The sequence below is a fragment of the Perspicuibacillus lycopersici genome (genome assembly GCF_025660475.1).
GTDB classification, from domain to species: Bacteria; Bacillota; Bacilli; order Bacillales; family Caldibacillaceae; genus Perspicuibacillus; species Perspicuibacillus lycopersici.
The window spans coordinates 173,015-230,685 of the sequence record NZ_JAOUSF010000005.1; the positions used below are offsets into that span (position 1 = coordinate 173,015).

General features: G+C 36.0%; 54 protein-coding genes (2 of these 54 running past the window's edge). 16 read left to right on the forward strand and 38 right to left on the reverse strand.

The features are described 5' to 3' along the window. The 13 genes from OEV98_RS14955 to OEV98_RS15015 form a co-directional block, all read right to left on the reverse strand. Positions 1 to 496, reverse strand: the 5' portion of a protein-coding gene (locus OEV98_RS14955; protein WP_263074163.1) for a sugar phosphate isomerase/epimerase family protein. It extends 275 nt beyond the left edge of the window; the window shows 496 of its 771 coding nt (coding positions 1-496); its start codon is at positions 494 to 496; its stop codon lies off the left edge, out of view. Between the two features lie 13 nt (positions 497 to 509). Then, positions 510 to 1,328: a sugar phosphate isomerase/epimerase family protein gene (locus OEV98_RS14960; RefSeq protein ID WP_263074164.1), complete on the reverse strand. Its 819-nt coding sequence runs from the start codon at positions 1,326 to 1,328 to the stop codon at positions 510 to 512. Continuing rightward, the gene (locus OEV98_RS14965; protein ID WP_263074165.1) at positions 1,325 to 3,169 is read right to left on the reverse strand and encodes a hypothetical protein; all 1,845 of its coding nucleotides are present in this window, start codon (positions 3,167 to 3,169) and stop codon (positions 1,325 to 1,327) included. The genes OEV98_RS14960 and OEV98_RS14965 overlap by 4 nt, the downstream gene beginning before the upstream one ends. Positions 3,170 to 3,249: 80 nt before the next feature. Beyond that, entirely contained in the window at positions 3,250 to 4,413 is a 1,164-nt protein-coding gene (locus tag OEV98_RS14970) for a Gfo/Idh/MocA family protein (protein ID WP_263074166.1), read from the reverse strand. A gap of 125 nt (positions 4,414 to 4,538) precedes the next feature. Next, complete coding sequence (locus tag OEV98_RS14975) at positions 4,539 to 5,303, reverse strand: sugar phosphate isomerase/epimerase family protein (protein WP_263074167.1); 765 nt, start codon at positions 5,301 to 5,303, stop codon at positions 4,539 to 4,541. A 154-nt stretch (positions 5,304 to 5,457) separates the two neighbouring features. Then, positions 5,458 to 6,279 carry a sugar phosphate isomerase/epimerase family protein gene (locus OEV98_RS14980; RefSeq protein WP_263074168.1) on the reverse strand — a complete coding sequence of 274 codons (822 nt, stop codon included), beginning with the start codon at positions 6,277 to 6,279 and terminating at the stop codon, positions 5,458 to 5,460. Positions 6,280 to 6,288: 9 nt separating this feature from the next. Beyond that, complete coding sequence (locus OEV98_RS14985) at positions 6,289 to 7,452, reverse strand: dihydrodipicolinate synthase family protein (RefSeq protein ID WP_263074169.1); 1,164 nt, start codon at positions 7,450 to 7,452, stop codon at positions 6,289 to 6,291. Further along, complete coding sequence (locus tag OEV98_RS14990; RefSeq protein ID WP_263074170.1) at positions 7,409 to 8,614, reverse strand: Gfo/Idh/MocA family protein; 1,206 nt, start codon at positions 8,612 to 8,614, stop codon at positions 7,409 to 7,411. The genes OEV98_RS14985 and OEV98_RS14990 overlap by 44 nt, the downstream gene beginning before the upstream one ends. 35 nt (positions 8,615 to 8,649) lie before the next feature. Next, complete coding sequence (locus OEV98_RS14995) at positions 8,650 to 9,666, reverse strand: Gfo/Idh/MocA family protein (RefSeq protein ID WP_263074171.1); 1,017 nt, start codon at positions 9,664 to 9,666, stop codon at positions 8,650 to 8,652. Positions 9,667 to 9,918: 252 nt separating this feature from the next. Further along, positions 9,919 to 11,271 carry a sugar ABC transporter substrate-binding protein gene (locus OEV98_RS15000; protein WP_263074172.1) on the reverse strand — a complete coding sequence of 451 codons (1,353 nt, stop codon included), beginning with the start codon at positions 11,269 to 11,271 and terminating at the stop codon, positions 9,919 to 9,921. Between the two features lie 376 nt (positions 11,272 to 11,647). Then, positions 11,648 to 12,490 (reverse strand): carbohydrate ABC transporter permease, encoded by an 843-nt coding sequence (locus OEV98_RS15005; protein WP_407676523.1) that lies wholly within the window; start codon positions 12,488 to 12,490, stop codon positions 11,648 to 11,650. A gap of 34 nt (positions 12,491 to 12,524) precedes the next feature. After that, on the reverse strand, positions 12,525 to 13,472 hold the full coding sequence (locus tag OEV98_RS15010; RefSeq protein WP_263074174.1) for a carbohydrate ABC transporter permease: 948 nt from the start codon (positions 13,470 to 13,472) through the stop codon (positions 12,525 to 12,527). 276 nt (positions 13,473 to 13,748) lie between these two features. Further along, entirely contained in the window at positions 13,749 to 14,636 is an 888-nt protein-coding gene (locus OEV98_RS15015) for an AraC family transcriptional regulator (RefSeq protein WP_263074175.1), read from the reverse strand. Positions 14,637 to 15,064: 428 nt separating this feature from the next. Between OEV98_RS15015 and OEV98_RS15020 the strand changes: the two genes are divergently transcribed. Beyond that, the gene (locus OEV98_RS15020; RefSeq protein WP_263074176.1) at positions 15,065 to 15,841 is read left to right on the forward strand and encodes a tyrosine-protein phosphatase; all 777 of its coding nucleotides are present in this window, start codon (positions 15,065 to 15,067) and stop codon (positions 15,839 to 15,841) included. A 300-nt stretch (positions 15,842 to 16,141) separates the two neighbouring features. On the opposite strand, the gene OEV98_RS15025 is transcribed toward OEV98_RS15020, so the two are convergent. From OEV98_RS15025 to OEV98_RS15060, 8 genes are all read right to left on the reverse strand, one after another. Further along, positions 16,142 to 16,351 carry a hypothetical protein gene (locus OEV98_RS15025; protein WP_263074177.1) on the reverse strand — a complete coding sequence of 70 codons (210 nt, stop codon included), beginning with the start codon at positions 16,349 to 16,351 and terminating at the stop codon, positions 16,142 to 16,144. An 825-nt stretch (positions 16,352 to 17,176) separates the two neighbouring features. Beyond that, positions 17,177 to 17,338: a hypothetical protein gene (locus OEV98_RS15030; protein WP_263074178.1), complete on the reverse strand. Its 162-nt coding sequence runs from the start codon at positions 17,336 to 17,338 to the stop codon at positions 17,177 to 17,179. A gap of 223 nt (positions 17,339 to 17,561) precedes the next feature. Continuing rightward, on the reverse strand, positions 17,562 to 17,996 hold the full coding sequence (locus OEV98_RS15035; RefSeq protein WP_263074179.1) for a hypothetical protein: 435 nt from the start codon (positions 17,994 to 17,996) through the stop codon (positions 17,562 to 17,564). Between the two features lie 143 nt (positions 17,997 to 18,139). Beyond that, positions 18,140 to 19,660, reverse strand: coding sequence for a malate:quinone oxidoreductase (locus OEV98_RS15040; protein WP_263074180.1), 1,521 nt, complete (start codon positions 19,658 to 19,660; stop codon positions 18,140 to 18,142). A gap of 230 nt (positions 19,661 to 19,890) precedes the next feature. Continuing rightward, a complete protein-coding gene (locus OEV98_RS15045) occupies positions 19,891 to 20,118 on the reverse strand; it encodes a hypothetical protein (RefSeq protein ID WP_263074181.1) in 228 nt (75 codons plus the stop codon). 127 nt (positions 20,119 to 20,245) lie between these two features. Beyond that, positions 20,246 to 20,674 (reverse strand): hypothetical protein, encoded by a 429-nt coding sequence (locus tag OEV98_RS15050; RefSeq protein ID WP_263074182.1) that lies wholly within the window; start codon positions 20,672 to 20,674, stop codon positions 20,246 to 20,248. Between the two features lie 157 nt (positions 20,675 to 20,831). Beyond that, the gene (locus tag OEV98_RS15055; protein ID WP_263074183.1) at positions 20,832 to 21,581 is read right to left on the reverse strand and encodes a hypothetical protein; all 750 of its coding nucleotides are present in this window, start codon (positions 21,579 to 21,581) and stop codon (positions 20,832 to 20,834) included. A 144-nt stretch (positions 21,582 to 21,725) separates the two neighbouring features. Beyond that, entirely contained in the window at positions 21,726 to 23,828 is a 2,103-nt protein-coding gene (locus tag OEV98_RS15060; RefSeq protein WP_263074184.1) for a choice-of-anchor I family protein, read from the reverse strand. A gap of 293 nt (positions 23,829 to 24,121) precedes the next feature. On the opposite strand from OEV98_RS15060, the gene OEV98_RS15065 reads away from it, so the two are divergent. The 5 genes from OEV98_RS15065 (at position 24,122) to OEV98_RS15085 (ending at position 27,762) form a co-directional block, all read left to right on the forward strand. After that, positions 24,122 to 24,892 (forward strand): SDR family NAD(P)-dependent oxidoreductase, encoded by a 771-nt coding sequence (locus OEV98_RS15065; protein ID WP_263074185.1) that lies wholly within the window; start codon positions 24,122 to 24,124, stop codon positions 24,890 to 24,892. A 1,303-nt stretch (positions 24,893 to 26,195) separates the two neighbouring features. Continuing rightward, entirely contained in the window at positions 26,196 to 26,714 is a 519-nt protein-coding gene (locus OEV98_RS15070) for a CBO0543 family protein (RefSeq protein ID WP_263074186.1), read from the forward strand. A gap of 57 nt (positions 26,715 to 26,771) precedes the next feature. After that, positions 26,772 to 26,930, forward strand: a complete 159-nt coding sequence (locus OEV98_RS15075; RefSeq protein ID WP_263074187.1) for a hypothetical protein — start codon at positions 26,772 to 26,774, stop codon at positions 26,928 to 26,930. Between the two features lie 59 nt (positions 26,931 to 26,989). Then, positions 26,990 to 27,142, forward strand: a complete 153-nt coding sequence (locus tag OEV98_RS15080) for a hypothetical protein (protein WP_263074188.1) — start codon at positions 26,990 to 26,992, stop codon at positions 27,140 to 27,142. Between the two features lie 134 nt (positions 27,143 to 27,276). Then, the gene (locus tag OEV98_RS15085) at positions 27,277 to 27,762 is read left to right on the forward strand and encodes a hypothetical protein (protein ID WP_263074189.1); all 486 of its coding nucleotides are present in this window, start codon (positions 27,277 to 27,279) and stop codon (positions 27,760 to 27,762) included. A 42-nt stretch (positions 27,763 to 27,804) separates the two neighbouring features. Here the strand turns inward: OEV98_RS15085 and OEV98_RS15090 are convergent, their stop codons facing one another. After that, a complete protein-coding gene (locus OEV98_RS15090; RefSeq protein ID WP_263074190.1) occupies positions 27,805 to 28,383 on the reverse strand; it encodes a hypothetical protein in 579 nt (192 codons plus the stop codon). An 89-nt stretch (positions 28,384 to 28,472) separates the two neighbouring features. On the opposite strand from OEV98_RS15090, the gene OEV98_RS15095 reads away from it, so the two are divergent. Then, positions 28,473 to 28,676, forward strand: coding sequence for a hypothetical protein (locus OEV98_RS15095; protein ID WP_263074191.1), 204 nt, complete (start codon positions 28,473 to 28,475; stop codon positions 28,674 to 28,676). A gap of 52 nt (positions 28,677 to 28,728) precedes the next feature. After that, positions 28,729 to 29,283 (forward strand): GNAT family N-acetyltransferase, encoded by a 555-nt coding sequence (locus tag OEV98_RS15100; RefSeq protein WP_263074192.1) that lies wholly within the window; start codon positions 28,729 to 28,731, stop codon positions 29,281 to 29,283. 53 nt (positions 29,284 to 29,336) lie between these two features. Here OEV98_RS15100 and OEV98_RS15105 read toward each other — a convergent pair whose 3' ends face one another. The 7 genes from OEV98_RS15105 to OEV98_RS15135 all read right to left on the reverse strand — a co-directional run bounded on the left by OEV98_RS15105 (position 29,337) and on the right by OEV98_RS15135 (position 36,435). Then, positions 29,337 to 30,458 (reverse strand): histidine kinase N-terminal domain-containing protein, encoded by a 1,122-nt coding sequence (locus tag OEV98_RS15105; protein WP_263074193.1) that lies wholly within the window; start codon positions 30,456 to 30,458, stop codon positions 29,337 to 29,339. Between the two features lie 275 nt (positions 30,459 to 30,733). Beyond that, complete coding sequence (locus OEV98_RS15110; RefSeq protein WP_263074194.1) at positions 30,734 to 31,060, reverse strand: nucleoside triphosphate pyrophosphohydrolase; 327 nt, start codon at positions 31,058 to 31,060, stop codon at positions 30,734 to 30,736. 129 nt (positions 31,061 to 31,189) lie between these two features. Continuing rightward, positions 31,190 to 31,966, reverse strand: a complete 777-nt coding sequence (locus OEV98_RS15115) for a DUF6339 family protein (protein WP_263074195.1) — start codon at positions 31,964 to 31,966, stop codon at positions 31,190 to 31,192. Beyond that, positions 31,966 to 32,811, reverse strand: a complete 846-nt coding sequence (locus tag OEV98_RS15120) for a hypothetical protein (protein ID WP_263074196.1) — start codon at positions 32,809 to 32,811, stop codon at positions 31,966 to 31,968. The genes OEV98_RS15115 and OEV98_RS15120 overlap by 1 nt, the downstream gene beginning before the upstream one ends. Further along, a complete protein-coding gene (locus OEV98_RS15125; protein ID WP_263074197.1) occupies positions 32,801 to 34,744 on the reverse strand; it encodes a hypothetical protein in 1,944 nt (647 codons plus the stop codon). Before OEV98_RS15125 ends, OEV98_RS15120 begins: the two co-directional genes overlap by 11 nt. Before the next feature lie 111 nt (positions 34,745 to 34,855). Then, the gene (locus tag OEV98_RS15130; RefSeq protein WP_263074198.1) at positions 34,856 to 35,392 is read right to left on the reverse strand and encodes a hypothetical protein; all 537 of its coding nucleotides are present in this window, start codon (positions 35,390 to 35,392) and stop codon (positions 34,856 to 34,858) included. Continuing rightward, complete coding sequence (locus OEV98_RS15135) at positions 35,389 to 36,435, reverse strand: ParA family protein (RefSeq protein WP_263074199.1); 1,047 nt, start codon at positions 36,433 to 36,435, stop codon at positions 35,389 to 35,391. Before OEV98_RS15135 ends, OEV98_RS15130 begins: the two co-directional genes overlap by 4 nt. Positions 36,436 to 36,727: 292 nt before the next feature. Here OEV98_RS15135 and dcm point away from each other — a divergent pair, with 292 nt between their 5' ends. Next, a complete protein-coding gene (gene dcm, locus OEV98_RS15140; protein WP_263074200.1) occupies positions 36,728 to 37,987 on the forward strand; it encodes a DNA (cytosine-5-)-methyltransferase in 1,260 nt (419 codons plus the stop codon). A gap of 67 nt (positions 37,988 to 38,054) precedes the next feature. Next, positions 38,055 to 39,437 carry a Sau3AI family type II restriction endonuclease gene (locus OEV98_RS15145; protein WP_263074201.1) on the forward strand — a complete coding sequence of 461 codons (1,383 nt, stop codon included), beginning with the start codon at positions 38,055 to 38,057 and terminating at the stop codon, positions 39,435 to 39,437. Positions 39,438 to 40,359: 922 nt separating this feature from the next. On the opposite strand, the gene OEV98_RS15150 is transcribed toward OEV98_RS15145, so the two are convergent. The 8 genes from OEV98_RS15150 to OEV98_RS15185 all read right to left on the reverse strand — a co-directional run bounded on the left by OEV98_RS15150 (position 40,360) and on the right by OEV98_RS15185 (position 50,000). Beyond that, a complete protein-coding gene (locus OEV98_RS15150; RefSeq protein ID WP_263074202.1) occupies positions 40,360 to 41,334 on the reverse strand; it encodes a D-2-hydroxyacid dehydrogenase in 975 nt (324 codons plus the stop codon). Positions 41,335 to 41,758: 424 nt separating this feature from the next. Beyond that, the gene (locus OEV98_RS15155; RefSeq protein ID WP_263074203.1) at positions 41,759 to 42,661 is read right to left on the reverse strand and encodes a hydroxymethylglutaryl-CoA lyase; all 903 of its coding nucleotides are present in this window, start codon (positions 42,659 to 42,661) and stop codon (positions 41,759 to 41,761) included. Between the two features lie 45 nt (positions 42,662 to 42,706). Then, on the reverse strand, positions 42,707 to 43,984 hold the full coding sequence (locus OEV98_RS15160) for a TRAP transporter large permease (RefSeq protein ID WP_263074204.1): 1,278 nt from the start codon (positions 43,982 to 43,984) through the stop codon (positions 42,707 to 42,709). Then, positions 43,984 to 44,511, reverse strand: a complete 528-nt coding sequence (locus OEV98_RS15165) for a TRAP transporter small permease (RefSeq protein ID WP_263074205.1) — start codon at positions 44,509 to 44,511, stop codon at positions 43,984 to 43,986. Before OEV98_RS15165 ends, OEV98_RS15160 begins: the two co-directional genes overlap by 1 nt. A 76-nt stretch (positions 44,512 to 44,587) precedes the next feature. Continuing rightward, positions 44,588 to 45,604, reverse strand: a complete 1,017-nt coding sequence (locus tag OEV98_RS15170) for a DctP family TRAP transporter solute-binding subunit (RefSeq protein WP_263074206.1) — start codon at positions 45,602 to 45,604, stop codon at positions 44,588 to 44,590. Between the two features lie 132 nt (positions 45,605 to 45,736). Next, positions 45,737 to 46,897, reverse strand: a complete 1,161-nt coding sequence (locus OEV98_RS15175; protein ID WP_263074207.1) for an iron-containing alcohol dehydrogenase — start codon at positions 46,895 to 46,897, stop codon at positions 45,737 to 45,739. 22 nt (positions 46,898 to 46,919) lie between these two features. Further along, positions 46,920 to 48,428: an acetyl-CoA hydrolase/transferase C-terminal domain-containing protein gene (locus OEV98_RS15180; protein ID WP_263074208.1), complete on the reverse strand. Its 1,509-nt coding sequence runs from the start codon at positions 48,426 to 48,428 to the stop codon at positions 46,920 to 46,922. 162 nt (positions 48,429 to 48,590) lie between these two features. Next, on the reverse strand, positions 48,591 to 50,000 hold the full coding sequence (locus tag OEV98_RS15185) for an aldehyde dehydrogenase family protein (RefSeq protein WP_263074209.1): 1,410 nt from the start codon (positions 49,998 to 50,000) through the stop codon (positions 48,591 to 48,593). Between the two features lie 732 nt (positions 50,001 to 50,732). On the opposite strand from OEV98_RS15185, the gene OEV98_RS15190 reads away from it, so the two are divergent. From OEV98_RS15190 to OEV98_RS15215, 6 genes are all read left to right on the forward strand, one after another. Then, complete coding sequence (locus tag OEV98_RS15190) at positions 50,733 to 51,758, forward strand: LacI family DNA-binding transcriptional regulator (RefSeq protein ID WP_263074210.1); 1,026 nt, start codon at positions 50,733 to 50,735, stop codon at positions 51,756 to 51,758. 1,119 nt (positions 51,759 to 52,877) lie between these two features. Then, the gene (hpaB, locus tag OEV98_RS15195) at positions 52,878 to 54,329 is read left to right on the forward strand and encodes a 4-hydroxyphenylacetate 3-monooxygenase, oxygenase component (protein WP_263074211.1); all 1,452 of its coding nucleotides are present in this window, start codon (positions 52,878 to 52,880) and stop codon (positions 54,327 to 54,329) included. Positions 54,330 to 54,541: 212 nt separating this feature from the next. Beyond that, positions 54,542 to 55,324 (forward strand): helix-turn-helix transcriptional regulator, encoded by a 783-nt coding sequence (locus OEV98_RS15200; RefSeq protein WP_263074212.1) that lies wholly within the window; start codon positions 54,542 to 54,544, stop codon positions 55,322 to 55,324. Positions 55,325 to 55,416: 92 nt separating this feature from the next. Beyond that, positions 55,417 to 55,749 carry a VOC family protein gene (locus OEV98_RS15205; RefSeq protein ID WP_263074213.1) on the forward strand — a complete coding sequence of 111 codons (333 nt, stop codon included), beginning with the start codon at positions 55,417 to 55,419 and terminating at the stop codon, positions 55,747 to 55,749. Next, a complete protein-coding gene (locus tag OEV98_RS15210) occupies positions 55,749 to 56,651 on the forward strand; it encodes a DUF899 family protein (RefSeq protein WP_263074214.1) in 903 nt (300 codons plus the stop codon). Before OEV98_RS15205 ends, OEV98_RS15210 begins: the two co-directional genes overlap by 1 nt. A gap of 38 nt (positions 56,652 to 56,689) precedes the next feature. Next, the gene (locus tag OEV98_RS15215) at positions 56,690 to 57,088 is read left to right on the forward strand and encodes a VOC family protein (protein ID WP_263074215.1); all 399 of its coding nucleotides are present in this window, start codon (positions 56,690 to 56,692) and stop codon (positions 57,086 to 57,088) included. A 58-nt stretch (positions 57,089 to 57,146) separates the two neighbouring features. On the opposite strand, the gene OEV98_RS15220 is transcribed toward OEV98_RS15215, so the two are convergent. Beyond that, positions 57,147 to 57,671: the end of a hypothetical protein gene (locus OEV98_RS15220; RefSeq protein WP_263074216.1), read on the reverse strand. It continues 978 nt past the right edge of the window; the window shows 525 of its 1,503 coding nt (coding positions 979-1,503); its start codon lies beyond the right edge, outside the window — the gene reads right to left on this strand; its stop codon occupies positions 57,147 to 57,149.

Genomic DNA, 57,671 nt, shown 5'->3' on the forward strand with positions numbered 1-57,671 from the left:
ATTTTCGATTCACCTTTTTAGCAATCGCTATCGCCTCTGGAATACTATTGATAATATTTGATTCCTTACGATTCAATGGCTCTATTACAATCGTTAACTGGAGTGGTTCTGCAATATCAGCTGCTACGTTCAAGCATTGGATGATTTGCTCTTCCGCTTTCTCACGTGAAAAACCAACTGGTACTGATCTTGCACCTCCGCTACCAAATACAATAGTATCTGCACCAATTTTTGCTACTCGTTCCAATGCAGTAGTTAAATAGTTTTGCAGCCGCTTATCATTTACATTTTCCCCAACAATTTTCATATCTCTAGGAAATAGAATATTACATGTCGCTACTGGTATCGGCGATGCTTCATATGTTTTTAAAATCGATTGAAACTCTGTATCTGGTGCCTCTGGTTTTAATGAAAGTACCGTACATTCAATAAAATCATAACCCGCTTGATAAAGTGTTTCTGCTTTATCAATACTTGCACAACAACCTAGTTTCAATGAGCTCCCCCCGTTATTTAAATAAATTTTTCATAAAACTACTATACTGTTGAAAAGCAATCTCTGGTTCTTCTATTTCTGGACACCACATCTTTTCCCATTCCAATGTGTAATAGCCGTCATAGCCTTTTGTTTTTAGCATTTTATAAATCTCTTGAAGTGGTACTGTACCCTCACCTAACAAGCATAGCTGATAGCCTCTTGGCGTTCCTTCCTTGACATAGGAATCCTTCCAATGTGTATATTTAATCCAACTTCCAAGTTTCTCCCACGTCACATTTGGGTCCTCACCAATTGTTCGATAAGGATGATGCACATCCCATAATACGGAAAAGTAGTTCGATTGGACGCGTTGAAAAATTTCTTTCATATGTTCGCAGTTTGTCCAGTCATCATGGGTTTCAAAAAGCAGCTGGACATCATATTTTTCTGCAATTTTCAAATACTCCAATACATTGTGTTCCACAATATCGTACGCTTTTTCGCGACTCATCTCGCCAATTGACCCACCAAACACCCGAATAAATGGTGTTTGAAATGCTTGACAAAGATTTGCATACGCTTCAATTTCCTGCAAGTAGCGGTGAAATTCTTCCTCTGTATTAGTAAACAAGCGAACCGAGCTTGAAAAACATGGAATTTCCAGCGAGGCTTCCTGAAATTTGCGAACGGTTTGTTGCACTTCGCTAGAGAATTCTGGCAGTGTAAAGATATCTAATTCCCCAAGATAGCCACGAAAATCAACGCCATCATAGTCATTCTCCACTGCATTTTTAATAATTTTGTCTATATCCCATGTCGGACAACCTAAAGTTGTAAATGCGAGTTTCACGCTTTTACCTCCTTCCTATTCATTAACCGATAATCTGATAACATTTTGAAAAAAGTCGTATCTTCTAGATAGTGTTCATGATGATATAGATGGACAACATATTCGGTTTCCAATGCTTTTGATTCATACGAAATACTTGTAAGCATTCCATTCCGATAGGAGACAACCTCACTTCCTAATTGAAAATCAGAAGCCTCTTTATCTAATGCAATAATACAAACCTTATTTCCTTTATAATCAACATCGATCCTTTTTTCCTCATAGCTAATTTTACTACTCGCTTCGCCATCAGTGAAAAATAAAGGAAATTCTTCGGTTACACTTTCGACTTCCCCAATAATAGTATCGGCAACGTGAAGTATTTCCGGTGTTACAGAAAGTGTTCGTTCGATTCGAAAAGCGCCATTCATTGGCCCTTGATAAATTACTTGAACAATTATTTTATTTGCTTCTTTACTAATTTCCTTTACCTCCATTTTTGGAATTTCTTTTCCAGTTAGCTCCGATAATCTTGTCTCAACATTGTTCACGTTTTTCCAGGCGGGAGCAAATGATAGTGCGCGTTTACTTGAAACTGGTGTGCCATCAGAAGGACCAATGGTTGGCCATATTCCTTTTCGCTGAATCCGAACTATGCCTGTTGGTGTATACTGGTCGTCACCTTCTGTTTGATATTCGATATAATGTCCTGCGACATTGATAATTAATTTATGAAAAAACGGCTCCATCCATATTGTAAAGCCCCCAACTTCAGCTGGCGCTTGTATTTCACCTATTTCTTCTGATGCCTGTTCATATGCAAGTGCGAGAAAATAGGCAGCAAGTAAATTGTATTGCGAATGAAAGCTGTAGGATTCATAGCCGAGACGAATGCTTGGGTCGGCAAAATTTTTCACGACATTTAGCTCACCAGTAGGACGCTTCCACCGTTGGATTGAATCGAGTGATAGGTGTGCTCCGCGTTTAAAGGCTGCCGCTAGTTTCCAGTCGCCTTTCTTTGCATATTCATTTGCTGCTATTTCAAACTGAAATGCTTGCTGTGCTTCATTCCATTGATGCTGAGCACTCCTTCCACCGGTTGGCATTTCTCCAGTGGGGCTTTGCATAAATAAAGATGAAAGCTCCCCACGTCTACAGCATTCTGCCAATGTTTCCTTGTAACGTCCAGCATAACCTTCTAATAATATGAGGCGTAAATAATTTCTCGTAAACATCGCATATGCTAAAGGTCCATTTGGATCTACATACAGACCATATTCTGTCAATAACTCCATTTGTGGTGCTAGCGCATCGTCAAATGCAGCAAGATTAATAGCTGGCCCTAAATTTTTCGTATCTCGTAAATATTCACCTGCAAGCGCCACTATTTTCCAATTATTTATCGTTTTTTGATAGAGCGTTTTCGGATTGATTTCGGAAAATAACGCAACCCATTCGTCTCTTTTTGCTTCGGAAACATGATGCGCTAGCTTTTCGTAAGCATAGACAACCATTGTCGTATAAAAATTACTATGACCGTCTGCACAAGTTTCGTTAACCATTTGTCTTAATGAACAGTCCAATGCTTTACTTGCAGATTCAAGCATCCATTCATATGGGCGTTGTGTAAATAATAGTGCAGTAGCTGCTGCATAAGCAGGTGTAGCATATTGCGTCTCCCGCTCCATATACGGATCAATTATTCGTCCCACCTCATCCATACAGGTAGAGAAATAGCGAACCATTGATTCAATAGTATTTAAATATTGCACTTTGTATGTGGAAGGTTGAATGTCGTTTTCCTGCATTTGTTCTTTATACTTGGATACTAGTGATTCTAGTGGAAATGGTTTTTCTAGCATGTGTACTCACCTCAAATGTTAAGAAGAAAGCAGAATACATTCTTATATTCTGCTTTCGACCATGTCATCCTTATATTTTTTTAGTGGGTTCCTTGTACATTTAATGTTTTATTCGCGACCGTTTTCTTTTGATAGGTAGATGTTTTGATCCGTTCTTGAAGCTTGGAGTAGAATAAATCTTCATTAATCGGAAGCTCGACCCAATCATCCGTCCACGCGGATAAATGCATCGCATTGGAAATTTCTAGCCCTTTTATTCCTTCTTCTCCTGGACCAAGTAATTCGGTACCGAAGCGAATCGAATTTACCCAATTTTGAGTAATGCCTTTATGTTGAGTAGCTTCTCCGTGAATCGGAACATCAATTTTCCAGCATTCCGGTTCACCAAAACCACCTTTATATTCTTTGTTAAATTGTCTTTCTGATTGTGTTAACCGCCAGAATGTTAATTTCCCATCCTCTACGACTAACTTTCCACGATCTCCAGAAATTTCGTAGCGATTCGTTCCAGGAGCATCTCCTGTGGAGGTAACAAATACTCCAGTCGCACCATTTTCGTATTCTACGTATGCTGTTACATCGTCCTCAACTTCGATATCATGAAACTTACCAAAGCCACAAAATGCACGAACTCGTTTTGGCATTAGGCCACTTGTCCATTGCCATAAATCAAGCTGATGTGGGTCTTGATTTAAAAGCACCCCACCACCTTCACCTGCCCAAGTCGCACGCCAGCCGCCGGAATCGTAATAACTTTGGGAACGATACCAGTTGGTTATAATCCAATTGGTTCGTTTAATTTCCCCTAATTCTCCATTATGTACAAGCTCTCGAAGCTTTTGATAAAGTGGATTCGTCCGCTGGTTAAACATAATCCCGAAAACTTTGCCACTCTTTTTCGCGACCTCATTCATTTCTCGGACATTTTTCGTATATACACCTGCTGGTTTCTCCACTAATACATGGAGCCCCTTTTCTAACGTTTTTATCGCTAACGGTGGGTGATCATAATGTGGTGTCGCAACAATAACAGCATCGATATTGGCAAATTCAAAAAAAGCCTCTACATTATCAAACGTTTGTACATTTTCCCCAAGTGCTTCCTTTGCCCATTGCAAGCGCTCAGGATTTGTATCACAAACTGCTGTTAATATTGCTCCATTGACCTCCCCATTATTTAAATAAACCGCATGTGAGCTCCCCATATTACCGATACCAATAATTCCAATTTTCACATTTTCCAATATTGTCCTCTCCTTTTTTACCGACCACATTTGAAAACGCTGTCTCCAATAGCCGATTAATGATGCATAGGAGGTATCCATCCGCTAACAGATTAGCGGAACTTCCTAATTGCTATTGTCTATCATTATTTTGATTGAAATTGCGAAGCTAATTGGTTAAGATTTTCTAAACTTGTGCGCAAGCTATCCATAGGATTTCCTGGACATACGTCCTGTTCCACTGCATACCATTCAACACCTGATTTTTCACACCAATCTAATATTGGGGCGAAATCAATGACACCTGTGCCAACAGCGGCAAATGTTTGCTGATCATCATTCGTCATATCCTTTAAATGGATAATTGGCATTCTATTTGCATATGGTTGTAGAAATTGGACAGGATCTTTCCCGCCTTTTTTCACCCAAAATACATCGATTTCTGCAAGGATTTTATTATCACTTGCTGGTTCTAACAAGTATTCTAATGCAGATTTTTCATTAATTTCCGTTTTAAATTCAAAGTCATGGTTATGATAGCTAATCCGGTAGCCTGGAGCTTTCTTAGCTACTTCATTTAACAATGTTTTCACCTTTTCGTAGCCTTCTACTGTGCGGTATTGATCTGGAAGGTATGGGCAAACAATATCCTTCGTTTCATATAGACTGACCTCTTCTAGCACATTATCTAAATCATTTGCTAGTCGATCAATAGAAATATGGATACCTGCAGCTTTTAATTGATTTTCCTTAAGTGCACGTGCTACTTCCTCGGGATCATATCCTGCTGGTAGGGCAGACAATTGAACAGCATTCCAGCCCATTTCCTTTAATTCTTTAAATACAGGGTCAATGCCTCTTTTTAATTCTTCACGTACCGTGTATAGCTGTGCAGCAAATTTATTTCTCATTGGTTTCGCTCCTTTTCTCTTACATCAAATACTCATAAATACTTCACGTTCATCTTAATCTTAAAGCGAGGAAATTACATTATCTGTGGTTGTTCACTATTGCCGAAATTTATACTCAAATTGCTGTCAATATCTAGTTGAATTGCCTGCGAACTTAAACATGCTTGATGTAACGTTCCTTCATTTCCATTAATACTTCATCACCAGGTCGATTCCAAATCGTTTCATTAAAAATTTCTACTTCTATTGGACCGTTATAGCCTGTTTCTTCAACGGCTGTCCGTATGCGATTAATATCAATAACTCCATCTCCCATCATCCCCCGACCCATTAATAAATCAGGCGTTGGAACAATCCAATCAGATACATGGAAGCCAATAATCCGCCCTTTCGCTCGGGCAATTTGCCGATATAAATCCGGATCCCACCATACATGGAAAACATCAACAACCACACCAACCTGATTTGGAGAATATTGCTCTGCTATCGTATTTGCTTCATTCAAGGTGACAATGACGCTTCTTTCCGCTGCATACATTGGATGGAGTGCTTCGACACCTAATGTAATACCATGATCTTCCGCAAACGGGACGATTTGCTCAATACCTTCTGCAACCATTTTTCTTGCCTCACTAATATTTTTATCAGGTGCAGGTCCAGAAACAAGTACTAATGTATTTGTACCAAGCTCTGCTGCTTCAACAATAGCCCGCTTATTATCATCCACTCGTTTTTGCCGTTCAAGTGCTGTTTCTGCAGGGAACATTCCACCCCGACATAGACTGGATACCTGCAGCCCCGCGTCTTTAATCAGCCGTTTACTCTCCGAAAGCCCTAATTCTTCTACTCGATGACGCCATAAAGCAATCCAAGGAATTTCTTGACGGACACAGCCATCTACCGCTTCACGTAAATTCCAATTTCCTGTCGTTATTTGATTCAAGCTTAACCGCTCAAAAGTTTGCAATTTTGCCATAGGCTCCTCCTATTCGATTCCCGCTAGTTTTAATACTAGACGCATTCTTTCGGTCGCCATTTCTGGATCATGTAATAGACCTGCTTGATCAGCGAGTATAAAAGCCTCCGCTAAATGTGTAATTGATCTTGCACTTTCCGCTCCATTAACCATCCGAAAATGCTGTTGGTGACCATTTAAATAAGCCATAAATACAATTCCTGTTTTATAGGAATAGGTCGGTGCTTGAAAAAGATGTCGTGAAAGTGGCACAGTCTTTCCCAAAATCGCATCGTATTTTTGATAATCATGATTATCAAGTGCATTTAATGCGGCAGCTGCTGCTGGTGCTATCGCATCAAATATTCCTAGAAGTGCATGACTAAAGCCTACTTCATCCCCACGGATTAGTTCTGGATAGTTAAAGTCATCGCCAGTATACATTTTAATACCATCAGGCAGCCTTCTGCGCATTACGATTTCTTTATCTGCATTAAGCAAGGAAATTTTTATTCCCTCGATTTTTTCTTTATTGTCCGAAATGATTTGGAGACAAACCTCCATCGCTTCCTCTATGTTTTCTTTTCCCCAATAACCTCTTAAAGCAGGGTCGAACATCTCGCCTAACCAATGTAGAATCGCAGGCTTATTAATTTGTGATAATACTTTTTGATACACATAGGCATAATCTTCTGGTCCATTGGCATTAGCTGCTAATGCTCGACTGGCCATTAAAATAATTTGACTGCCTTGTTCCTCAATAAAACTACATTGCATAGCATAAGCATCGGCAATTTCATCCAATGTGTAGGTTTGATTAGCAGCTAAATGATCCGTTCCAGCACCGCTTGCAATTTTCCCACCTACCGCTTGTGCATCTTGACTAGATAAGCGAATTAATTCCTTTGCTCCATCCCAAGTTAGCCCCATTCCCCGTTGTGCGGTGTCCATCGCTTCAGCTACCGAAAACCCTAACGACCAAAGATGACGTCGATAGGATAAGGTTGCTTCCCAATCGATTTCTGGCTTTCCTAAAGGGTTCACTGTTTTTAATGGATTACTTACGACATGTGCAGCAGAAAATGCTGTCCGACTATGAAACTTTGTTTTTGGTATTTCAATCGTTGGCACGTTTCCCGCTCGGTATAATTCAATCGAGCCATTCGCTCTTGGTACCATTAACGGTTTCTGCATGTTTTGTCCCTCCAATGGTTAATTCTGGAACATCTACCCATCTTCTTTCCTTCCACGATTGAAGAGCAAGATCAGATAATTGTGTGCCTTTTGCACCTTCTAATAGGTCCCACCGAAATTCCTCATCTAATACTACATGCTTCAAAAATAACTCCCACTGCACTTTAAAACCATTATCGTATACATCATTTGTTGGCATTTCTTGCCATTGTTCAAAAAAATTAAATGGATTTGGAATATCAGGATTCCACACTGGCTTTGGTGTATTCACACGATGTTGGATTTTACAATCACGCAAACCACAAACCGCACTACCTTCCGTCCCGTCCACTTGGATTGTTAAAAGATCCTCTCGGTTAACGCGCACCGTCCAGGAGGAGTTCGCTTGGACTATAATGCCTCCCTCTAATTCAAAAGTGGCGTAAGCAGCATCATCAGCACTTGCGACATATGGATTTCCTTCTTCATCGTAGCGCTTTTCAATATGTGTTGCCCCAAGACAAGAAAGGGAACGAACATTTCCGAATAAATTATCGAGTACATAGCGCCAATGGGCGAACATATCGACAATAATGCCACCACCGTCTTCCTTCCGATAATTCCAGGACGGACGTTGTGCTTGCTGCCAATCGCCTTCAAATACCCAATAGCCAAACTCCATTCGAACCGATAAAATTTTTCCAAAGAATCCGGAATCTATTAATCTTTTAAGCTTTAATAGTCCTGGTAGGAATAATTTATCCTGCACGACACCATTTTTCACACCTGCTTCATATGCTAAGCGAGCAAGCTCCAATGATTCTTCTACACTAGTTGCAGTAGGCTTTTCGCAATAGATATGTTTGCCTGCTTTAATTGCCTGCCGCACTGCTTCGGCACGTCTTGCCGTCGTTTGGGCATCAAAATAAATAATATTATACTCATCGAGAAGACATGCCTCTAAGTTGGTACTCCAGCGACTAATATGATGAGTTTCTGCTAAGCGTTTCAACTTTTCTTCATTTCTTCCAACTAAAATCGGATCCGGCATAATCACATCCCCATTTTTACAAACAACGCCACCTTGCTCGCGAATTGCAACAATGGAACGGATAAGATGCTGATTTGTCCCCATCCGACCGGTTACTCCATTCATAATAATTCCTACGGTTTTTATTGCCATTGTCATTTCTCCTTCCATAAAAAATAATTTGTGGTTTACTTTTCTACTTTTGTATTCAACACTATTTCTTTATTTAATTTCGATGATTGCACGATAGAATCGATAATTTTTATTGATGGAAATGCATCTATTACATGCACATAATCTTCGCTGTTTTCAATAATTGCCCGATAAAATTTACGAATCAACTTTCGATGACTCGCCCCATAATAAAATTTCGAACCGGACAGCTTTGCATCTTCTTCGATTTCTATTTTTTCTCCTCTATCGTTTTGCATTGTTAGCTTGCTATCCTTAATCGTCAATTTTTGCTTTTCAAAGATTACTTGCAGCTCGACACTTGAATTATTACCATTCGCGATGGTGGCAAAAAAGAAACCCGTTGCTCCGTTGGCAAATTGAATACGTGCGGAAGCGGTATCCTCTGTTTCGATACCATAATCAAGAAGCTGAGCAATGTTCCCACGAATGGAGCTGATCTCTCCACCTAGTAGCTGCATTAAGTCTAGCGTATGAATGGATTGGTTCATCATTACCCCGCCACCTGCATATGCTAGTTTGCCTCGCCAAGGTTTTTCATCATAGTAGCTTTTCGGCCGCTCCCATGTGACTAGTCCTTTAATATGGAGGATGTTCCCATATTTGTTCGTATTTGTGATTTCCTGTAATTTTTCAAATGTCTCATTGAAACGATTTTGAAAGCATATACAGATTTTTACCATTGGATTTTCTTCCGCTAATTTTACAAATTTAAATCCTTCTTCACTGTTTAATGCTAATGGCTTTTCTTGGAATACATGAATCCCGTGCTCCACACAAGCCTTTGTTACTGGATAATGAAGATAATGTGGTAAACAAATATGTACACAATCCAGTTCTTCCTTTGCTAGCATTTCGAGATAATCGGTGTAAAAAGGAATCGAAGGTACGATGTTTTTTCGTGCTTCCTCTCGGTCGCAAACCGCCACTAACATTGCATCTGGGTTTTCCTCAATTGCTTCTAGATGAATACTAGAAATATCTCCAAGACCGATTACTGCTACCTTTAACATTTAACATTCTCCTTTAAGCTATAAAGTTTGGTTTTTCACATATGCTGTCGCTTATTACATAGGCTTTCACCTAATGATAAGAAAAAAAGTAACTGTAACCCATGAACTATCTGGATAAACAGTTACTCCTTTATTTATCGTGGTGTATAGTCCATCTTGCCTCTTTCATTATTTTGGCTGTATTCGAGAAGATTGTAGCTAAATGGTATATCGTCTGAATACAGCCATATTTTTTTCAAACTGACGTGTGAATTAGCGATTTTCCACCCATTCGGTGCTTTCTTTTTGTGCCTTTTCCAATGCATCTTCCGCACTTCTTTGTCCGGTTAATGCCGCCTCAATTTCAGAGGTTAAAATAAATCTTGGCTGAGAGGATCCCCATGGATATCTTGGTGTCATTGGTGTTTTCATAGCTTCAAAAACTGGAAGCATTAATGGTTGTTCCTTCACACTATCCCATTCCAGTGCAGATTTAACAGCAGGCACTAAGCCAAGTTCCTCATATACATATTTTTGGGTAAAATCACTTGTCGCAAATTTTAGCCATTCCCATGCTAATTCTTTATTTTTACTATCCTTTGCAATTGCAATTGGACTTCCTGCAAATAGTCCACCTTGACCATCGGCATTTTTAAATTCTTGGGCGATGCCAATTCGATCACCAAGTCCTTGTGCATATGCTGGTTTTACAGTATCACCAGGTCCTTGATTTAGCATAATCGCAATATTATTATCTTTTGTTAACCATTTTTCATTTCCTTGGTTACTTACTAAACCTTCCGGAGCATAATTTTGCATGTCTAATAACCAATTTAAGCCATTTAGCATTTCAGGAGAATTAAATTCAAATTTTACTTCATCCCATGCAAAGCCTGTTCCCCAGCGGCCATTTTGTCCTTCTGCTAAATCTACTAATGTAAAGGCAGAAGACCAGTCTCCACGGAACCAGATACCATAGTTTTGCTCACCTGTTACTGGATTTTTACCAGTCATTTGTTTTGCTTTTTCGGCAATTTCTTCCATTGTTGGATAGTCGGATAAATACTCGACACCCCATTGATCAAATAGTTCTTTATCATACGTAATAAAGCGTGCATCGCCTAAAAATGGTAAGCCCCAAATTTCTAATTCGTTACTATCTGGTCCTAACGCCTTCCAACCATCAACTTGATTTTCAATGAAAATGTCTAAGCTGAATTCAGAATCTTTATCAATCCAAGGTTGTAGCGGTTCTAAAACACCTTGTGGTGCAAAATCAGCGACACCAGGCATTTGATAGACGTCTGCTTCCCCAGAGGTAAGCATTGCTTGCGTTTTTTCGGTATAACCTTCCCAAGGCATAAGCACGAAATCTACCGTTGCACCTGGGTGTTGTTTTTCAAATTCCTCTTTTAATACTTTTACACCTTTTGCTGATTCACCAGTGATTGGATCGGTTTTATCATCCATTGCGAAGTCCCCGATCATCATGACAGTAATTTTTTGTCCTGCCCATTCTCCAGTTTTTTTGGAGCTGGAGGAGCTACATCCTGCAAGTACAATACTGATGATTACCATTGCCATTAAAAGAAATGATACCCGCTTTTTGAAAATACCACGCTTCATTTTTATACCCCCTGTTTTTAAAAGATGGCTATTTTTCCTTAAAGATTTTGTTATTTGTAAGAAATCCGCAGACTGAATACACTTCCCTTTCCTGCCAGCGAGCGGATAGGCTAGCTGCAGCTCCCAGCGACGAGCAAACCTCGCCAACCCTCCGTACGATAAGTCAACTTCAACTCGCTACCTCGTCGTGCTTCTTTTATCTCCTGCTGATCGGATCCAGTTTGTACGTGCTAAACAGTCGCCTTCGCTTTTTATGGAGTCTTCGTGTATTCAGTCTCCTCAGTAGTTAATACATCGTCACTACTCTTCTCTTAAATATCAAAAACTTTTTATAAAATAATAGCCAAAAAAATTCCTATCCTACGAAACTTGTAACCTATTCTCCCTTAACCCCACTTAATGCGATACTTTGAATAATGTATCGTTGTAAAAACAAGTACAGAATAATGATTGGTAAAATACTTACGGTTGCTAGAGCCATTGTTAGTCCCCCGAGACTTGAGCCATTTTCTTGGGAGAAGCTCGCTAAGTACAATGGTACAGTGTGCAAGTCGATATTATTGAGAACTACTAATGGCCACATGAAATCATTCCAGCTCCAAATGAAGGAAAGGATAATCATGGTTGCTGCGATTGGTCCAGCCAGCGGTAAGTAAACCCGGAAAAAGATTTTAAACTCACCAGCTCCATCAATTTGCGCTGCTTCCCGTAAAGTGTCTGGTAATTGATCAAAAAACTGCTTACAAAGGAAAATTAGCATCCCACTGATGATGGAAGGAAGTATCAATGGCCAAAACGTATTCAATAAACCAACACTATTAAACAATGTATATAAAGGAATTAACCTTGGCTCCATTGGAATCATTAATGTACAAAGGACAATAAAGAATAAAATCTTTTTCCCTTTAAATTTCCCCTTTGAGAATGCATAGCCCGCAAGAAGCGAGGAAGAAACACTTAACACGACAGAGCTGACGGTTACAATAGTGGAATTTATGTAGGACTGAATTAATCTCCCATTCTCAAAAACAATTCCATAGTTAAAGGATGATGGTTCTTCTGGTATTAGCCGTGGTGGAAATGGCATCGTAATGTTTGCTGTCCGATCAAAGCCGACACTGACCATCCAGATAAATGGTGCCATTAAAATTACCCCAAAAATGAGTAGTACGAGAAACTTAAATATTTCAGATATTCTATGCATTGTCTTAACCGACATCGAGCTATTCATTCACATCCCACCTCCTATTCACTTATAGTTTCAATTTCGATATTTTTAAATTAATAAATGTAAAGACTAATATAATGAGGAACATAATATATGTAGCTGCTGATGCAATCCCAAATTCAAATCCTGTGAATCCGCGTTCATAAATAAATGCTCCCATTGTCTGAATGGAACGGGCAGGACTACCATTTGGCCCACCTAATACATATACCTCGTTGAAGCGTTGCAATGCACCAATCCATCCGGTAATTAATAGGAATGCAAAGGTACCACCCATATTCGGAATCGTAATAAATAACCATTGCTGAAAGGAGCTTGCACCATCAATTTTCGCTGCCTCATACATTTCTTTTGAGATGGCTTGAAGATTGGCAATGCAAATAATAATAACGAAACCAATCCAATGCCAAACGGCAAGTAAAATAACGCCCCATTTCGATGTCGAAGGATCCGAGAACCATGCTGGTGTTGGTAAACCTAGGGAGTCTAGTACAAAATTGACAATCCCCATTTCTGGGTGTAGAACAAATTGAAAAATCATTGCTGCGGCAACTATAGAGGTAACATTTGGTAAGAAGTAAATAACTTTGAAAAAGTTCTTTCCTTTCGATGCTGAGTTGATTAATGTTGCAAAAATAAAGCCTAGAGGAATCGTAATAATGACTTGAAAAATTCCAATAAAAAATGTGTTCCATACCGCATTCCAAAATGGGCCAGAGGTTAACACCGTTCGGAAATTATCGAGTCCTGTGAAGGTTTCAATCGTCCCATTCGATTTAAAAAAGCTTAAACGAAGCGATTCGACAATTGGATATGCCATAAAAAGAATGATACCTAAGAAGCTTGGAATGAGAAAAATATACCATATCCATTGCGAAGTTCTTTTTTTCTGTTTCGTTGTTTTCGTCACTGTTTGTATACTTGGGCTAACACTAGGTGGTGGAGTATTTGCTTCCATACGGTTATTCGCCATAACGATCTCCTCTCTATTGTATGTTCCCTCGCCTAGTAAGTATTGATAACGCTTACAGGCGGAATAAAAAAAATTACTAGCTATGTACTATAATTGAAACTCTACTATATCTTCTATAGAAAATATAAGTATCCGCTTACATTATCTATAGAAGAAAGATCATATTCTATTAATCTATACATTAATTTTAGTAATATTAAGAACATTTGACATGGTTATAATTGTGTTATATTGAATAGAAATTGTCTATCCTTGCCCTCTTTTTTATCTTAAAAATTACAAATTGGTTGTATTCCTTTTTGCTGCGGTACTATTCCGATACTCGGTAGGCGTCATTTTCATTTGTTTACGAAAGAAACGGCTAAAATGTGAAGAATCTTCAAAACCCGACTCTAAAGCAACATCTAATATCGATTTTTCCGGATGAATTTCCAATAAGTATTTGGCACGATTAATACGACAGCTCATTAAATATTGCATAATCGTATACCCAGTAATATCTTTAAAGATTCGTGACATATAATATTTACTAATATTTAAATTACTAGCAATATTATCTAATGTAATCGGACGACAAAAATGTTCATCAATCCATTCAATAATCCGTTTGACATGCGTATTTTTTTCAGATTCGATCGCTAGCATTGGTACAGGCTGCTTCTGACTTATTTCATATATGATAAATAAAAGCTCTAATAATAACGCTGTAAACTCACCATTGCGAAAACGCGTTTGCATTTTTTCTTCTGGATGAATTGCCTTTGATTCGTCCTTTTCTGCTAATTTTTCCATTAGCTGATTAATCTCTACTAACTTCGGATTATCTGCCCCACGAAATAATGTGTTGCTTAGCTGGTAAAACGGATTTAATAGTTCTGGAACATTTAGTGCGTTCAGTATTGGACGCAACCATTCCGAAGAAAATTCAATAACAGTTCGTTTATAAGGAATTCCCGGCTCTGGATAAGCACGGTGCAAGGTTAACCCATTCATAATAATAATGTCGTTATCCTGTAGGTGATAAATATGATCGCCAATCAAATATTTGCAGCTGCCACTGTGGAAATAATATATTTCATACTGTTCATGGGAATGATAGCTAAAATCCTCAAATGAATTTGCTGTATCTTCCATTTGATAGTAAATATTCACTTTTTCTGTCATTACTTCTCCCTCCTAGCGGTACGAATCATTTGTTATCAAAAAGAATTTGTAAGTTGATTCAAATGTGAAGCGCTTTCCATACATCCCTTTTCGTTTCTCAGTATCATCGTATTGGAGATTTTTCACTTCGTCTGCTTAATCAGCTATATAATTTATTCTCTATATTTATGATGATACCCTTCCAAAAGAACGAAAAAATCTTTTTCTAGCGTTTGTTTCAAATATCGAAAGAATAATAGAGTTTTTGTTAGTTTACATAATATGATTATAGTAACCTTTTAAAAAAAGAATGCAAATTACTATGATGATGCTTCCAATAAATAAGGAAATCAGAAATTTCTTTCACCCTACGAAAAATCATGCTACTCTATTAAAGTATTAAATGTTTCAATTGTTAACAAAATATGAATAAAGTCGAGGTACCAATAATGAAAAATGTGTTACAAGTTGTACCGTTAGAAGGTTGCGTTAATTTTCGGGATTTAGGTGGCTATATGACGAAAAATGGCGAGCGCGTTAAAAGCGGGATGCTTTTTCGATCGGGAAATTTAAGTGAATTGACAGAGGCTGATCGTAGTCTATTACAGCAAATGGGGATTCAGAAAATTTTAGATTTGCGTGGATTCGATGAGATTGAAAAATTTCCAGACCCCAAAATTAATGACTGTACTTGGCATCACACTCCTCTATTTGCCGATGGAAGTGAGCTAGCTCAAGTAGATAGCGATTCCTCTTTTGCAGATATATTACGTAGAACAAAACCAGGTGAATTATTGCTAAAGAAAAATCAGGATATGGTTACATATAAAACATCGTTTCAACAAATTTTTCAGTTATTATTAGATACGCCGGATTCCCCAACATTATTTCATTGTATGGCAGGTAAAGACCGGACTGGAGCTATTGCTGCATTAATCCTTGCAGTTCTTGGAGTTCCTCGGGAAACAATAGTAGAAGATTATTTGTATACAAACGAAGTAGTTGACCAGTTAAATGCACATTTTGATCGTATCGGTTATAATGATCTGCCAAATGTTGAGCAAGCTGTTATTGATGCATTAATGGAAGCTCGCAAAGAGTATATTGATGCCTTTTTAGATGGGATTGAAATTACCTTTGGTGGGATTGAAAACTATTCGAAAGAAGTGTTAAATTTATCTACGGAAGAAATTACGTTATTGAAGCAACATCTATTAGAAAAGTAGATCAATTACTGGGAGACGGAAGGTTGGGAAAATTTCCAGTCTCCGCTCCCTTTCTTTTTCCAAAAACACATTAGACCTTATATGAGCTCACATCTTTTTAATGTCAAATATGTATACGTAGCAATTAAGTCTTTACTATCTTTCTTCAGGACATGGACATATGGTTGTGTTTTATCGACATAGTCCCATAGACATAGTCCCATACTTTTTCAAATAATTCGTAACAAAATTGAATCGTTTCGTCGCTCATGTTCTGCTTTTTTAATGGAATGCCAGCTTGTCTATTTTAGCTACGATATTTTAGTAAGTTTCCCCGTCCATCCAGAAATAAAATAAATTATGCTCCCCGTGGAAAAATGTTGGAGATTTTTGTGGGGTGAGAAAACGATCGACTACGTCTATCAATCGGGTTTCTCCTCCGGTTTTTGGTACAGATTCCTTTTGATGGCTTCTATCTATAGGATTTTTCCTCTGGTGTTTGCTTACTTTCCTTTTGATGGGTTCTATCAATAGGATTTCTCCTCCGGTGTTGGTTCAGATTCCTTTTGATGGCTTCTATCTATAGGATTTCTCCTCCAGTTTTTACTCACTTTCCTTTGGATAATTTCTATCTATAGGATTTTTCCTCCGGTGTTTGCTCACTTTCCTTTTGATGGCTGCTATCTATAGGATTTTTCCTCTGTTTTTGGTTCAGATTCCTTTTGATAGCTTCTATCTATAGGATTTCTACTCCGGTTTTTGCTCACTTTCCTTTTGATGGCTGCTATCTATAGGATTTCTACTCCGGTGTTTGCTCACTTTCCTTTGGATAGGTTCTATCTATAGGATTTCTACTCCGGTGTTTGCTCACTTTCCTTTGGATGCGCCTTATCTATAGGATTTTTCCTCTGGTTTTTGCTCACTTTCCTTTGGATGCGCCTTATCTATAGGATTTTTCCTCCGATTTTTGCTCACTTTCCTTTAGATTGGCCATATCTATAGGATTTCTCCTCCGGTTTTTGCTCACTTTCCCTTTGATGGCTGCTATCTATAGGATTTTTCCGCTGTTTTTGGTTCAGATTCCTTTTGATGGCTTCTATCTATAGAATTTCTACTCCGGTTTTTGCTCACTTTCCTTTAGATGCGCCTTATCTAAAGGATTTTCCCTCCAATTTTTGCTCACTTTCCTTTAGATGCGCCTTATCTATAGGATTTCTCCTCCACTTTTTGCTTACTTTCCTTTGGATAACTTCTATCAATCGGATTTCTCCTCTGGTTTTGGTTCAGATTCCTTTTGATGGCTTCTATCTATAGGATTTCTCCTCCGGTTTTTGCTCACTTTCCTTTTGATGCGCCTTATCTATCGGATTTCTCCTCTGTTTTTGGTACAGTTTCCTTTTGATAGGTTTTATCTAAAAGATTTCTCCTCTGTTGTTGTTCACTTTCCTTTTGATAGCTTCTATCTATAGGATTTCTACTCCACTTTTTGCTCACTTTCCTTTTGATGCCCGTTATCAAACGGATTTCTCCTCCACTTTTTGCTCACTTTCCTTTGGATGAGCCTTATCTATAGGATTTTTCTTCCATTTTTTGCTCAAATTCCTTTTGATCCGTCCTATCAAACGGATTTCTCTTCCATTTATTACTTACTTTCCTTTTGATAACCCCTATTAATAGTATTCCCCTTAGATTTCATATTCGAACTCAGCTTCATCATGTATTTCAGCGGTAGTCTATTTCGTTATTCTCCTGTTAAAATTAAGTCTCGTAATTGGTTCGTACTTGTTAGGGTTGATACATATGTTTGCCCTTCACCTGTTGCATAATCCACCATATACATAAGGGTGGATTTCTCGTTTTTTTCTCCTAACCATATATGTATTGCGTGACTAGGGGATCCATTGCGATAATTTACCACTACATCATAATCTGGCTTTGTACTAACAACATTGGATTCTCCTCTTTTTGCACTAGTAATCGCAGTTTCAAATAGTAGAATCGACTCGGAATCATTGAAGGTGTGCATAATATCTTCATTCATTTCTCCTGCCCCGTTCGATATTGCTACATCTATTGAACTAATTTCTTCCTCTAATAAGACCATTTGATTGTCCGTACTACAGCCAGTTATAAATAAAATTCCAATGAAAAATAAAACAGCAAAATAATACTTCAACAATATACCTCCATTCATATGATATTTTACTATATAAATTCACTATATTTAGATAAATAAAAAATACACGAGTGGAATTCTCAAAAAAATAGAACCTTTCATCCAATGAAAGATGAAGGTTCTATGAAACTAGTATATAAAAATCAGCTTAATACGGAAGCTCTTTCGCCATGTACTGCTTCTTTTTCATTTAGGCGAAGCGTTTCCGCTGTTTCTGTTTGAACTTTTTTCAAAAGATCTGGGTTTGCTAGTAGTGATGCCCCGTAGGATGGAATCATTTCTTTAATTTTTGGCTCCCATTCATTCAAATATTGCGGGAAGCATTTTTCGATTACTTGAAGCATCACGTGAACAGCTGTAGATGCACCTGGAGAGGCACCGAGTAATGCTGCAATCGAGCCATCCTTACTGCTTACTACTTCTGTACCGAATTGAAGGGTTCCTTTTCCTCCTGCTTCGGTGTCCTTAATTACTTGCACCCGTTGTCCTGCAACAATTAAATCCCAATCCTCTGCCTTCGCCGTAGGAATAAATTCGCGGAGCTCCTCTATACGTTTTTCTTTCGATAGAAGTACTTGTTGGATTAAATATTTCGTTAACGCCATTTCTTTCACACCAGCTGCTAGCATTGTTAACACATTGTGCGGTTTAACGGATGTAATTAAATCAAACATCGAGCCTGTTTTTAAAAATTTCGGAGAGAATCCTGCAAACGGTCCAAACAATAATGACTTTTTGTTATCGATAAAGCGTGTATCCAAATGTGGAACCGACATTGGCGGTGCTCCAACTTTTGCTTTACCGTAAACTTTAGCATGATGTTGTTCCACAATATCTGGATTATTACATACCATAAATAAACCACTTACAGGGAAACCACCAATATGTTTACCCTCTGGAATACCAGATTTTTGCAGTAAATGGAGACTTCCACCACCCGCTCCAATAAAAACAAATTTAGCAGTATGATAGAAAACATTTCCATTAGCATCACGTACCTTTAATTCCCAGTGGCCGTCACTTGTGCGTTTAATCTTTTTCACTTGGTGCTGATAATGGACATCAACATCATTATTCTTTAAGTGATTAATTAACATCCGTGTTAATGCACCAAAGTTTACATCTGTACCCGAATCAATTTTCGTTGCAGCAATTGGCTCATTATCTGCCCGGTCCTGCATGACAAGTGGAATCCATTCATTTAATTGCTCTGGATCCTCTGAATATTCCATTCCTTGGAATAATGGGTTGTTTGATAGCGCTTTAAATCTTTTCTTTAAAAATCTAACATCCTCTTCGCCTTGGACTAAACTCATATGTGGCAATGGTCTAATAAAATCCTGTGGTTTTTCGATTAAATTACTGTCTACTAGATAGGACCAAAACTGCTTGGAAACTTGAAATTGTTCATTTATTTTAACTGCTTTACTAATATCAATGGAACCGTCGGATTTTTCCTCTGTGTAATTCAGTTCACAGAGCGCGGAGTGTCCAGTTCCTGCATTATTCCATTCGTTAGAGCTCTCCTCACCTGGAGACTCTAGTTTCTCAAACATTGTCATTTTCCATTCCGGTACTAATTCCTTCAAGAGTGTCCCTAATGTCGCACTCATAATGCCGGCGCCAATTAGAATGACGTCTGTTTTCGTTCCCCTGTTGCTCATATTTACCCCTTCCTTATACCGTAAAATTCGCAAAAAGATGGTGGCACCCCTTGTTTCACACTAAGCAATAGGTGAATCTCGTCACACACCTTCTTACTTCATTATAACGCTTTCCTTTTTTATTACAATTAGATAGATTAAAATATTTACTATTATATGATTATTATAACATATGGAAATTGTAATAACAGGAGAAAGTGTTTCCCATCCTTTCACTGAAAAATGCTAATTTACCTTCTTGCTTTTAACCAAATAATAATTACTAGCAATGCGACGATAAAGCCAATTGGAAAAAGCAAAATGCTTATTCCTAGCGAGATGGCAAATATAAAAAATGAGCCTAATAATCCAAGCAGCCCTGAAATGAATCCAAAAACAATTTTTAACAGTCCAATGAAAAGTTGAGTAATTGGCCAAATAAATAACAGACATAGCAAAACGATAAGAAAAATATACATAAGACACTTCCTCTCGTTGGTTTTTGAAGATATAAAAAGACCTAGAGATAGTATATTCATATCTCTAGGTCATGGATTGTTGGTTTGACTGGCTATATTTTTTTCGGCGTCTCTCTTTGTTGATTGGCTATGATTTTTTCGCTAGAGTTTTGACATCCTCCGGTTTATAGGTCAATTCAATTTTCACCATGTTGCTGTTAGGCTGCTCGATAATCGTCCAATTTTTCGCAATCGTTTGCTTGAGTGATTGTCGGTCTTTTTCCGAAATTTGGTGTATTTCTAGATAATCGCCACAGTCGTCAAAATCTTCCTGTTCTAATAGGCAATATTTCAAACGCAATAAATTTTTTAATGCCCCTTTTGTAAGAAAACTAATTTGATAGCCTTCCTGAATCATTGCTTTTACTTTCTCTTGATTGTTTTCATAAAACGTAATAAGTGTCTGCCAATCTGGAATTCCTTCTCCGTAGGCGGAAAATACCGTTTCATCAGCAGTCTCCAGCATTTTTAGCATCGCTTCATTGGAAACGCCATGCATACGGATTCTTTCAATCATTAGTGCGTAATTTAAGGCAACGGTAACTATTAGAAAAACCCCTCTCTTTTGTAATTTTCATTATGGTCGAGTTATTTTTCCTGACCAGCTGTACTCTTATTATCCTATTCACGGAATTTTTCGTCCATTAATAAATTGGAAATTCTCTTAAAATATTTTATTTCGTTGGTAAATCTGAATAAATTGGATTTTTTCCGTCCCAATTTTTTGGAAGTTCTTTTTCTATTTTTTTATCGGTAAGCGGCCAATTGCTTGTTTCATATAAATAGGGAAATTTTTCTAATGCATTATAGCCCGCAACCGTTAAATTTTTCAATGCTACATTTGTAAAATAAAGTGGAATTTGTTGTGCTTGATAGCGGGCAATCCAACGACGAATTTCCTCGATATCCTTCATCCCAAAATGAACAACGATCCATTCACCTGCATCGGTTTTCCCTTTCATCGCAAAATCGACGCCCACAAAATACGTGCTCCGTCCATATTTACTCGGTTTATCCAAGAGAAGATAGCGCCCCATTGTGACACTTTCCATTTCACGAAAGGGTAAAAAAAACGAGCGGAGTTCTAATGTTTTCCGATTTTTAATTTTATAAAAAAATCCGTCCTCACGAAGCTGAAAGGTAGCTTCATGTAATAGTAGTTTGTAAAACCGATAGGCGAAATAACCAAAAGCTGCACAAATAATCCCTGCATAAAGTAAGACAAGGAGGCCCGGTATTATTTGCATTTCCATAAATCGAGCAATTGCTACACCAATCATAAAAACGACAAATGCTGCTGCGATGAGGAGCATAATGATTACTGTACACTTATAAGCAACAGATTGGCGATTGGAATATGTATAATCTGCTTGTTGTTCATAAGAATCTTGGTAGCGATAAAATTCGTCTAACGCTTGCACCACACATCTCCCCCTCTTCTTCACAAACATATACGAATCAGGATCGATTTTGTTTCAAGCAAAATTCAGTAAATTGATCGTATGAATCGAAAAAAGACTATCTGCTTCACTTCAGCAGACAGTCTCTTTATTCGGTTAATTTTATCCTTACGCTAGTGACTTCCTTTTCCAAATAACTACATAAGCAATTCCGCTAATGATAAGTAAAGAGCTACCGATGATAAGCAATTGATAATGATTGGTTGCTGTATTTGGTAGCTTCTGTCCTTCTGAATGTTCTTCTGGTGCTTCCGGCAGTTCAGCTGTTTCCTCTGGCGTTTGTTCCGGTTTGTTAGCCACTTCTTCTCGCTCAGTGACAGTAATGGTTGCAGTTGCAACATGCTTACCATCTACAGTAGCTACTGCAATTTCTGTACTACCTGCTGCAATGGCGGTAACTTCCCCGCTTGGTGTAACGGTTGCGATGCTGTCATCACTGCTACTCCAAACAACCTCCTTGCTTTCGGTTGTTTCAGCAGGTTGAATGGTAGCAGATAATGTGAAGGTCTCACCAACCTTTAAATCTACTGTTGTTTGATTTAATGTTATACTTTCAATAAGTTTAATTGGAGCAGCCTGCATTTCATACACCGCAACTGTTCCACTTACTTCATTTCCAACGATAATAAGTGGCCTGCCAGTTGTGCTTGCTTCAGCGGAAACAAATTCTAATCCTTCTGGTGCAACATCCCCTGCAATGACGTCCGAGAAATCTCTTGTATTGATATAGTTTGCAAATTTAGCCTCAGATGGATTCGTAATGTTATATGTCATAACGCCGCCGATTCTTTCTAATCCGACGAATGCATAAACTTCCCCATTTACTATACCTACTTTAACATCTTCAGGCTCTGGACCTTTTTTTGTACTTCGTTTTTCAAAAGCATCATCATCATTTGACCAGTTAAAATAATCTGGTAATCGCTCTGCTGTAATTTTTTCAAAATCACTGCCACTATCAAATACTTGCTCCATTGTATCTGCACGCCAAATCGAAACAGAACGTCCACCTAGTGTATAAATGGCGTCGTTTCCACGATCTGTCAATACTTCTAGCTTATCGTAATCGCCAGATTGCAGTATTTTATCAAATGCGGCTTCTGCCTCTTCTGGTGTCATCCCTTGAAATAGGTTTGGGTTAAGATTGTGCAATTGATCCTTCACATCTCCAAGATCTGCAATATTAACGAACTCTTCCCATTCGGTTGCATCTCCTTCATTAGCAGTTACTAAATATTCGACTCCGCCAACATTGTAGGAGGCAATTCCATCTGGCATATAAGCGCCTAAAATTGGTAATCTTTCCAACTCGATTTTGTCATTTCTTGCTGCATCTAGCTCATTTCCTGGTAGGGAGTGATCCTTGTAGCCAAGCGATTTTACTGCTAAAACTTTTCCTTCTTTAATATCAATTGTCGCGATGGCATTGTTTTCTTGTAATGTTACATATGCTTTTCTGTTGTCACTGGAGACCGTAATGTATTCTGGCTCAAAATCATGAACGGCATCTGCTTTTGTACCGTTGTTACGGATAAAAACATCATCATCGATGACCGATTGATTAGAAAACTTCACATATGTAACTTCTCCTGTGCTTACGTCTACAATGGATACCGAGCCTTCTGGGTCTACTCCTTCTTCAAGTCCTTGACGTGGTTCGGCTTCATCTGCAGATAAAATGTATTTTCCATCTTTTGTAATGGTTACCATATCTGGTTGTACGCCAGCATCATATACCTTTTCGATTTCGCCATCATAGTTCATAACTACGAGCTTCCCTTGCTTGCTGTAATCTTCATCTTGCACTGCAGCTACAATAATATCCAAATCATTATGTAAAGCAATGCTTGTCATGTCCCCATAGTGGAAGGTATCGGTATTAACTGCATCCCCAATATTGATTGATTTTTCCTTCTGAAGATTTTGGACAGAATCGGTTGATGTTAAATCTTGTAAGCTGACGATATCGATTGTTTGACTTTTGCCATTGATTACGTAAAATTTCTTATTTTCTGGGTTGTATTTGACGATTTCTGCCACACCGCCATCTTTGTCGCTAAGACCTGTGCTGTAGCCTGCTATTTTTTTGATAGCGACCGTATCTGGAATTGCTTGCTTTGCAGCAGCTGCAAAAGGTATTGTGGAAAATAATAATGCTCCGACTAATGTTACTTTCGACAATGTCGTAAATTTCTTTTTTTCGATCTTCATCCCTAATCCCCCTTGATTATAATATTCACTCTATTGAAAAGATTACTAGATTTGTTTTTCAGGAGTGTTTGGCTTGTGTAAATTGTTTGTGTTCGTTTTGTAAATTTATCGTGAATGATTCATTTGCAGATGAATACTACTATTTTTAGTGTGATTCTTTCTAGCAATTAATTTGGTATTACGATGACACCATATTTTTTTATGATTTAATAACTATTTTCATCATCTTTTAAGTAGTATAATAAAATGCTATAATGTAAACGATTACAAAAATAGTTTGAGGAGGATGTTACATGCACGATTTTTCTGGGAAAGTGGCGGTTGTTACTGGTGGGGCTTCTGGGATTGGACTTGCTATTGTCGAACGGTTATTAAAGGCTGGGGCTAAAGTTGCGGTTGCTGACTTAAATGAAGCGAAATTGAGAGAATTAGAAGAAAAAAGTAACGGACAAGTAATTGGAGTTGTAACGAATGTGACGAAGCAAGCTGACGTTGCAGCATTGGTTCAACAAACGGTTGATCGTTTTGGTGGATTAGACGTTGCTTTTAATGTTGCAGGGGCTTCGAGAGCTGGTGCGATTATTGATCAAAGTGAAGATGATTGGGATTTTACAGTAGATTTATGCTTAAAAGGTGTGTTCCTGTCTGTTAAGCATGAAGCAAGATATATGAAGGATCATGGCGGCGGTGCGATTGTAAATGTTGCATCACTTAATGCCCACGTGCCAATGCATTATGGCAGTGCCTACTCCTCTGCTAAAGCTGGCGTTGAAATGTTAACGAAAAACGCGGCACTAGAGCTAGCAAAATATAAAATTCGCGTCAATGCGATTCTACCAGGTCTTGTATCAACTCCATTAACTGCAGGCTTAACAAGTGTGGATGCTATTTATGATGCTTACATGGAACGGATTCCGATGGGACGCCCAGCAGATCCAGATGAAATGGCTGGTCCAGCATTATTTTTAATTAGTGAGGATGCATCTTATGTCAATGGTGCGAGTTTATTGGTTGATGGTGCCTGGGCGGTGAGTGGCTATCCTGATTTAAGTAAGTTTATGTAAGAATTTCGTTAACAAGGATTTGCCTATTTTATTAAATTGGTGGGGAGTTATTGGAAATACGACCAGCTCCCCATATTTTTTCGGTTTCGTTTGGATACTGAAAAAATTTTCTTTTCTACTATTGATAGCTGCTATGAATAGGATTTTGACTGTTGTCTGCTTGCAAAATCACGTTGGTGTCTAGGATTCTTATTGGTTTTATCGGGCGAAATTACGTTAATATACTTTCTCTAAAGGAATCTTATTGGGTTCTGCGTGCAAAATCCTTTTGATAGCATCTCTCTATAGGATTCATATTGGGTTCCTCGGGTGAAATCCTTTTGATGCTCTCTCTCTATAGGATTTTTATTGGGTTCCTCTGGCGAAATCCTTTTGATACCCTCTCTCTATAGGATTCTTATCGGTTCCATTGCTCAAAATCCTTTTGATTCACTCTCTCTATAGGATTTTCATCAGTTTCCTCGGGCGAAATCCTTTTGATACCCTCTCTCTATAGGATTCTTATCGGTTCCATTGCTCAAAATCCTTTTGATTCACTCTCTCTATAGGATTCTTATCTGCTTCCTCGCTCAAAATCCTTTTGATTCCCTTTCTCTATAGGATTCTTATCTACTTCCTCGCTCAAAATCCTTTTGATTCCCTATCTCTATAGGATTCTTATCTGCTACCTCGCTCAAAATCCTTTTGATACCTTCTCTCTATAGGATTTTTATCGGTTCCATTGCTCAAAATCCTTTTGATTCCCTTTCTCTATAGGATTCTTATCTGCTACCTCGCTCAAAATCCTTTTGATACCTTCTCTCTATAGGATTTTTATCGGTTCCATTGCTAAAAATCTTTTTGATTCCCTTTCTCTATAGGATTCTTATCTGCTTCCTCGCTCAAAATCCTTTTGATACCTTCTCTCTATAGGATTTTTCTCAGGATTATCGCTTAAAATCCTTTTGATTCCCTCACTCCATAGGATTCTTATTGGGTTCTTCGCTCAAAATCCTTTTGATTCCCTTTCTCTATAGGATTTTCATCAGTTTCCTCGGGCGAAATCCTTTTGATACCCTCACTCCATAGGATTCTTATTGGCTTTTCACCTAAAATCACTTTGATACACACTCTCTATAGGATTCTTATCGTACCCATTGCTCCAAAATCCTTTTGATACACTCTCTCCATAAGATTCTTCCCGTCTCCTCCATTCAAAATTCTTTTGATAATTTCAACACACTTAATTACTCAACAAAATCATTTCTATTTTTACATAAATATCTTTCCATTCGCCTAAACTATTCATTAGGGAGTGAATGATATGCAAAACAAAACGGTTGATAAAACGATTGAACTATCTGCTTGGACTGTCACGATTCTTTTGTTAATAAAATTTGTGCCAAAGCGTCGTATTCGCGAAGCAATTATTCCTTTTTTCTTTAAGCAATGTATTACTTGGATTTTTGGGCTAATGGTAGTGGAAAAACGATTAATTTCCTATCCGATTCGCTTATTTTTCAACCGGGCGACAAAATCAAGCTTCACATTTGAATATTTTGTTTATCCATCATTATGTGTTCTATTTAATCTCTACTATCCGAAAAAATCGAACAACGTACAAAAGCTACTGTATTATTTTTTCCATACTGCCATAATTACTTGCTTTGAAATATATGCTGTAAAATTTACGAAGCTTATTAAATATGACAAATGGTCATGGTATTGGAGCTTTGCTTCGATATGGGTTACTTATTATTTATCCCATATTTTTTACCAATGGTATTTTAAAAACGGGGTGTCCAACAAAAAAATGGTGACCTCTGCGGAGCCATCTTCCTAATTTACAATGCCTACTTTTCTACCCTTTTGGCACTTACATAGAAAGGATGAGCTACTTTTGCTAAATTTCATCACAAGTCTTCTTGCCTCTAGTCTTACGATGAAGCATAATTTAGCTTGGCATCGACGGATATTATTGTTCTCGATTCCGTTGGTTATTATTTTCGGATTTGTTCAAACGGAATACATTGTGCATCGAATAAAAAACAGTAAATAATTATGCGAATATATTCTCTTCATCTAGGCATTCTAACTTCTGGATAGGAGGTGAATGGAATGCCCGCAAAAAATGAAAAACAAAAAGAAAAATCCACTACCAATAATCCCGGTTCTGGTACTGCATACCATAACGAGCATGCTGGTTCCATTGAAGGCTATGGTGAAATACATGTGCAGGATGCAACCAATATGAAACAAGATAAACAATAAAATTTCTTTAGAGTGAATGTATTTTTGTTCACTCTTTTTATTGTGCAAACCGCCATCACAGAAAAAGTGAAAACACTTCCACATAATATTTGTCTTGTTGTAAAAGCTAAAAAAAACGGAAGGAAGAAGACATCATGTTTGTAGTGTTAATTAGAATTTTATTACTTTCTACATGGGCTACTTTATTTTTTGTTCCGAAAAAATCTATCAAACGTTTTTTACCAGTTACAACGATGTCCGCATTTTTAACCATGACGACTGTTTTTATCGGTAGCTATTTTAACTTTTGGGAAATTAAAGGTGGAAATAAAGCGAGAATATATAACTTGTTAAGTTTACTCGTTGGTGCGTTTTCTGTTGGTACTTTATGGATTTTCAAATGGACGTATGGAAAGTTTTGGTTATATTTACTAATAAACGTCGCGCAAAATATATTGTATGCCTTTCCGATTATAAGCTTTTTCGAGAAGATGAATTTTATCAAATATGTGAAGTTTACCCGTATCCATCATCTCATTGTATCCTTAAGCTACTCCCTGATTCTTTACGTATATCAATGGTTTTTAGAGAAACCTTATACGAAAGGATTAAAATTTTTAAATTTACAAGCACTCAGATGATGAGGGCTTTTTTTGTTTAAAGTATGGGGAATCTAGGCCACCCTATAATCGATCCCATGCTTTTTTTATATCTTCTTTCAATAATGCTTCCATCCCACCATCATCAGGCACAGCTTCATCCCAGTTGTTGCCAAACATTTTATCTAGTTGATTCACAATAAATTTTACCTCATACCAGCGGTTTTCTTTTATTAGAAGAATGATATATGCTAATCGATTGACCATAAACTTGTTTAAAATCTTCATATCGGCGTCAGTAATGTTTTTACTCCTATCTGCATGAATAGCTTCTATCGGACCGTTGCGAAAGGCAAAATGGGTGATTGCCTTTGCAATTTTCGTAACATTATCTTCTTGTAAAAGTTCATTTTTAGCGGTTTCATTCAGTTCCGCTGGTATTTCATCCATGAATTCTTCTAAAATAGAATGGCGAATGGTTATCCCGTGTTTTTTTCTGAGATAAGCGATCTTGGAAGGCTTTACATCAAATAAATTCGCAATCCTATTGTTTGGGATTTCCTCTTCGATAAACAGCTTCCACAGTAAATCCGGCGTCAACTGTTCTAAATGTAATGTTTCTCCATTCTTTTTCCTTAATAAAAATTCATCATACAATCCCATTTCTTTCACTCCTATAGTTAATTTTGCTAGTTCTATCGTTTATAATAAAAGAAATATTGGATAAGAGCATCGTTGAGGGGGAACTCTATTTGGACAAAATAAAAGCTCTACCAGAGAAAACCGCATTCATAATCGGTATTATTTTATCTGTAAGTAGTTCTTTATTATTTTTCCCTATTGGTAATTGGATAATGTTCGTGTTAGGTGCCATTTGTTGTATTTTAGGGATATTATTTATTCTCCATGCAGCTAATAAAAGACAAGCAAGAATCGGGAAGAATCATAAGGATTGATTTTTTCCCTTGCGAAATTAGTACATAATCATGACAAGTAGGAGAAATCGATATGAAGATAATAACCGTAGACAGCTGGGATGATGCGATTTGGAAGGATGCTGCACCGCTTTATTTCGAGGCTTTTGGCAATAAAGGTGCGAAGCCGGAAAAAGTGATTAAAAATATGTTTGCCAAACAGATTGCAGAGCTACACGTTGCATATAAAGATTCGGTTGCCGTTGCAATGGCTATAACTGGTACGCTTGATAACGATAAGGTAATAATCATTGACTATTTGGCGGTTGCTAAAAAAGAACGAGGGCATGGCTTAGGAAAATACTTCGTTCATTATCTTCGAGAAAAGGCAGCATGTGAGCGATTCAATAAAATTATAATTGAAATAGAGTCTGACGTTACCCCCGAAAATAACAGTCGGGTTCGTTTTTGGCAAGCATGTGGATTTTTGCTTACAACATATGTCCACCACTATATTTGGGTACCGGAAACGTATCAGGCGATGTATTTTCCGCTCGTACTAGACGAAAAGATGCAAACAGGTGAGGAATTGTTTATTTTTATCAATCGTTTTCACGGCTTATCGTTTCGTGGAGCTGGAGAGAAATAACGTGATTTTCAAAAAGTGGGGGCTCGTTCTTTATCCCCCACTCCATTTAGTCGTCACATTTGAAAACTTGGGAGCTTTATTTCAAACGTAGTTAATTCATCCTTTGATGTGCATTGAATTGTACCGTTATTTTTTTCTACTATTTTTTTACATACATACAAGCCGATTCCGGTACCTAGTTTCTTCGTCGTGTAAAATGGTTCGAAGATGATTTTTGCTGCTTCAGGATTAATGGCTGGACCATTATTGGAAACTTTTATGGTAATTTGCTCGTTGTCCACCTTCGAATGAATGATAATTTTTCTTTTGTTTACTTCTTCATATACTGCATCTACGGCGTTCATTAGTAAATTTAGTACAACTTGTTTAAGCTCATTTCGATCCCCTTTTACCTTCGCATGCTCATCGATATTGGTAATTACTTCAATATTTCCATCAACAAGACTCGGGTATAGGAAATCTACAACTTCATCTAGCAGTATTTTAACGGGAATTACTTCTTCCTTACTATCGGACACTAATTTCATTTTGGACGTATGTAGGAATTGTGTGATTCTAAAATTTAGTTGATCTAGTTCTGAGCTTATGATATTTAAATATGGTAAAGAAGGATATTCATTTTTTAATAAACTAATAAATCCCATTATGGATGTAAGTGGATTTCGGAATTCATGTACAAAGCTAGACGACATTTGTCCGAGAATCGCTAATCTGTCCTTATGTGTTTGTGTAATGAACAGGGTCTTTTCCTGGATCTTTTTATCCTTTAATTCGGTATAACGGGAAACCGCATAATAGCAAAATAAATCAAACTGGCGATTGATAAGGTCAATGATAGGCTGCAGTTCCTCGAGTGGAATACCAGATTGGTTAACATATTTAATAATGATGCTTCTTCCGATATTTACATTATAAACAAATTCCCCAATATTGATGTTAGCATCTGTTCGTTCTTGAGCTACTTTATATGCCAATCCTTTAAGCTCATCCTCCGTAATGTTATTCAATATAGAGTTTGTGATGATCCGATACATGAAATAACCATTTTTTTTGATCGTTTCGATACTATCTTCATCGGTATGTACAATAATTTGTTTTTCCCAAATGTCCAAAAAGACATCTTCATTCTCGCTGAGAAATTTCCCTAATTTCACAAAGCTATTATCAATTTGCACATAATCCCCCATACCATCCGAGCCTACCTTCTTTTAAAATAGCATTTCATAATGATAGTATTCATCTTATGAAATATATTTAATTTTCGTAAATATACAAGGAAAATATACCATACAATTCAGTATTTATATACTATTATTTTGATAAAGTTTCCGGCAAACTGGATGGAAGGGATTATTTAAAAGAAAAACAGCTAAATACTATGTATACCGCAAATGATAAGAATGATACTCCTCGCAAAAACAGAAGGAATAACGGCGAGGATTCTTAATCATTACTCCCCTTTTTCCATTACTTTTTCTAAAATAATTCGTTCTTTAAATCCGCCGCGTTTGGCGAATTTATCTGCCTTCATTGCTAAAACCTTTTCCATATTTAGCTGATAGGCGTGCGCGATACTATCGATTACTTCTAATATATCGGCAAGCTCTTCTTCATTCGGCGTTTCTTGGAATTCCTTTAGCTCTTCTACTAATTTTTGCAGTAGTAACAGCTTAACCTCTGCTTCGGTCGTGATGTGGGTGAATGGTAGATTATTTTCTTGCATAATTATTTCTGGAATTTTATCGCGCACTAGTTTGTTGTAGATTTTTTCTGGCATGTGTCATATTCCCTTCCCAAATATGTAATAAATAAAACCACCCTTTTGCAAGAGTGGCCGTAATGCACCAAATATTCTCTCGGATTTTGTCAATCTATGCGTTTTCCCGAGGAATAATTTTTCATATGGCTACACGAATAAATTTTCCGTTTCAAACAAATTCTCATAGCCATAGTACCTACATAAATATTTACCTACCATTTGTTCAATTTCCTCGGTCGTTAGCATATCTAGTATCATCGCCGCTCCGACGACATTTAAATATTTGTTAGCTTGGACAAAGTGATCACGTTTAATGCTTATCCCATTATCCCGAAGCTTCACAATTGCCCTTAATATTCCTCTAGTAATATTTGAATTAGATGTGAAATTACTAGAAAAGAAGACAACACTTCTTGCGGAAAAATCGCTTTCCGTAAAGAAATCGGTTAGCCAATATGGATTTTCCTTATTTGTTTCATCATAGGTCATATAGCCAACCCACCAAAGCCGAGAAATAATTTGTACAAATAGCGAACGTTTGGCACCATTTCGGAAAAATAGGGAAGTATTTATCCTTTTATCGTTTCGATTATCCATATCCTTTTTCATCCGGTAAAAGGCATAATCTTTAAACTGTAAATGTGCTAGCCCTGCCCATAGCCTTTCTTGTGTTGCTTGTGTAACAGTTAAATGCTTTAAGGCATCATAAATATGTTTTACGTTCTCACGATCACTTACGGAATAATTCTCATGAAAATTAAATGCAGGCAACTCAAATTCGATATTTGATTCCATAATTCTGCCCTCTTCAGCAAAATAACCACGAAACCATGGAGAATCTTTTTCATAATAATATTCCTTATAGGCGTCAAAATTCGTTCGTAAATCCATCAATGTATCATCGGAGATAAATTTTAGCTTCATTATTCATCACCTCTGCTAATTTTCTCAATCTCTTCAAAGCATGCTTTATATGGTTTACGTAACACAAGCTGTGCTGCCTTTAACGCAGACAAGGAATCTGTACCAACATCCTCTAGACGATATTGGTTATCGGCAAATATCTTTTCTAACACTTGATACCAGGTATACCCCTCGAGGTCCTCTCGATTGGAAGGGATTTTTGAAAAAACATAAACTAAGCTCGGAACAATGACTGCTGCTAATATTGTATTTTTCAGGCGAGACTTCGAGTTTGCTGCATACTGATTGTATTCATATTCCGGAAGCTCTATCGTAATATTATCGGAATGGATATCGACTTCCATATATTCTTTCTTCAACGATTTCCTAATCGTGACAATGGATGGGAGATCTAATAGTTCGGTATTATCCTCAAACAAATTCATTTCAATAGCTTCGCCAATTGCGACAATGTTTCCTTTTTCTAATGTAAATGAAAGGCCCTGGAACCAGTCGTTAAAACTAGCGTTTGTGTATGTTGCTATTTTTTCATTGGCAATTATGTACGAGTGAATTGTAACCTTCCCTCGTAATTTATTACTTGGAATGGCAATTTCCAATCTTTTGCTTTCTGATGGAAAGACATTCCGGTAGCTCGTTTGCCCACATTCCAAATGAAGCAGGTATGCACATTGCTTTTCCTCTATTAATCTTTGAATCTCTTGATTAATCAGTTCAAAAGTAGCCGCTATTCTCACTTCACCAAATGATTCGGCGACATCAATTGTCGTGTGAAAGGAAGAATCCGTATAGTCATCATTATTCATATATAGCACTGGATATGGATACGATGTACTAATTTTCATATAGTACCACCTCCATTACACAGTAATCGGAATAATCGACACCTACATCTAAAATAAAATTCTTTTTCGCCTTTAAGGAATTTAAGTAAATCGTATCTCCACTAATGCGATCCACCGTGACACGTCCATCATTTGTTTCGGCTGTTTGTACTGGTAATGCAAAATTACTTTGTTCTCCTAAAATGGTAAACACTAATCGAGCACTCGCTAATGATTTCGTAGGGGTAATCATAAATCGATATTTTCCTTCTGCTTTGTTTGTACAAATATATCGGTGTGTCATTTCAATAGGCTGTGTGCTTGGCTTTCGTTGGCGCTCCTGACGAGTTTGACCAGGTTCTTCGGGATCCAGTGTGTTGGTGCCATCTGGTTCTGTTAAACCGCCACCATCTATTCCTCCTTCTGCATGCTTCCCTGTTCCATTGCCGCCACGATTACCACCAGGAGTAATACCAAATTCCCCTATCAATTGCTTTTCAATATCTACTTCATTTGTCGTACCCTTTGGTTTTTCTTGCAGCACTTCTTCCTGTTTCTTTTCCTTCTTAATAATCGACTTAATCGTACTACTTAATGTTTCACGACGCTTTGCTGTTGCATCTGTTAGTCTTGACTTATTCGGAAGAAAGTCACTTAAACCGGTAGCATCCATGCTATCCGTGATTTTTTCCTGAAAATGTTCCTTCACGGTATTCCGGATAAACTTCCGTAAGTCTTCATAAATCCGTTTGGCTAATTTTGGATTTTTCTCGTATCGTTCGGGAGACCATTCATTGTGGGCAGGGTTTTCCATTTGTTTAAAAATATTGTTCATATTCGTACCCGTAATCATGAGAAGTCCTGTAAAGGAAATGCTGCCACTAATATTCTTTTGCTCAAAAATGCGCATGCCTGTCTTTCTTGTCATCAGCACTCGTCGGTTTAAATCCTCCCCATTCAACAAATATAGGTTTGCCTCTCCCTCATCAAAAGCAATATCACGAGTATATTTTTTCGCAGGATAGGAAATTTTGATTGTATTATTCGATGTTAAAAGCAGAAAATAATTTTTTACTATTATATTTTCCTCATTATCTTCAAGCCCTAATATCAAATCCGTGATATTTTGATCATTAATTTCAAATCCATTGATTTTTACCACTAATTTCTTTTGATATACGGTAATAAAGAAATTGAACAGTACCGATTTACGAATTTCCTCCTCCCAATTATCTACTGGATGAAAGCCTGATACATAAATATCGGTCCCTGTTTCCTTCCTCGTAAAATTAGGATCTAGCGAAAATTTCCCCTGAATCGCAGTTGAGTTTTCATTTGTCGTAAAATAGCCATTTCCTAATGTGTAGGAATTCACGTCTTTTTGATAGGACATAATATTTGCCACGCCGATATAAGACTCATAGCCTGTCATATCTTGTGATGAATAAAAGAGCGTACGTAGCTTGGAGTTTAAAAATGGGGCAGATTTCCCGATTCCGAAACTACCACCCGAGCTTTCATTCTTATTGGAAGAACCCGCTTCCTTTACTAAAGAGCTCCATGGGGTGCCAATTTCTCCACTATCCGCTCCCTCTAATCCTTTCGTATTGAAATCACTAATTCGTAAAAATGGAATATGATCCATATGCATTTGACTAATCGCACTTCTTAAAAACTCTTCACTCTTTTGGTTTCTACCCTGCCAAGTATCCTGGCATTTATATAAAACATCAATAAATTCGCTCCGATTCGGAAAACGGTCAGAGTGTATTTGAAATGTTTGAAACTCCACGATGACCGGTTTTTTATTATCCTTTACTGCATCTAATGAATTTTGACATATTTCCCTTGTCAATGATTCTAATGCGTTACCGCGGAACGTCTCTAATCCTGCATTGTTAATGGAGTTAATTAATCCTCCAGTTGCTGCCGGAAAATTCCAAAAAGCGTTCAACAATATCCCCCTCTTCTTCCTGAAAACAAAAAATATACTTATATTTTTCTAATATAATAATAATTTTACCAAATAATTTCCTATTTCAAAATAGTTATTTCATAGAACAATTTAATTGACCTTCTTTCGTGAGTTAACAATTTCATTTGCCATTGATAAAAAGCTTTTCACCGAATCATCTGACTGCTTTTTTTGTAGTAAAAGCTCGATTTCCTTTTCGAGGGTTTGGAGTGGTGCATTACGATAATGGCTGAGGTATTTGTTTACTAATTCTGCCTTTGTATTTTTAGCTCTCGTTAATAAAACCCGTTCTCCCACATATGCTTGCAATTCCTTTACCGTACGGAACACGGCCTTTGATTGAAGCAATGCTTGGATTTGCGTGAGGAGCTGATAGGTATTTGGTGGGAGCTCCTTGACATTTTCAATATTTACTAGCTCTTTTTTATTGTTAGGAGATTTTTGTCGTTTTTCTACCACTTGCTGTTCACTTGTGTCGTTATTTAGCTCCTGCAGGAACCCCAACACTTCCGAAAGATAACCGTCTCTATTTTGTAATACCTCCCGTACTTCTTGAAAATCTTGATCACTATGAATCATTCGTGGCTTTAATAAATCTAATAGTAATAGTTTACTAGTTGTTGTCATTCCAGCCCCACCTTTTGTAAAAATTCATCCCCCACCTGGTAAAACTCCTTCATAATATAATCACGAACCCTATTTGCAAGAAACATCGGCTTACCTTCGCGAATTCCATTAACAAACGATTTTGATTCACGTACTTCACTTTCGAAAACTGACCAATTTCTCTCGCGTGCAAAGGCGCTTACTTCTTGCTTGGAGAGGCGGCTTTCCGGAGAATCATTTGCTTCAACTGTGTTAAAAATAATCCCAGAAACCTTAATTTCGTTTTCTCCTGCATTATCATGATTAAATTCATCAATACTACTTGCTAAAAGCGGCAACCCAATCGTGGCTAATTTTTCAAGTTTTACTGGAATAATAATCGAATCGCTTGCGAGGTAGCTTGCAGTCGTTAAAATGGAGTCGGTTGGAGGACAATCAATTAGGACTAAATCATATTTTTCCTTGTATTCCATTAAAAAGCGTCGTAATTTATGTTCTTTTGAGGTTGGATTTTTTAATGTTTTTGTTAGTTCTACTTTTGCAGGGATTAAATCGATACAGCTGCCATCCTTAAATGCTTCTACTCGATGAAAAATGCTTGCGGTAACCTTTGCACTATTTTCAAAAATGTCGACAGTAGATTGGTTTCCATTTATCAAAAAATCTTTATACTGTTCTTCTCCTAAAAAAATTTGCGTTAAATTGGATTGTGGATCTAAATCAACGACAAGTACTTTGTACGCTTTTTTGAAGGCGGCATACCAGGATAAGTTATACGTTAACGTTGTTTTCCCGACGCCACCTTTCATGTTTAACATTGACACTACCTTTGTCATCCTTCCTACCCCCTCTACCCATTCTTGGATTAGCCTTAACCGCTTCTGCCCTAAATTATGGCGCACAAAATCCTTTGCCAATTCATCCCGGTGCAGCTTAATTAGTTCCAACAGCTCATTAATCCTCGCCTTCTCATATTGATCCCGCCTCGTAAAAACCGAAAACGTACTACACTCATCCACCAATTGCACGACACGTTTGACTAACTCTTGTTGGGACAATTTCAAAATTTTTCCTCCTTTCTGAAAAGTATTATATGAGGATTCCATAGGGGTATGACTATTTGGGGAAATAAAATTAAATAATTTATTCAAACATAGAGAAAATCAATATTACAAATTCCGATATTATATTTAATTTGCTATTACAATTGGAATATCTTCTACTCTATGATAAAATGTAATACTAATTGCATTTATATTTACTATTATATTATTGAATAATTAATATAAATTTTTTATAGATCTTTTGAAATAACTATGTTATAATTATTTCAAAAGATACGAAAGGATGTTCGGTATGGAAAATCGTAACCCACTACGTGTAGTAGAATTATTTGCTGGTGTAGGCGGTTTTCGTCTTGGTTTGGAAAAAGCCAACTCTGATTTATTTAAGATTACTTGGGCAAATCAATGGGAACCGTCCAAAAAAGCTCAAGATGCATTCGAATGCTATACTAAAAATTTTCAAACTGGTATTCATGTTAATAAAGATATTACTACAATTCCAAACGAGGAATTTATTGAACAAGCTCCGGATTTAGTTGTAGGTGGTTTTCCATGTCAAGATTACTCGGTAGCCCGCTCACTGTCTGGAGAGAAAGGATTACAGGGAAAAAAAGGAGTATTATTTTGGGAAATTAAAAGAGTATTAGAAAATACTCATCCTAAATATGTATTGTTAGAAAATGTGGATAGATTACTTAAATCCCCTTCAAAACAACGTGGAAGAGATTTTGCTATTATGTTGGCAACATTTAGAGACTTAAATTATTCAGTTGAATGGCGTGTAATTAATGCAGCGGAATATGGATTTGCACAAAGGCGGAGAAGAACATTCATTTTTGCTTATAAAAACGGAATCACCTTTGAAGGAATACAACATAAACTTTCTGATGAGGAAATTTTGTTTAAAGAAGGCTTTTTCGCTAAACCTTTTCCTATACTTGAAAATCCTTACAAAGGAAGATTAAGTAAGGTAGAGCTACCACAAGATATAGTCGAAATTTCCGATACGTTTAAATACGAATTCCATACATCAGGTATTATGAGAAATGGGAAAATTACAACCGTCCAATTGGAACCAGTACCATTTTCTCCAACACCTTTAAAAGATATTTTAATAGAAGAAAGTTTTGTAGATGAAAAATTTTATCTTACTAAAGATGCAGAAGAAAAATTCGCTTACTTGAGAGGTCCTAAAAAAATCGAACGAACTTCTGCTACTGGTCATAAATATATATTTTCCGAAGGCGGGATGTCCCCTACTGATGATTTGGACAAGCCTGGTAGAACTATGCTTACTAGTGAGGGAACTACTAATAGAAGTTCACATATCATTGAGGTAAATGGTCGTAAGAGATTTCTTACTCCTATAGAATGTGAAAGATTGAACGGTTTTCCTGATGACTGGACTGCTGGTATGACAGATAGAATGAGATATTTCTGTATGGGAAATGCATTAGTGGTTGGATTAATACAGATTATGGGAGAACGAATTGATGAAATTGACAAATTAAATATTAATGATCAAGTACAATTGGAATTATCTTTAAGCTGATACTAATGAAAGTATCAGCTTATTTTGTTATTATTGTTATATAAATGCTTATAGGAGGTACTTTCTATTGATTTACGAAACAAAAGAAGAATTACTTACTAAAGCAAGACTAGCAGAAGGAAAAACATTCGGAGAAATTGACCATAGTGGCAGAATTGAAAATGAAAAGGCAAAAGGACAACTAGGTCAAATTATTGAAGAAAGCTATTTTGGTTATGAAGTTAACTCAAGAAGTGAAGCTGATTTTTCAAATCTTGGAATAGAATTAAAAGTTACACCTATTAAAAAGAATAAAAATGGTACTATTTCCGCGAAAGAACGACTAGTGTTAAATATTATCAATTTCGAAGAAGAAGTAAATAATGATTTTGAGACATCAAGTTTTTGGAAGAAAAACAAAGAAATTCTTATGATGTTTTATGAGTGGCTTCCGGATATCAGTAGGACTGATTTTAAAGTAATAAAATCCTACCTCCATCAATACCCAGAGGAAGATCTTGAAATTATAAAACAAGATTGGCATACGATAGTAGAAAAAATTAAAAATGGATTAGCTCACCAACTTTCTGAGGGTGATACGAACTATTTAGGTGCATGTCCAAAAGGAGCAAATAAAAATTCACTAAGAAATCAACCTTTTAGCGATATTAGAGCAATGCAACGAGCATATGCATTAAAGCAAAGTTACATGACAGCTATTGTTAGAAAAGTCATTAATAACCAAGACTTTGTGAAATTCACAACATCTTCTGAGTTAAAACAAAAAACATTTCTTGATTTACTTAATGATAAATTTAATCCGTATGTTGGCTTGACTCTTGAAGAAGTTTCATCCAAAACCGGGATAAATGTCAATTATAAATCAAAAAGTTTTCTTCAGGAATTTATTAGTTCCCTACTTGGAATTAAAGGAACAAAATTAGATCAAATCGAGGAATTTGCTAAAGCAAATATTCATGTTAAGACTGTACGGTTGGAACCAAGCGGGATTCCAAAAGAACATATGTCTTTTAGGAATGTAAATTTTAATGAATGGTCAACAGAAGTTTGGAATGATAGTTGGATAAAAAGATACTTTGAAGAAACAAAGCTACTTATTGTAGTTTTTCAGTATGAAGAAACTAAGAATCAAAACCCTAACCGAGAATTAATATTTAAAGGAATAAAACTCTGGAATATGCCAATTGCAGAAATTGAAAATCGACTGTACAAATTTTGGTATTACGTACAGAATTTAATTAACAATGGAATTGAACTAAAACCTGTTAAACAAAAAAACAGAATTATTGTAAAAAATAATTTGCCTGGTCCAGGTTATAACGGTATTTGTCATTTGCGTCCAAAAGCAAAGGATGGTAGTGATAAAACAATGTTACCTGATGGACGATGGATAACGAAACAAGCGTTTTGGTTGGATCGGGAATATATTTCTGATATTATCTATAAATAATGGTACATAAAATAATAGTATTTAGATTTCTACTTAATGTTATTTAACTGTACTCTCAATATCACTGGATGAAAGAAGACTATGCTGTAACATTGCTGAATGATATAAATTTTGTTTAATAACTTTAAAAAAGGAACCTAACGTGATGTTAAGTTCCTTTTTAAATGATACTAACCTCTTTATAACCCGCAAAATAAGCTAAAAACAGGTATCTAAACCTAAAATGATACCTGCTTCTAAAACAAGTATACCAAATTCAATGATCATCACCCTGACTTCCACTTTATTCGGCTTAGCTATGTTAAATTCCTTGCACATATGTTTCTTACATCTCTTTCACTTCAAATTTAACGAAATATGCTCAAAAAATAATTGTTAGGTACTACTCGTAAAGAATAAACTGGACTTACTCCGTTTTGTATTGTTTTTTTAATATCTTTCTTTACTCGATAGAAAGTAAATTTTCTGAACTGTGTATGGTCTAGCCTTGCCTATTTGACTACCTTTACCATCTTTTTACATTCTTATCATAAAAATATCTTAAACTTTTATTTTTGGAGAAATTTCTTCTCTCTTTCCCCCTTTTGTCATTACCAAATCACATTAAATATCCATAAATAGGGTGTGCGCACTATTCTCAATATCTATTAAAAGTGATAATCGCTTTTCTTTGCATTTTATTATATTAATGCAAATATTTAATGAATGATTTAAAACCTGTTCATTTATTATTGCCAGGTGATTGTTTGCTTAATGACACAATACTCCATATTGTTTTAACAGTTCTTTTTTTTCTCAACTAACATCCAACACCTAAAAGCAGATTTTATTTTCTTGTTCTATAACGCCATTTGCAACTATTATTTAACAAAAAAAGCACTAGTTCTAGTACAACTTAACTAAAGCTCTTGTATTATAGATATTATTCATTTACTACATTGATCGGACTTCCTTCCAAGAACATTTTTATATTATCTACTGCTGTATTTAAAAGTCTTTGTCTAGCTTCTTTTGTAGCCCAGGAAATATGTGGAGTGATAATACAATTCTTTGCTCGCAGTAAAGGGTTATTTTCCTTTATTGGCTCTGTGGAAACTACGTCAAGTGCAACTCCACCAACGATATTATTATTTAATGCCTGAGCGAGATCTTCCTCGTTGATTAATGGTCCTCTTGAATTATTAATAATTAATACCCCTTTTTTCATTTTATTTATACTATCATTATTAATCATTCCTGTGTTTTCATTAGTTAATGGACAATGAAGTGAAATCACATCAGAATTAGCATAAAGCTCATCTAAATCAGCATATTTCATAGTTTCTGATTCAAGTGCTTTATTTTGATAATGATTATAAGCGAGAACATTCATTCCTAATGCTTGTGCAATTCTACCTGTAGCTTGACCAATTCTGCCAAATCCAATAATCCCAATTGTCTTTCCTGAAAGTTCAATTAACGGATGGTTCCAAAAACACCAATCAACATTATTCGTCCAATCTCCCTGTTTGACAGCATCACTATGGCTTCCCACGTGATGACATAATTCAAGTAGTAACGCTATTGCCATTTGGGATACTGCATCTGTCCCATATGTTGGAATATTAGTAACGATGATATCTTTTTCTTTTGCTGCCTCAATATCTACTGAATCAAATCCTGTTGAAAGCATGCCAATATACTTTAAACGTGGTAGTTCATTAATCACATCACCAGTGATTGGTGTTTTATTTATAAGAATTATCTCTGCGTCTTTAGAACGTTCTATTATAAGTGTTAGTTCTTCACCAGAATATGTAGTACGATTATAGATAGTTACATCAACTAATCCTTTTAATGGTGACCAGTCTAAATCTCCTGGGTTTAATGTATATCCATCTAAAACAACTGCTTTCATTCTATTTCCTCCTTAATGTTTTTCTCTATTAATATCATTACTCCTTTGCTGATTTTTCAATAGAGGAAATGCCATCCTCTAGAACCTATTTTAATGATATTGTTCCTGAGAAAAAATCATTTACTGCATGGACTCCACATATATTATTATCACCTTTCCTCCGCAAATAGATTCCATTCATAGTATGCCGACATCCTTGAAAGATATTTATGGCAATTATACTTTCATAAGTGTAAGTAATCATTCTCCTCTCATGGAGTAATAAATTACGTAAAAAGGCTCTGTTTAAAACAAAAGGGTCTGACAACCTATATAAAATATCTAGGTAATATTTATTTTATCTAGATATAGTACATATTGTAGATGTCTGACCCTTTAGCACAGCCTCTATTAAATTATAGTTTACTAATATTTTTATTCTAACTTATACCCATTGCTGTGATTTTGATTCAATATTCATTTGATGCCCACTAAAATTCCCATCAGGAATCACTATTTTTTGATATTTAGATGCATCAATTAATTTTTCAAAATCAACACCTGTAACATATCCCATATCATTTAGCATATACACAATATCTTCCGTAGCAAGATTACCTGATGCACCTGGAGCAAATGGGCAACCTCCTAACCCACCTAAAGTGGATTGAATTTTATCCACCCCACATTCAATGGCAGCTAATGTATTCACCATTCCCATATTTCTTGTATCATGAATATGGATCTGTAAATCAAGATTTGGATAAGACTCTTGAACTGCACCAACTATCTCTCTCACTTCTTTAGGATTGCCAATACCAATAGTATCGCAGAGGTTAACCATTTTGATTCCTAAATCTATATATGCTTTTAAGAAACCTACTACGATTTCCGCATTATATTTTCCTTCAAAAGGACACCCGAAAGTCGTTGCTAAATCTAGACATACTTCCATTTCTGGATAAGCTTCAACTATTTTTTTTAATTCTAAGAAGGATTCTTCATGTGTTCTATTAATATTTGCTTTATTATGACTTTTACTTAAAGAAACAACAAATGAAATTCTTCTAATTCCTGATTCCCATGCCAACTTAGCTCCATATAGATTTGGTACCAATGCAAAGAATTTAACATCAGGAAATTTCTCCAAACATACACTTGCAATCTCTTTGCTATCTTTCATTTGCGGAATAGCTTTCGGACTGACAAAGGAAGTAATTTGAATATATTCAAGACCAGATTCGACCATTTTTTTTATTATTTCCAGCTTATGTTCGAGAGGGATATATTTAGCTTGATTTTGAAACCCATCCCTTGGTCCTACTTCATTGATATGAATTTTTTCCACTCTTATCATTCCTCCAGTTTCTATCAGTCTATATTTTCGTATCTACTAACCAAATAACTTTGGTAGGAATAAGACAAAATCTTCCCAGTAGGTTATTATTAGTAAACCTATTAGAGAGAAGCCTATATACCTAAATAAATATTTATTAAGTATGTCTGACACTGATACACCATCAATAAGCTTTGCGGCAACGAATAAGTTTACACCAAGTGGTGGTGTAACCATACCAATACTTAGGTTAACAACCATTAATACTCCAAAATGAACAGGGTCAATCCCATACTGTTCTATAATTGGCATAAATATTGGTGCAACAATTAAAATAGCAGCATTTGTTTCCATAAATGTACCAAGTATCAGAAATAAAATATTTACTAAGAATAATAGGATTATTGCACTATCCGTTAAGCTGATGATAAATTCAGACATTTGAAGTGGTATTTGTGCTTTAGTCATAACAAAACCGAAAGCAGATGCAGCACCAACAATAAACATAATCATTGAAGCGTTAACAACAGATTCCTTCAAAATTTGATTAACTTTCTTCCAAGATAACTCCTTATAAACAAAGAATCCTACTATCAAGCCGTATAAACAGGCAACTGCTGCTGATTCCGTTGGAGTAAAGACACCTGAATAGATACCTCCAAGAATAATTAGCGGCATTATCAATGCCCAAATTGCGTTTTTAAAAGTTCTCCAAACCTCTTTGATTGAAAATTTGTAAGTAACCTTCATATGTTTTTTTCCATATAAATATGCATAAACTGACATCAAACCAGTCAAGAGAAGCCCTGTCATGATTCCCCCTGAAAATAAATCACCAATGGAAGCACCAGTGGTTACACCATAAGTTACCATTGGTATACTAGGAGGAATAACGGTTCCAAGATAACCAGCAGCTGCAATTGTAGTTATAGAAAATTTAACATCATATCCTTCTCGAATCATTGCCGGTACAATTATAGAACCCATCGCAACAACAGTTGCAGTTGAAGATCCAGAAATAGCTCCAAAGAATGCAGATGCAACGAATGCAACTATAGCTAAACCGCCATGAAATCCTCCAACAATCGAGTTAGCAAAGTCTACGATACGTTTAGACACTCCACCTTTTTCCAATATCCCCCCTGCAATCATGAAAAAAGGCAAGGCCATTAAGGAGAATGAGTCTAATGATACCCATAACCTTTGAATAATAACCATCAACGGTGTATCTGTAAATAAAAATAACGGAACCCCTGCCGCTAAAAGTAATGCTACTGCGATAGGAAGACCTATAAATGCCGTTAGGAAAAATATCCCAAAAAGTGGTAAGGCCATTAAAAATAGACCTCCTTCTTATCAATACTAGAATTCTTTGAAACTGGTCCTTTAATATTTTTTTTAAAGTATTGAGCCCAGAAAACTTGTATTGCCCTATAGGTGCTTAACAAAAATCCAAGCGGCATTGCCATATAAACATATGCAAACTTAATTCTTAGGATTGGTGTTAGTTGTCCAAGTTCTAATGAATATAAAACAAAATCAACTGATAGGTAAAATGCAATTATATATGTCCCAATTAGCATTATATGGCAGATAAACGTTACTACTTTTTTCACTTTTTCTGGTGCGAATGCTATAAAAATATCAATTCCTAATTGGGCATTTTTTCGAGTCATTATACTAATACCAATAAAAATTCCCCAAACCATCAAATACCTTGCAACTTCTTCAGACCATATGATTGGGCTATTTAAAGCGAATCGAAAAAAAACTGCGACTAAAGTAATGATACTCATTAGTGAAAAGCATATAACAGCTACATAGTCCTCAAATCGAGTAAGAAGTTTGTCTAATATTATCATTTGGCCCTTCCTTATAGAATCTGGTCAGTGCACAAGGCAAATACTTATGCACTAACCGTAAAATTATAAATCTTTTTTAATAATCATTTTGTATAGATTCAATAACATCTTTACCTAATTTGTCAGCATACTCATCATATACTGGTTGCCAAGCTGCTTCCTTTAGAGCCTCTTTATCCGGATTTGTTACTTCAAAACCTTCATCTTTTAATTTCTGAATAAACTCAGTTTCCATATCTGCAACTAATTGTCTCTCATAAGCAGTAACTGCATTCGCTTCCTCTACTAAAATTTGTTGTAAATCTTCAGGCATTCCATCGAAAAGATTCTTATTCATCATCAGTATGGCTGTTACATAAAATTCACTGCTTGTAGAAATATATGGAGCAACTTCGTAAATTTTAGAATTGTACATAGACGGAATTGATACAGCAACTCCATCAACCGTACCGTTTTGAATTGCAGTATAAACTTCGCTCCACCCCATAGTAATTGCACTTGCACCTAAGGCATCGTATGATGCAATATGAATTGGGTTGTCATTCGCTCTAATTTTTAGATCTTTAAAGTCCTCGGGAGTATTTATTGGATGTTTCGCATTCCATGTATTGTAGAACCCATTTTCCCAATTTGCTAATCCTTTAATACCAAGAGAATCTAAACTTTTTAATGCTTGTTGACCAATTTCACCATCTAATACTTTATGAGCATGTTCATGATCCCTAAAGATGAATGGTAGATCAAATGGTTGATAAGTATTGGTAAAAGCAGCTACGTTTCCAGAGGCAACTACAGCCATGTCTACTGTTCCCATTGTTATACCTTCTACTAAATCTCTTTCATTTCCTAATTGTGAACTTGGGAAAATCTCTATGTTAATTCTACCTCCAGATTTTTCTTTTACATTCTCTGCAAATTTTTCTAATGCTAGATGATATGCATCATTTGTAGTAACAACGTGACCAACATCAATATTATAGATTTTTTCTTCACCTTCTGAATTAGACCCACTCTCCTTATTGCCACAAGCAGACAGAACTCCAACATATAATATAGAAATTAATGCAGTTGCAAAGATTTTTTTCAATTTCATATACTAATCCCCCATATTATTCGTTTTTTAATACTAAAGATAAATTTCTTTACGAAACCCAAAACCACAGTTAAAATCTTTCTAACTAAAAGGGAGGTATTCATGCAATATACTAACTATTCAATCAAAAGATTAAAGAGCTTCAGCAAAAATGGCTTTAATTTCTTCTGATTTTAATTGATAAGTAGAGTGTCCCATAACACGTGTTTGAGTCTCTGTTTCCATAACAAGATCATCTAGATCATTTTCAGTCACACCAAATTTGGATAACGGCATTAAACAACCAACATCTCGCACTAATGTTGTAATAGCTTCAGTAACTACCTCTAGGGCTTTTCTATCAGATAACCCTGCAAGATTTTCACCCATTGCTTCCCCAATCAAGCGGACTTTCTTAAGCTCTGCTCTTCCAACAACGGGAAATACATATGGAAGCATTACAGCATTTGACAACCCATGACCTACATGGAATTTAGCTCCGAGTGCAAATGCTAATCCATGGTTCGCAGCAGCTCCATCGGTAAGATTCATTACTAAACCGCCTAATGTACTGGCATAGCTCATCCAGTACCGTGCTTCTTTATTCTCCCCATGTCCTACAGCTTCCCGAAGGTGTTGAGAAATAACACGAATTCCTTCCATACATAACGCTTCATTTAATGGCGAGCTGTTAATCGAAATAAAACTTTCAATATGATGGCATAAAGCATCTAATCCAGTTGCAGCAGTAACTCCTCTTGGAACACTTAAAGTTAGAAGAGGGTCCACTAACGCAATATCTGCACTTATGTTAATATCTACTACTCCTTTTTTTGAGCCATTTACAAGTATAATAGAGAAAACAGAAACCTCAGACCCGGTACCTGATGTAGTTGGCATTAGAATTAGTGGTGCACATTTGTTTGGAACTTTATCAATACCTACATAATCTTCATAGCTTCCAGGATTAGTAACTAACATTGCCACTGCCTTTGCAACATCTATTGGACTTCCACCGCCTAAACCAACTACACCATCACATCCTGTATCGTTATAAAGTTTGAATGCTGCTTCTACATTTTCTAAAGGTGGTTCAGGTAATACTTCACTATATACTTCAAATTCAAAACCTTCTTCCTTTGCAAGGCTGATAATTCTATCTACAACACCTAATTTAACTAAAACTGAATCAGTTACTACTAATACCTTGCTAACACCAAGTTTTTTTAAATATTTTCCTAATTGTAAGGATGAGCCATTCTCTAGAATAAGAGTTGAAGTACTATGAAATTTAAATGAGTTATTCGTAATCAATGTTATTCCTCCCAGTTTAGTTTTAATAATGATTATTAAATATTTGATTTTGCTTCATAGAACCTGTTTCTTTAAGTCTTTGATGCCAAGAGAATACTTCTGATAGTAGTTGAGGATGATGTCCACCTACCTTAGTAACAGCTCTTTTAAAATAATCAAGTAATTGTTCTTTATAGGTATTTGCACAATTATTAATGATGGAATATGCCTTTTCTACATCACTTTTTCCTCTTAAATCAGCTACACCATTTTCTGTAATAACAACATCAATATCGTGCTCTCCTATATCATGATGGGTTACCATTGGAACAATTGTTGAAATATCTCCATCTTTTGTTTCTGATGGTAACAACATAATGGAAAGGCCGGCGTTTTGAGCAAAATTTGCTCCTCCACCTAGACCATTAACCACTCTAGTACCACCAATATGACTGGAATTAACATTACCGTATATATCAACCTCAATACCGCTTATTAAAGATATAAGGCCAAAACGATTTATCACTTCAGAATTATTTGTTACATCGTTATTTCTTAAGACAACCGTTTCTTTTATTATTTGTTTATTCTGCTTTAACATGTCTATTACTTTAGGTGTCATATGTATAGAACCTGTTGAAGCAGCCTTTACTTTCCCTTTTGTGATTAATTCCATATTTGATTCTTGTAAAATTCCACAAAAAAACTCAATATCTTTAAAACTTGATTTCTCAAAAGATCTAACAATTGCGCTAGCTAAATTTCCAAAACCAGTTTGAATCGGTGGCAAATACTTATTTTTATTCTTTGATGTTTCCAATTCCAGAAAATTAAAAAGGTGTGATGAAATTAAATTACTCGTATCATCAGGTTCTGCTATTTTAGAAGTAGTATCTAATATCTCGGATTTCACAATAAATTGGACTTTATCAGGATTTACTCGTATAAAAGGTTCTCCAATTCTTTCGTTTATGGAAGTTATTGGAATTGGATTTCTGTTAGGATAAAAGCCAACATTATAGATATCGTGCATTCCTTCAAGCTCTTCTGGTTGGGAAACATTAATTTCAATGATAACGCTTTCAGCCAAATTGACAAAATGCTGTATCATTCCCACTGAAGAGGTAGGTACAATGTTACCCTCTTTTGTAATTTTGAGTGCCTCAATAATAGCCACATCGATTTTACCAAAGGAGTTACTATGCAACAGCTGAGGCATTTTGTTCATCTGCTGTTCTATATAATTAACCTTACCTTTGTTAATAAGCATTGCCATATCTTTGCTTTCAATCATTGGTACACGTCTATTTACTAAATCCAACTTTGCAAATAATGTATCAATTGGTCCAATGTTTGAACCTGTAATTAAATTTACTTTGAACGTTTCACCATTCATTTTTCTTTTAGCCAATTCATTAGCAATTACTTTAGGATATCCTGAAGAAGTGTATCCTCCCATTGCTACTGTCATACCATCTTTGATGAGCAATGCAGCTTCTTCTACGTTTGCAATTTTTGATCGCAACTGTAAATTTTCTATTTTATTTTTCAATACTCACATCACTCCTTTAATCTTATCTTTAAATTAGAAGTACGAAATTAATAATAAATAAATAGACTCTGAAGCAATCTAGGCGTTCTAAATTACCTTTAAGTATCGAACATTGAAAATAACATTGCTTCAGAGCTTATTATTTTTAAGAATAAGAGATTGTTATCTGGGCGTAAACCCACTGAATAATTCTTCATCTGTTGGTTGATAATTGGGAATTCCCCTAATAACCCATGTATTATTTAAATAGTGTTTAAGAGAAATATTTTCAGAAGCTATGTTTCCTCCCCAAGTACCACAACCTAAAGAACTAGTAAATGGCATACCTGATGTCCAACTTCCGGTATTTGTTAAAGCTTGAGGCTGATTGACAACAACTCTCGTTGTATATGTTTCTAGTGAAACTTTTTCAATGTTTTCTGGTGTATTGGAATAAATACCGCACGAGTGTCCTGCACCAGAGTATGCTTGGTTTTTGTTCACGATTTCAATCGCTTCGTCGATATTTTTCGCTTTATAGACTGCGGTTACCACACACATTTTTTCCCCACTAAAAGGGTATTGTTCGCCTGAACCAGATTCTTCTACTAAAATAATGGAAGTATTTTCTGGAATCTTTATTCCAGCTAAGTCTGCTATATAGGAAGCTGGTTTAGCTACTATATCACGATTAATAACGTGATTATTTGGCCAATCTGGCCAAATTGTTTTCTTTAATTTTTCTTTGTCTTCAACACTTATCATGTATGCTCCAACTTCTTCAAAAGCTTTTAACATAACATCATATACATCCTCGTGAATAATAACTGCATTATCACAAGAACATCCTGCCGCTAAATCAAACGTTTTACTTGCCTTAATTTTTATAGCTGTATCATTAATATCTGCAGTCTTATCAATAATAATATTTGCATTCCCCGCTCCTACACCATAAGCAGGTGTTCCCGAACTATATGCAGCTTTAACCATTGGGTGCCCTCCGGTTGCGATTACAAGATCAGATTGTTTCATTAATTCGTTTGTCTTTGCAATAGAAGGATTAGCTATACACTGGATAAGATCCTCAGGTGCGTCATATTTTTTCAAAATATCTCTGATGATTTCAACTGTTCTAAAAGTTGTTTTTTTACCTCGTGGATGTGGAGAAAAAATAATAGCGTCTCTGGCTTTTACTGAATTAATGGATTGAACTATTGGATGCATTTCTGGTTGAGTGCTTGGAACAAGTGATCCAATAACCCCTACAGGTTTAGCAATCTTTACAATTCCTTTTTCTGGAATTTCCTCCACAATACCTACAGATTTTACGTTTTTCACGTCATACCATATTTGTCTTCCTTTTGAACGAATTTTTGCTAGTTTTGAAGGGAGATCTCCTAATTGAGTCTCTTCCATGGCCATTTCTGCTAATTCTGTTACTAAAGCCTCGTTGGTTGAAATTTCATAAGCAATAGCTGCCGCCAACTCATCGACCTTTTCTTGTCTAAAACCTTCTGCAATTTTCTGTGCACGCCTTGCTTTTTTTATGATTTCTTCAATATATACAGCTTCATTTATGGATGTAGTTGTCAATATAAAAACCTCCAATTTAAATAATTTATAACTAAACAAAATAAAATGGATTACTAAAGAAGTCTACAAAGCAATAATTATTTTTCTAATCCTTTTAATTTTCGGTAAACGTTTTCTCGAAGTATTATATTAATACTTATATAAATAAAACCAACTCAATGTTTAAAATTATATTTCTTCATAGAAAAATAGTTTTTTTCTAAACGTTATTATTTGGTTAATAAGAAAATGTTTAAGTTAAGAATTTGTATTACCCTTTAAGTTATCCTCTTATTAGTTTCAACAGAATTATTATCTACAAAAAGTACATTAGTTTTTCTCAAAACCAAAAATAAATTAGTTAAATTATTTAGTTTTCCCTACTTTTTCGAAAATATTTGGACGAACCCCTAAACAGGAAACGTTTACAATTTATTTAGAGCTCTTAATTTATACTATAATTCCATCCACTTATCAAGAAAACGTTTTCTTGATACCTAATTTATCACCAAAAAATCTAAATTGCAATACAAAATCGAAAATTCAATGAAATTTATTTAACCTATGTAGTAATCTAATGGGAATTGCTAAATATTTTTCTTATTAAAATAGCTTTTTCATTGCATTTTTATCACAGAATTTGATATTCTCAAGTAAACGTTTACTCAAAGAATATGCCCCCTTTATCCATATAACATTAAGTTATAAATTCCTAAAAATAAATGAAATCAATACAAAAATGGAGAAAAAACAATGAAAAAGAATGTCACAATTAAAGATGTGGCTCTAGCAGCCAATGTTTCAATTGCTACTGTTTCTCGAGTGATTAATCAAAATTCTTCTGTAAATCCAGAAATAAAACAAAGAGTACTCGATGCAATTAGTATGCTAAATTATTACCCAAATAGCGCAGCAAGGAGTCTCAAAACCCATAATACTAGAACTATCGCATATTTAGTTTCTAATATTTCCGATTATTTCTTTACCACGGTTGGAAAAGGTATCGAAGATGTTATCAAGAAATACGACTATAATTTAATGTTATGTAATAATGCTAATTCTGAGGAAGTTGAACTAGCTTATATAAAACTATTACAAGAAAAAAAGGTTGATGGAATAATCTTAAATACTACAGGTAAAAATAACGAATTAATTGCTGAAATAAGCAAGGATTTACCGATTGTGCTAAGTAATAGACAAGTTAACCATCCTGATTTTAGAGGAGATTTCATTGATTTTGATAATATTAGCGGAATTTATGAACTAACTTCCCATTTAATTTCATTAGGGCATAGAAAAATCGGGATTATTAATGGTGCTATATATTTAAGTACGTTTAGGGAACGTTTTGAAGGGTTTGCAAAGGCGATGAAAACAATTGGTGTAATTGTTGATAACGATTATATTTATAATTATAATGGCGATGGTTTTTCCACATTTATAGATGGATATGACGGCGCTAATTATCTTATGAATCTGGAAGAAAAGCCTACTGCCATTGTTATGACAAACAGTGAGTTAGCTTTTGGAGCACTGAAATATTTTAAATCAAATAACATAAGAATCCCAGAGGATGTTTCCATTGTTTCTTTTGGTGACATAGTAAATAGAGACATATTATATGTTCAGCCAACTATTACATATACTAATTTAATGGGCATAGGAAATAAAATAGGTGAATTAATGATTGAAAGAATTGAGAAGAACAACCAAATAATTAATAGAGAAATTCGATTTACCACTCAAATTGATTATGGGAACAGTACGAGAAAAATATGATATTTTTACCGTTTCCATTAAATAATAAAAACTGGACACATTGCTTTCAGCTAATAATTCGAATATAACAACGCAGTAGTTCCTTCCTTGTACTGCCCTATATCGAGAACATACCATACACACAAAAAATAACAGCTTGCTTATGGAAACTCAGGCTGTTATTTATTTCTGTCTTTTTTATAGAAGGTTTATTATCTTGTGAATGGGTCCTTGTCAAATATTTAATAATTCAACTAAATTTTGTTTAGTTAAACCATATGCTATGTGTAGAATTTTTCTATTCCTTCTATTGTCCCCTTTTCTTTTTATTTTTTTAGCTTAAACAGAAATCCAAACCCTTTTATTTTGTTCATCTTTATATAACAAATAAATTCGTGTAATAATTCTAGATACATAGATGTTTGGCTTTGTGGTTTAATAATATTTCCCTTTTTATCATGAAATATTTTGATTTAACTTTATCCATCTAAGCTAAATGGAAGATTCATATTATTAAAGCTTATAAAAAAAGCTATTCTAAATTAGTTAATACATCCCTAATACCGTCTTATATAAATTTCATCCGGTTATTAAGTTCTCTGGCAGCTAGTATTATGCTGTATTCTGTCTGAAAATTTTCTTAAACCTTTTATATCTATCTATTAAAACTACTTGATCAAAACATGTATATATTATCCTCACAAACAAATATTTATATATTACCACTCGCTTTCAAAAAGGAATCAGGTGAACCTTCTTCATTTTCTTCAATTATTCCTACCTATCCCTTCTCCTATTTCTCGAACCATTATCCGTAATATTTCTGTCACCAATTCTTATTATATTGTTATTTTATATTCAATTAAAATTAGTAATACTTGTTAACTCTATCCCGCCGTTCATTGCATTTTTAAACCTAATAAAGGTGAAATACTTAAAAATTATCAGGACAACATTGCGGAGCTTAACTAAAAGAACGTCAAATATACAAGCTTAATCCGTCCATCAAAATCCATTATCCTCCCTCTAAAACCACTAAACTCCACCCAGCCTCCCCACTAAAATCCCCAGAACAATTACAAATCAAATTTAATACACTAAACAGAAAATGATTTTTTTTTACGCTTAGAGGTGAACACATTGGGTGTAATTAATGGCCAGGATTATATTAACCGTATCGATCAGCTAAATAATGAAATTTGGTTGGATGGGAAAAGAATGGAAGGGAAAATTTCTGAACACCCTGCTTTTAAAGGAATTATGAAGACAAAGGCATCTCTCTATGATATGCAGCATGATCCTGCTTTAAAAAACATGATGACGTTTCAAGCAACAGAAACAGGAGAACCAATCGGTCTATCATACTTACAGCCGAAAACAAAGGAGGATTTATTCAAAAGAAGAAGGATGACCGAGCTGTGGGCACGGCAAACTTTTGGCATGATGGGTAGAAGTCCGGATTACTTAAATACGGTTATAATGAGCTTTGCTGCAGCGGCACCGTTATTACGTGGGAGAGATAAATGTTTTCCGGAAAATATCGAATCACTGTACAAACTGGCAAAAGCGAATGATTTATCATTTGCCCATACATTTGTCACGCCACAGGTAAATCGGTCTCAAGGGTACTTTGAATCCTCTGATGATCCTATTTCAGCGAAGGTTGTTGATCGGAATCCAGATGGGATTGTTATTAAAGGAGCACGTCTTCTTGCTACGCAAGGCGGAATGACGGATGAGGTTTTGGTCTATAGTACTCCGAAATTTTTGTTTGATGAAAATGAGGCATATGCTTTTTCCATCCCTTCCAATACAAAGGGCTTGAAATTTATTTGCAGGGAATCTTTCTCGTTAGGAGACTCTACCTTTAATTATCCATTGAGTGCGCGATTTGAAGAAATGGATACGATCGTCGTTTTTGATCATGTATTAGTTCCATGGAATCGAGTATTTTTTTATGACAATCCGGAGGCTGCTGCCGACTTTTTCGCACAATGTGGCTTTAATCCATTTGCACTGCATCAAGTAGTAACAAGACAAATTGTTAAAACAGAGTTCATTCTTGGTTTAGCGGAGCTGCTTGTATCATCGATAAATGTTAGTGAGTATCAGCATATTCAAGAGAAAATGTCAGAAATTATTGTTGGCCTGGAAACGATGAAGGCACTGTTAGAAAAAGCAGAAAATGATTCGGACCTCGACCAGTGGGGAGTTCTACGTCCAAGTATTTACCCACTTCATGCAGCGATTAATATGTTTCCGAAAATTTATCCACGTTTTACCGAAATCATTCAAAAAATTGGGGCTAGCGGTATGATCTCCTTACCAACGGAACATGATTTTGATTCACCGATACGCAAAGATTTGGAACAGTATCTACAAAGTGCCAATCAAAATGCAATTAATCGCGTCAAAATCTTCCGTTTGGCATGGGATTTAACGATGAGTCCGTTTGGTACGAGACAAATGCAATATGAACGGTACTTTTTTGGCGATCCGATCCGACTAGCAGGAAGTTTATACCATTCCTATCCAAAAGATGACTATGTGAATCAGGTTAATCACTTTCTTGAAATCAGAAAGGATAAATAATAGACAAAGTACAAAGACATACAAAAAGGAATTAGCGGAAGTAACCATCGGCGGATTTTCCTTTTGCCACTGATGGTTACACACTTCTTTCCTCTATAATTTTATTAAATATGCATCAAGCAGTAATAGAAAGATTATTTGTTTGAAAAAAGGAAATTTATAGTTTATGTAGAATTTTAAAATTGAAAACTTTAATTTCATGAGGACATTTTATGACTAACGAAAAACAAAATATCATCATCCAATCAATCGAATACATGAAATCCCACTTAAACGAGGATATTACCTCCGAACAATTAGCCTACTACATCGGCTACAGCCCCTACCATTTTAGTAGAGTGTTTAAAGAAGTAACCGGGGTCTCCCCTCGGCATTATTTATCTGCATTACGGATTGAATCTGGAAAGCAAGTACTAGTCAACTCGTCCGATTCCATCGTAAAAGCGATGCTAAAGGCTGGGTTTCGTAGTAGTGGCACCTTTAGCTCCAAGTTCAAGCAATTCGTCGGAGTGTCACCAAAGCAATTTCAACAAACGATGGAATCATTGCATCAATTTGTTAACGACTTTGACTCGCATACAATACTAGATCCATTAGAAGCATTTGCCCCATCAATTACGTGTAAAGTTATTGCTCCGCCTACCTTTAAAGGAACGATATTCGTCGGTTTATTCCCGAGACCGATCCCAGATCAAGTTCCGATTGTCGGCACCGCTTTGCCTCATCATCAGACAAGCTGTACCTTTTCCAATGTTCCAACGGGGAAATATTATTTGCTTGCTGCTGCAATTTCTCGGAGCTTGAATCCGAAGCACTATTTTGACCTGTCCAATGCATTAAGAGGAATGGCAGATGATCCAATTCATACAGAGCACAATTCTGCTACCTTTACAGAAGTTACCTTGCGAGAACCACTTCCCTTTGATCCGCCTATTTTAATTAATTTACCAAAACTTCTCTTTGATACGAAAAATCGCAAACTAGAAGAAAAATAAGTTGTGAATTCATGATATTTTAATAAAAAATAAGTCATATGGAGGTATGTGATGCTCAATCAAGTTTGTGTATTAACCGTGAAAGTGAATGATTGAACAAAGCGGTACAGTTTTATACGAATGTATTGGATTTTACTGTATCAAAGCAATATGGGGAAAACATTATGAGTCTTACGCACAATGGTTTACCATTTATTTTGGAAAAAGCGGAGGAAGCAAATTTATCTACGTCCTCAAACAGTGTCGTGCTCGCGATTCAGTCAACAAATATTCAAGATGATTTCGAAAAGCTACGTAATCAAGGAGTTAAGATGATTTTCGATGAACCGAAAAAATGCCCACCGGGATATTATTTTGTCATAGAGGATTATTCTGGAAACCAGCTGGAGGTCATACAATTTATGTCAGAGGAGGAAACTGTGTAATGGAAACTACCGATATTTTTGCAGAAATCGAAGCGCTGGAGCAAGAAATTATAGATAAGAAAAATAAATTAATCGAATTGCGGAAGTCTGTACCGCGTTTGGAAGTAAAAAATTATTTATTCAAGGATTCACTGAATCAAAACGTATCATTGCTTGATTTATTTGGTGGTAAGGATGAATTAATGGTAATCCAAAATATGGGCAAATCCTGTGCGTATTGCACAATGTGGGCGGATGGCTTCAATGGAGTTTACCATCATATTATTGACAAAGCTGCCTTTGTATTAGCTTCCCCTGATTCACCAGAAGTTCAGGATGCTTTTGCTGCAGAGCGCAGATGGCAATTCCCGATGGTTTCCACCATGGGAACTAGCTTCAAAGAAGACTTAGGCTTTGTAAAGGATGGTTATCCATATCCAGGTGTTTCGACTTTTCACAAGGATGCTGATGGAAAAATCTTTCATGTTGCCGATGCACCATTCGGCCCTGGAGATGACTTTTGTGTCGTATGGCCGTTATTCGACCTGCTAGCTTCTGGCCAAAAAGGCTATCATCCGCAACGGAAGATTAACAAAACTTCTAATTTTGATTTGACCAATAATGTCGCTATTCAAGTAACGAACCAACCGGAAGCTGTTGCCTTTTATACAAACATTATCGGAATGAAGGAAGTATTTTCCAATGATTCGGAAACAAAGCTTACGTTTGGCGGACAAAATTTCTACATTGAAGAGAATGAAGGAAATAACGTTTTCTTTGAATTTGCTGTAAAAGATTTTCCTTATGCGAAGGAGCAGCTAGTAGCAAATGGTTGTACTGTAACAAATGTGTTTAGCGAAAAAAGTATTATGATGGCGGATCCTTTTGGCTTACATTTTCATGTATTTGAGCAAATAAAATAAGGATTCCCGATGGGCTTTTCCATCAAGGAGGGATACTGTTGATTTTTGAAATGACTACGCAACTTAAGGTTGCTAGCATTACGGATGGGCAAGCGTGGTACGAAATACTACTAAATAAGAAGCCTGATTTTATCCCACACGCTGGATTTGCAGAGTGGCAACTCCTTCCTGGTTGCTGGCTACAGGTTGCAGAAGGAACTCCAGCTGTGGGCAATGGACCATTACGTTTCGGAATAGCTAACATTGAAGCCGAAAGAGAACGACTGATAGAGCAGCTTAAGATTGAACGGTTTGAAATACACTCGCGGCCAGAGGTTTCTGTAAAATGGGGAACCTTCTCAGACCCTTGGGGAAATCAGCTCGGATTTTTTGAATACTTCGATAAGCGTGAGGAACAGGAACGTATAAAAGCGATTATCGGATTGTTAAAAGTTTAATAGAATATCAAAGGAAAGGGAGCTTCTTTTATTTTGAAGTTCCCTTTGTCCTGATGTATTAAATAATGTCCTTCAATAAAGTTCTGCACTGCTGCTCTAGTATACGATTGATTTGATTTTGTTCTAGATAAGATATTCGAATTAACTTAATTTTGTTTTCTCTACAAAACGTATTTTTTATCTGATCATTTTCCTGTCGTTTTAAAAATGCCTCTTTTCCACCGAAAAAGTCTCTTGCATTAAAATGTTGCTCACCATCAAATTCTATTAGGCAAAATAAATGGTTTTGACTATCAAATACTGCGAAATCAAATGGAAGTGGTTTATTATTGCGACATTCATTTATTCGATATTGTCTTATATGCTTTATTTTCTTTTGCAACAGCCACTCCGCAATCATTTTTTCCCCTACAGAGGATGGAGAACAAGCAAGACACCCATAACCATTTTTTGCACTTTTCCAGGACTTTTCTCCGATATACCCACATTCTAAACATTTGTATTTTAATGGAGAATTAGTATTTTTATAGCTAGCATCAAGTAGGTCTAGGTTTAATTTCAAGAACTCTGCTTTTCTTTGTTC

What these genes read in the sequence shown, in the direction of transcription:
- OEV98_RS14965 (WP_263074165.1), bottom strand. Translation starts at nt 3,169, where the DNA reads ATGCTAGAAAAACCATTTCCACTAGAATCACTAGTATCCAAGTATAAA.
- OEV98_RS14975 (WP_263074167.1), bottom strand. Translation starts at nt 5,303, where the DNA reads ATGAGAAATAAATTTGCTGCACAGCTATACACGGTACGTGAAGAATTA.
- OEV98_RS14980 (WP_263074168.1), bottom strand. Translation starts at nt 6,279, where the DNA reads ATGGCAAAATTGCAAACTTTTGAGCGGTTAAGCTTGAATCAAATAACG.
- OEV98_RS14985 (WP_263074169.1), bottom strand. Translation starts at nt 7,452, where the DNA reads ATGCAGAAACCGTTAATGGTACCAAGAGCGAATGGCTCGATTGAATTA.
- OEV98_RS14990 (WP_263074170.1), bottom strand. Translation starts at nt 8,614, where the DNA reads ATGGCAATAAAAACCGTAGGAATTATTATGAATGGAGTAACCGGTCGG.
- OEV98_RS14995 (WP_263074171.1), bottom strand. Translation starts at nt 9,666, where the DNA reads ATGTTAAAGGTAGCAGTAATCGGTCTTGGAGATATTTCTAGTATTCAT.
- OEV98_RS15000 (WP_263074172.1), bottom strand. Translation starts at nt 11,271, where the DNA reads ATGAAGCGTGGTATTTTCAAAAAGCGGGTATCATTTCTTTTAATGGCA.
- OEV98_RS15005 (WP_407676523.1), bottom strand. Translation starts at nt 12,490, where the DNA reads ATGTCGGTTAAGACAATGCATAGAATATCTGAAATATTTAAGTTTCTC.
- OEV98_RS15010 (WP_263074174.1), bottom strand. Translation starts at nt 13,472, where the DNA reads ATGGCGAATAACCGTATGGAAGCAAATACTCCACCACCTAGTGTTAGC.
- OEV98_RS15015 (WP_263074175.1), bottom strand. Translation starts at nt 14,636, where the DNA reads ATGACAGAAAAAGTGAATATTTACTATCAAATGGAAGATACAGCAAAT.
- OEV98_RS15020 (WP_263074176.1), top strand. Translation starts at nt 15,065, where the DNA reads ATGAAAAATGTGTTACAAGTTGTACCGTTAGAAGGTTGCGTTAATTTT.
- OEV98_RS15040 (WP_263074180.1), bottom strand. Translation starts at nt 19,660, where the DNA reads ATGAGCAACAGGGGAACGAAAACAGACGTCATTCTAATTGGCGCCGGC.
- OEV98_RS15045 (WP_263074181.1), bottom strand. Translation starts at nt 20,118, where the DNA reads ATGTATATTTTTCTTATCGTTTTGCTATGTCTGTTATTTATTTGGCCA.
- OEV98_RS15050 (WP_263074182.1), bottom strand. Translation starts at nt 20,674, where the DNA reads ATGATTGAAAGAATCCGTATGCATGGCGTTTCCAATGAAGCGATGCTA.
- OEV98_RS15060 (WP_263074184.1), bottom strand. Translation starts at nt 23,828, where the DNA reads ATGAAGATCGAAAAAAAGAAATTTACGACATTGTCGAAAGTAACATTA.
- OEV98_RS15065 (WP_263074185.1), top strand. Translation starts at nt 24,122, where the DNA reads ATGCACGATTTTTCTGGGAAAGTGGCGGTTGTTACTGGTGGGGCTTCT.
- OEV98_RS15070 (WP_263074186.1), top strand. Translation starts at nt 26,196, where the DNA reads ATGCAAAACAAAACGGTTGATAAAACGATTGAACTATCTGCTTGGACT.
- OEV98_RS15080 (WP_263074188.1), top strand. Translation starts at nt 26,990, where the DNA reads ATGCCCGCAAAAAATGAAAAACAAAAAGAAAAATCCACTACCAATAAT.
- OEV98_RS15085 (WP_263074189.1), top strand. Translation starts at nt 27,277, where the DNA reads ATGTTTGTAGTGTTAATTAGAATTTTATTACTTTCTACATGGGCTACT.
- OEV98_RS15090 (WP_263074190.1), bottom strand. Translation starts at nt 28,383, where the DNA reads ATGGGATTGTATGATGAATTTTTATTAAGGAAAAAGAATGGAGAAACA.
- OEV98_RS15100 (WP_263074192.1), top strand. Translation starts at nt 28,729, where the DNA reads ATGAAGATAATAACCGTAGACAGCTGGGATGATGCGATTTGGAAGGAT.
- OEV98_RS15110 (WP_263074194.1), bottom strand. Translation starts at nt 31,060, where the DNA reads ATGCCAGAAAAAATCTACAACAAACTAGTGCGCGATAAAATTCCAGAA.
- OEV98_RS15115 (WP_263074195.1), bottom strand. Translation starts at nt 31,966, where the DNA reads ATGAAGCTAAAATTTATCTCCGATGATACATTGATGGATTTACGAACG.
- OEV98_RS15120 (WP_263074196.1), bottom strand. Translation starts at nt 32,811, where the DNA reads ATGAAAATTAGTACATCGTATCCATATCCAGTGCTATATATGAATAAT.
- OEV98_RS15130 (WP_263074198.1), bottom strand. Translation starts at nt 35,392, where the DNA reads ATGACAACAACTAGTAAACTATTACTATTAGATTTATTAAAGCCACGA.
- dcm (WP_263074200.1), top strand. Translation starts at nt 36,728, where the DNA reads ATGGAAAATCGTAACCCACTACGTGTAGTAGAATTATTTGCTGGTGTA.
- OEV98_RS15150 (WP_263074202.1), bottom strand. Translation starts at nt 41,334, where the DNA reads ATGAAAGCAGTTGTTTTAGATGGATATACATTAAACCCAGGAGATTTA.
- OEV98_RS15160 (WP_263074204.1), bottom strand. Translation starts at nt 43,984, where the DNA reads ATGGCCTTACCACTTTTTGGGATATTTTTCCTAACGGCATTTATAGGT.
- OEV98_RS15165 (WP_263074205.1), bottom strand. Translation starts at nt 44,511, where the DNA reads ATGATAATATTAGACAAACTTCTTACTCGATTTGAGGACTATGTAGCT.
- OEV98_RS15170 (WP_263074206.1), bottom strand. Translation starts at nt 45,604, where the DNA reads ATGAAATTGAAAAAAATCTTTGCAACTGCATTAATTTCTATATTATAT.
- OEV98_RS15190 (WP_263074210.1), top strand. Translation starts at nt 50,733, where the DNA reads ATGAAAAAGAATGTCACAATTAAAGATGTGGCTCTAGCAGCCAATGTT.
- OEV98_RS15200 (WP_263074212.1), top strand. Translation starts at nt 54,542, where the DNA reads ATGACTAACGAAAAACAAAATATCATCATCCAATCAATCGAATACATG.
- OEV98_RS15210 (WP_263074214.1), top strand. Translation starts at nt 55,749, where the DNA reads ATGGAAACTACCGATATTTTTGCAGAAATCGAAGCGCTGGAGCAAGAA.